Here is a 55331-nt window from a genome sequence, read left to right on the forward strand (position 1 = left end):
GAGCCCGTCCCACGCACCGGCGCCGGGAGTGCGACCAGCCTGGCACCGGTGTCGGGGACCGCGTCCAGGTTCGTCATTTGCTCGATGATCGGGATACCCGCACCGAGCAGCGCGTGGTGGCACGGCCGGGTCGGCAGGGACATGTCGTCGATGTCGAGCGAGTCGATGCCGACCAGTGCCACATTGGCGGCGACCAGCGCATCGGCGACCTCGCCGACCAAGTACGGATGCCCGGGGCCTAGATACTCGGACGAACCCCATCGCGCCGACCATCCGGTGTGCACGAGCACCGCCTTGCCCCATAGCCGTGCCGGGTCGCCGAGCATATCCGGCCCGACCACACGGATTCCCATCGCGCGGATCATTACGATCGGCACGTTGAACAGCCGTTCCAGCGGCAGCTCGGCGATATCGGCGCCTTCGGCATGGAAGTGGAAGGGAGCGTCGATATATGTGCCCGTCTTGCCGACGGTATCCACGCGCGCGATCTCGTAGGTCATATCGATCAGCGCCGACCGGTCCCGCGCAATGTGTGTGGTGACCCGCGGTCCAGGCAAACCCGGATAGGTGAGCATGCCGTCCGAGATCGGATGAGACAGCTCAACTATCGCCTTGCTCATGCAAGTGACCGTACCCGCACATCACGCACGCAGCCCACGTTCCAATATCGCCCATGCCTGCCGGGATGTCGCCTGCCTGGATCGCGGGTCGGTCTTCGACAGCAGCCCCGCCAGCATCGCCACCGCTAATACGACGTCCATTGCCGTGACATCGGCGCGGATATCGCCGCGTTGGCGCGGGTCGTCGAGCTTCTGGGCGAGGAGGCCGAGCAGCCGCCATGCCACCCCGAGCAGCTGCTCGTCCTCGGTGTTCGACGGATAGATCATGGCGATGAAGGCCGCGGACGCCGTCAACTGATCGACGATGACCGCCAGCACATCCCCGACCGTCGTCGTCGGGTCGGCGGCAAGTACTTCGATCTCGACGATGTTCTCTTCGAATACCGCGAGCGCCATGCTCTCTCTGGTCGGAAAATGCCGGTACAGCACCCCCTGTCCGACACCTGCGGCGCGCGCTATCAAACTGAACGGTGCGTCGAAACCGTTCTCCGCGAACACAGTTCGAGCTGCTCGAATCAGCGCCGCCCGGTTTTCGGGAGCGGCTTTGGGCCCCGGGTTCTGTCGGCGCGACGCTGTCATCCGGCCAACGCTACCGCTTGACTCCGCCGACGGTCTCCAGCAAACTATCGAGCCAACCGGACAAGACCGTCCGGTTATGTTAGTGAGGAAGAGTATGTCGGTGATCACCCGCCGGACCCTGTTGACCGCGACCGCAGCGGCCGGTGTCGCCATACTCGGCTCACGAACCACCAGCCCACAGCACGGAATCGCCGCACGGGTCAACAGCGTCCCGCTCACCCGGGAGGAACGCCGGGTCGTGGTGGTCGGATCCGGATTCGGCGGCGGGGTGACCGCGCTGCGCTTGGCCCAGGCCGGCGTCCCGGTGCTGCTGCTCGAGCGCGGGATGCGCTGGCCGACCGGGCCGAATTCGGAGACCTTTCCGCGCGCCTCGGCGCTCGACAAGCGGGTGCTCTGGTACCGGTCCAGCCCGACATTATTCGGCGCACCACTGCTTTTCGAACCGTATACCGGCCTGGTCGAGGCGGTGCCCGGAACGAATATGACCGCCCTGTGCGCCGCGGGCCTCGGCGGCGGCTCGCTGATCTACCAGGGCATGTCGCTACAGCCGACGCAGCCGGTATTCGATGCGAATCTGCCCGAGGGGCTCGACTGGGCGACCATGGATCGAGTGCATTACCCGAGGGTCGCGCGCATGCTCGGCCTTGCGGTGGCGCCCGACGAGCTGATCGCGGACCGGAACTACACGGCCGCACGCGTATTCGGTGACCATGTGCGCCAGGCCGGACTGCCGCTGTCGAAGATCCCGATGCCCATCGACTGGAACTACGCACTCGCCGAGCTGCACGGTGAGATGAAACCGTCGTACACCAACGGCGACGGCGCGATGGGCGTGAACAACGGCGGCAAGCATTCGGTCGATGTCACCTACATCGCCGCGGCCGAGGCGACCGGACGGGTAGAGGTGCAGACGCTGCACCAGGTCACCGATGTCGAACGCGGCCCCGACGGCCGCTGGGTCGTGTACGTCGAGCGGCTCGACACCTCCGGCAATGTCCTGGAAAACAAGATCATCACCACCGATGCCCTGGTGCTGTCGGCGGGCAGTCTGAACACCACCAAGCTGCTGGTGCGGGCCGGTGCGAAGGGGAAGATTCCGGACCTGCCCGATGGGCTGGGTCAGCAGTGGGGCACCAACGCCGACCGGATCTACGTCTGGACCGACCCCATCTCCGATTTCGGTGCGGCACAGGGCGGTCCCGTGGTCTACGGAAGTAAGAACTGGGACGATCCGCAGGCCGCCTTCACCGTCATCCAAGCCTCCATTCCGCCGATGCAGATGGACCCCAAGAGCACCATGCTGGTCGGATACGGCGTCAGCGCGGACCGCGGCCGGTTCGTCTACGATTCGGCGACCGACGACGCGATCCTGCAGTGGCCGAAGAACGGCGACGCGAGCATCCAGAATAATCACATCGATCCGACCGTGCGCCGAATCGCCGGCCCGACAAGCATTTTGGTGGATACCAACGCGCTGTTCCCGTCCACCTGGCATGCCCTCGGCGGCGCGAGCATGGGATCGGTCTGCGATCTCGACGGCCGGGTCCTGGGCCAGCGCGGCCTCTATGTGGTCGACGGCGCACTCCTGCCCGGTAATGCCGCGGCCTGCAATCCGTCGATGACGATCGCCGCCGTCGCGGAGCGAGCCCTCGACCACCTGGTCACCCAGGACATCGGCACCGCGATCTGACGACTACGGGCGCGGCCAGGGACGGCCGAGATAGCGCTCGATATCGATATTGAAACGCTGCAGATAATCGGCGAAGGCGGCCGCGTCCTGCGGTGACCAGTCCGCGAGGATCGTCGCCAAGGTTTGCAGCGATTCGTCGCGTTCGCGGTCGAGTTGCCGTTCGCCTTCGGCGGTAATGCGGAATTTGCGGGCCATGCCGCCATCCGGATCCGGGATGCGTTCCACTACATCGTCGCGCACCATGGCCGCGGTCCGCCGGTTCAGCGTCGACACATCCTGACCCACCGCCTCGCTCAGCTGCCCGAGCGTCATCGGGCCCGCCACCCGCAGCCGATTGAGCAACGTATACGTGTTGCGATCGAGTCGACGCCCGCCGAGCTGCCGGGAGGCGAGGCTGTACCGGCCGAACAGCATGGTCTCGAACTCGATCTTGTCGAGGATTTTGTCCATTTCGGGTCCTTCTGCCGATCCGCGCCGACCTGCGCCTGGATTCCGTAGCACCAGGTATACCACGCGATGTGCGTCACACACATCATGTGCATCTAGCACATTGCATGTATATGCCATACAGTGTGCATAGCGCACATTTCATGCGCACAACATACTTCCCCTGATTTCGACCGATTTGGAGACGCGCGTGAATACTCCAGCCCCCGCTACCCGGCCAGGCGGCATCCTCGCCGTGCTGGCCACCGCAGGCATCGTCGCCTCGCTCATGGCGACACTCGTAATGCCACTGCTCGGTGAGCTGCCGCAGCTGCTGCACACCACCTCGTCCAACGCGACCTGGGTGGTCACGATCACCCTGCTCGTCGGCGCCGTGATCACTCCGGTCGCCGGACGACTCGGCGACCTCTACGGCAAGCGGAAGATCCTGCTCGCCTCGATCGTGCCGCTGATCGCCGGCTCGCTCGTCTGCGCGGTCGCGACCTCGATCGTGCCGATGATCATCGGCCGCGGCCTGCAGGGCGCGGGCGTCGGCATCATTCCGCTGGGTATCAGCGCGCTGCGTGATCTGCTGCCGCCGGAACGGTTGGGCGCGGCCATCGCACTGATCAGTTCGTCGCTGGGTATCGGCGCCGCCATGGGCCTGCCGCTGTCCGCGGCCGTTGTGGAATACAGCAACTGGCGGGTGCTGTTCTGGGGCTCGGCCGCGCTTGCCGCGCTGGTCGGTGTGCTGATCTTCGCAGTCATCCCGGATACGCCGAACAGCGGCGCCGCCGGACGTTTCGATGCGCTCGGGGCGATCGGCCTCGGCGCCGGACTCGTATCGCTGCTGCTCGCCATCTCCAAGGGCGCTGCCTGGGGCTGGACCAGTGCCGGAATCCTCGGGTTGTTCATCGCCGCGGTGGTCTTGCTGTTGGTCTGGGGTTGGTGGGAGCTGCGCATCGATGCGCCGCTGGTCGACCTGCGCGTGACCGCACGGCCGCAAGTGCTGCTGACCAATGCCGCCTCGGTCGTCGTCGGTATCGCCATGTACTCCCAGTCGCTGGTCATGCCGCAACTGCTGCAACTGCCCACCGCCACCGGTTACGGCCTCGGCCAGTCGATGATGGCGATGGGTCTGTGGATGGCGCCGGCGGGTGTCGTCATGATGCTGATCTCGCCGGTGGGCGCCAAGCTCTCCGCCGCTCGCGGTCCCAAGTTCACCCTGGTCACCGGATGCCTGATCATCGCGGTCGGCTATGCCGCCTCCATGGCGCTGATGGGATCCACCTGGGGCATGTTGGCCGTGACCGTCATCATCAGTGCGGGCACCGGTTTCGCTTACGGCGCCATGCCCGCCCTCATCATGGGCGCGGTCCCGGTATCGGAAACCGCCGCCGCCAACAGCTTCAACACCCTGATGCGTTCGGTCGGCACCTCCGCCGCAGCCGCTGTGATCGGCGCGGTACTCGCCCAGATGACCGTTTCGATGGGCGGGCACGCCATCCCGACCGAAAACGGATTCCGCGTCGCACTGCTGATCGGCTGCGGTGTCGCGGTACTCGGCGCCGCGATCTCGGCAACCATCCCGACCCGCCGGACCCCGGACTTCTCCGAACCCGCCATCACCGCGGAACCCGTCGCCGTCAGGGTGTGAGACCCGACCATTCGAGAAGGATCTCCACCCGGCACGACCCGCTCCCGATGCGGTGCGAGGTTCCCAGATCTGGAGGGCCGCAAATACCCAGTCATCAACTGCTGCCGTAGGTTCGGCGTGGCTGGTGCCCGAGTTCGGGTGCCGAACGTCCGGGGTAAACGCCGAACGCTAGATGTCACATGAAAGCTAGATGTCACATGAAAGAGGGAAGGGTTCGACCTTGATCAACACCAAAAAGCTGATCGCCGTCTGTGCGTCCGCAATCGGCATCACTACCGGGATGGCAGTTTTCCTCCCAGCCACTGCGTCCGCGGCAACATACGACGGCCAGTGTGGTGCAGGCTTCAAGGTGATCGACTCACACGAGTTGAAGGGCGGCACAGTCTTTCTCACCTACGACGGTAGGACCAACTGCGTGGTCACCGTGCGGGACAAGGCGGGCGACCCGATCTCGATGGGCGCCGCCGTGCGGCAGTCGAAGGACCACTCCCAGGTGGTCATAAACGACGACCGCGTCTTCTCCGACTACGCGTACGCGAAGGTCGAAGCCGAAGGCAAGTGCATCGACTGGGGCGGGCGCATCAAGGACGACCTCTGGGAAGAGTTCGGAGTGCACTGCGGGTAACCGAGCCTCGCTCCACCGACGGCCCTACGGCCGTTGGTGGAGCCGGCTAACGTTCAGCCCTCGTCTTTCGTTATGACGTCCTCCAGGACTCGTATCACCTGACCATTGCCCCGAGGCGACACGTTCGGGCATGGTCGATCTGCGTATCTGGACACCGGCGGACGGGAATATTCATGGGCGGCGATCGGCGACCCCACATTGTGGTGATGGGCGTGACGGGTTGCGGGAAGTCGACGATCGCGCGGCGGGTTGCCGAGATGACGGGCGGCGAGTTCCTGGATGCCGATGATCTGCATCCCCCGTCGAATGTCGCGAAGATGGCCGCGGGTATTCCGCTGACGGACGCGGACCGGGCACCGTGGCTCGAGGCCGTACGCGACTGGATGTGCACACGAGGTGCCGGTGTGGTGGCGTGTTCCGCGTTGCGGCGAGAGTACCGGGATGTGCTCCGAAATATCGCTGCGCCAGTCGCTTTCGTGCACCTCGATGGCGCGCCCACTACGATTCGGTCGCGGATGGCGGCACGACGCGGGCATTTCATGCGGCCCGTCCTGCTCGATTCTCAACTCGCATTGCTCGAGCCGCTCGGGCCGGATGAGTTCGGGGTCGTACTGGATGTCGGGGCGGGGCCGGACGAGATCGCTGGGTCGGTGGTCGATTTCGCGCGGGACCGGGCGGTGGTGCGGTGAGTGCGCATCGGAGTTTCGATATCGAGGACAAGATCGCCCTGGTCACCGGCTCGAGCCGCGGTATCGGATATGCGCTGGCAACCGGGCTTGCCGAGGCGGGAGCGACGGTCGTCCTCAATGGCCGTGACGCGGCGGCGCTCGCCCGCAGCCGGGACGAGATCGCAGATGAGACCGGCGCAGTAGTCCACGTCTGTGCATTCGATGCGACCGACTCCGCGCAGGTGACCGCCGCAGCGCAGCAGGTCGAAAAAGAGATCGGCCCGGTGGATATCATCGTGAACAACACCGGAGTCCAGCATCGCAGCCCGCTGCTCGAATTCTCCGACGCCGATTTCCGTCGCGTGCTCGATACCAATTTGTTCAGCGCCTTCTGCGTTGGACGCGAATTCGCCCGCGCGATGGTCGAACGCGGACGCGGCAAGATCGTCAATATCTGTTCGGTGCAAAGCGAATTGGGCCGGGCGGGTATCGCGCCGTATGCGGCGAGCAAGGGCGGGCTGAAGATGCTCACCCGTGGCATGTGCGCGGATTGGGCGCCGCTCGGACTGCAGGTCAATGCGATCGCGCCCGGTTACTTCGATACCGAGTTGACGGCCGCGCTGGTGCACGACGCCGAATTCAGTGACTGGCTCACCAGGCGCACACCGGCCGGACGGTGGGGCCGTACCGAGGAATTGGTGGGTGCGCTGCTGTTTCTCGCCTCGCCCGCATCGGATTTCGTCAACGGCCAGATCCTCTATGTCGATGGCGGTTTGACCGCCGTCGTCTGATCCACTTCCAGCTCGAAAGGCAACCGTGCCGAATATCAGCCGTCCCCGAATTCATCTCGGTCCCGATTCCGATTCCGCCCTCGCCAGGGGAATCGAGCAAGGCGGCGGCATTCTCGTGCCACTTGCCGATGCGGACGCGGTGGTGTGGACGCAGGGACCGGCCACCTTTCCGGACCGGCTGCCGGACACAGTGCGCTGGGTGCAGCTGCCCTCGGCTGGTGTCGAACCCTGGATCGCCGCCGGGATCATCGATGACAGTCACGCCTGGACCTCAGCGGCCGGTGCGTACGCGCGCAACGTCGCCGAGCACGGCGTCCTGCTGCTGCTCGCCGGTGTGCGGGTCCTTGCCGAACAGATACGTGCGACATCCTGGCGCAAAACGGATTTCGACCCTCGGGTCGGAACGCTGTACGGCTCGACCGTGGCCATCGTCGGCTGTGGCGGCATCGGCCGCGCCATGATTCCCTTGCTCACCGTATTCGGCGCACAGGTATTGGCGGTCACCCGGTCGGGCGCTCCGGTGCCCGGCGCCGCCGAGACGGTCGCCGCGGACCGGACAACCGAAATCTGGTCGCGGGCAGATCATTTCGTACTCGCCGCACCGGCCACACCCGAAACCACGCACCTCGTGGATGCGGACGCTCTCGCCAGAATGAAGTCGACCGCTTGGATCGTGAACGTGGCCCGTGGCTCGCTCATCGACACCGATGCGCTGGTACGCGCACTCGAGGACGGATCGATCGGCGGCGCTGCCCTGGATGTGACCGAACCGGAACCACTTCCGGCGGGCCATTCCCTCTGGACGCTGCCCAATGCCATCATCACCCCGCATGTCGCCAATCCCGCGACGGGCATCACCGCGGTGCTCGCCGATCACGTCGCGGCGAATGTCGAACGGTTCGCCGCCGGACAGCCACTGCTCGCGACCATCGATATCCGACGGGGTTATTGAGCCGTGCGCCCGGCACTGTTCCTGACGTAGTTGGCGACGACGGCGCGCAATATCTCGCGCACGGCTTCCGCCGGTTTGGACAGCGGTTGATTGGTCGGGGTGCCCAGCGATACCTGGACCGTGATCGCCGGTTCGATGCGGCGCAGTTCCAGATTGTCGACGGTCATGATCCGGCGGGCGACCGACAACGGTAAAACAGTGGCGCCCAGGCCATTTCGCACCGCCTGCGCCATCAACGCCACCGACTCCACCTCGCCCACGACATGCGCATGTTCCAGCGCGTGATCGTAGGCCTGCTCCACCACTTTCCGGATCGTGTGCATCGGGCCGGGCAGCAGCAACGACAGCCCTTTCAGCTGCGCGATCGAGACCGCGGAACCGGTCGTACCCGGCAGCCCGGTCCCCGCCGGGGCGACGACCATCAGTTCCTCGGTGAGCAGCGGCTCGAAGGTCACTCCCTTGATCGGTCCGGTGTCGTACAGCAGCGCCATATCCATCCGGCCGGTCATCATCGCCTCGCTGAGCACGCCGCCGAAGTTCTCGTTGATATGCAGCAGGATGCTCGGATACCGTTCGCGCACCGCGGTCAGCAATGGCAGAGCGATCGCGTTGACCGTGCTGTAGGGCGCCAGCCCGACGGAAACGCCGCCCGCCAGTTCGCGACCGACCACACTCACCTCGGCCTGTGCGCTCTGCACCTGGCGCAGGATGATCTGCGCGTGCCGGTACAGGGCCCGGCCCGCATCGGTGGGCTCGACGCCTTGCTTGTGCCGGATCAACAGTTGCTGACCGAACTGGGCCTCCAAGGCCGTCATCTGCTGACTCAGCGCGGGCTGGGCGATATGCAGGATATCCGCGGCACGGGTGATGCTGCCGGCATCCACGATGCGCACGAACGAAAACAACCGTCGGGTATCCACGTCGTCGATCCACCTTTCTCGCAGCAACTTCGTCGCACGCGATGATTTCCGTATTGTTGCTCTGCGGAAACGCCGCGGTACCGAATTCCCGGCCGACACTATGAGCCCGCCACATAGTCGCTGCTCAGACACCATAGAGGTTCGTTATCGCCTCACCCGAAACCGGTATTACCCGCGTGCGGGCGAACCTGCGTAGCGTCCTTTTACACCGCACGTTCACTCATACGGTGCTCACAGTTTCCCACCCAGCGGAGGCATCCATGGCATGGCAGATCGATCTCGTCGCCGATATCGGTGAGAGTTTCGGAGCGTGGACGATGGGCGATGACGACGCACTGCTCGACGTTCTCACCTCCGCCAATATCGCCTGCGGCTTCCACGCGGGCGATCCGCAGACCATGGACCGGACGGTCCGCCACTGCGTTGCCCGCGGCATCGGTATAGGCGCGCACCCCAGCTTCCCGGATCTGGTCGGCTTCGGTCGGCGGGCCATGGACCTCTCCGCCGACGAGGTGCGCACCGATGTCCTGTACCAACTCGGCGCACTGCACGCCTTCGCCGCCGCGCACGACACCGCGGTGTCGCATGTGGCGCCGCACGGCCGACTGGGCAACCTGGTGGCGACCCACGCCGACTACGCCGCCGCCGTGGTCGATGCCGTCGGGTCGTTCGATCCGAACCTGATCGTGCTCGCCCAGGACGGTGAACTCGCCGACCACGCCCGCGCACAGGGAATTCGCGTCGGCATTGTCGGCATTGTGGATCGCGCTTATCGCGCAGACGGCACCCTCGTCCCGCGATCCGAGCCGGGTGCGGTCATTCACGACCCCGAGGTCCTCGCCCGCCGAGCGGTGCGCATGGTAACCGAGGAAATTGTCGAATCCGTCGACGGCACAACCCTTTCCGTCCAGCCGCACACGCTGCTTTTGCACGGCGACAACGCAGACGCAGTGCGCAGTGCACGGTCGATCCGGACCGCGCTCACTGCCGCAGGTGTGCAGATCGTCGCGCTGCCCGAGGTCCTCGCGGACCGTGCCGGTAAGGAAAACGAACCATGTCCGGCGTAGCAGGGGTCGCCTTCCAGGTCGCGGACTGCGGTGATTCCGCCGTACGCGTCACCGCGCTGGGGGCCGACAGGGAGGAATGCTGGCGAGCTGTGCACGCGATCGCGGCCGCGCTGGACACCGATGCAGACCGCTTCGCGATTACCGGCATCATTCCGACCTACGACGCCGTACTCATCGAATTCGACTGCGCGGCAAGAACTCACGACGATATTCGGCAGCTGCTCGCGAATCCGGGAGAATCGGCGGCACCTACACCGCGCCCGGCCCGGCATTTCGATATTCCGGTGGTCTACGGCGGCGAGTACGGTCCGGATCTCGTCGACATGGCCGACCAACTCGGGCTGTCCCCCGCCGAGGTGATCCGTGTGCACGGATCGTCACCACTCATCATGCGATGCTTCGGATCTCCAGGCGGCGCGCCGATGCTCGACGGACCCGCCTTTCCACGGCCGGTACCCCGACGTGTCGTCCCCCGCCCGCATGTACCCGCCGGAGCCGTGGCCGTGGCCGGTCGACAAGCGGTCGTTTCGGCACGGCCTGCGCCCGGCGGATGGCCCGTCATCGGTCGAACCCCGCGCACCATGGTCGACCCGACAACCGAGCCGCTGTCCGCTTTCCGACCCGGAGATACGTTTCGGTTCCATGCCATCGCGGCCCACGAATGGTCCCGGTTCGAGGGGGTGCTGCATGGCTGAGACCATCACCGTGACAACCCCGGGGATCACCACCATCCAGGATCTGGGTCGCCGCCGAGCCTCCCGGATCGGCCAGCTGACCGGCGGTGCCCTCGACCAGTACAGCGCCGAGGTCGCCAACGCTCTGGTCGGCAGTGCGCGCACAGCACCGCTGCTCGAACTGGTCGCGCTGGATTTCGGTGCCGTCGCGAGCACCGATCTGCTCGTCGCGATCACCGGTGCGCCCGCCGACGTATGCGTCGACGGTGTCACCCGCGCCCAGTGGCAACCGTTCATCTGGGCCGCAGGCACCGAACTCACCGTTCGCGACATCCGCGACGGTCTCCGGGTCTACCTCGCGGTGCACGGGACGATTTCCGCGAACTATCTGCTCGACAGCTGCGCTCCGGATCCGGTACTCGGTTTCGGTCGACAACTGACGGCGGGCGCGAATCTCGACATCGGTGTCGACGGGCCGCTGCTCGACCACCCGTTTTTCCGAATTCCCTTGTTCCACTTCGATATCGCGCGGCCGGTATGCACCGGAAGCTGGACCATCGATGTCACCGATGGACCCGATATCGCCGAGTTCGGCAGCACCGCATCGCGGCTGTTCGAGACACCGTTCGTCGTCGACGACAACAGCAATCACATCGGACTCCGACTGAGTCCCGATGGTGTCGTCCCGCAACGAGAGAGCCGAACCGAGGTCTTATCCCGGGGCGTACCGATCGGGGCCGTCGAAGTCCCCGCCGGAAACGAACTGCTCGTGCTGCACCGTGGCCGCGGCGTGACGGCGGGCTATCCGGTACTGGCGGTCGTCACCGCAACCGGCTTGTCGCAACTGGGGCAGGCCCGCCCGGGCCAGCGAATCCGCTTCCGGCACATCGGTATTCCCGATGCGGTGCGCCGCTACCGTGCGCAGCAGTCCGCGATCGATCGACTACGCACCCGTGTGGCAAATGCCTACGGCAGCCTCCGAATTCCCGTCCACACCAACACCTGCCACCGGCCCGGTCTGCGCGGTCAGGCCCCGGAGGCGGCAGCTTGCACAACCACGCAGGGGCCCCGCGCAGACCACATCCGACACAGTCACCTGGAGTACCCATGACCGACACGATCTCTCCGGCCCCGGCCGCGTCCGTGCCCACCGACCAAACGCATGCGGCGCCGTCCGGTTCGATCCGCAAGGTCGTACTGGCCGGCTGCGTCGGCATCTTCGTCGAGCTCTACGACAACGGCATCTTCGCCTTCATGGCGACCGCGCTGGCCATCGTGTTCTTCGATGTATCCAAGTCGAGTGACGCATTGCTGCTGGTCTTCGCCGGATATGCGATTTCCTTCTTCGTGCGTCCGCTGGGCGCGGTGATCTGCGGCATCCTCGGCGACAAGATCGGCCGCCAGAAAATGCTCGTCTTCGTCATCATGCTGATCAGCGTCGCGACGGCGGGCATCGGCATCCTGCCGACCTATGCGGCGATCGGCGTCGCGGCACCCGCGTTGTTGATCGGCTTGCGATTGGCGCAGGGATTCTCGGTCGGCGGTGAGGCCGCCGGTGCGATGACCTTCCTCGCCGAACATTCGCCCGAGGGCAAACGCGGACTGATCACCAGCTACGCCCAGATCGCCTCCTTCCTCGCACTGCTGACCGGCACCCTGGTTGCATTCACGATGTCCCCATGGTTGAACGCGAATGCCATCCACGGCGGCGGATTCGGCAGCTGGGCCTGGCGGATTCCGTTCCTCATCGCGATCCCGATGGGTCTGATCGGCTGGTACATCCGCCGCGCCATCAGCGACACCCCGAATTTCGGCAAGCTCAAGGAATCCGGCGGTCTTTCGCGCAATCCGCTGAAGGAAGCCTTCGCCACACCCGAGCACCGCAGGGCGATGCTGCTCGCGCTGTTCATCCCGCTGATGAACGGCTCCGGCTATTACGTGCTGTTCTCCTACATGCCGACCTTCCTCAAGGGCGACAAGATCGGATTCTCCACTGGCACAGCACTTATCGTCACCGCCGCCAGTCTGGTCGCGATCAGCATCGCGATTCCGTTCATGGGCGCACTGTCGGACAATCTCGGCCGCAAGAAGGTGATCGCCGGTGCCGCGATCGCGATGGCAGTCGGTGCCATTCCCTGCTATGCCCTCATCGCGACCGGCAGTTTCGCACTCGCGGTGCTCGGCGCCTGCATCATGGCCGTCATTTTCGCCGGGCACACCGCGGTCATCCACATCCTCATCGTCGAACTGTTCCCGACCCGCGTCCGGTATTCCGCCTACGGACTCGGCTACAACATCTCCTCGGCGCTGTTCGGTGGCACCGCACCGCTGCTGATGACCTGGCTCATCCCGCATTTCGGCATCTACGTCCCGGCCGTCTATGCCGTCGCCACCGCACTCGGCACCCTCGCGGCGGTCAGCACCGTCACCGACCGTGCTCACCTGCCCCTGCGCGACACGCTCTGACCACAAGCAGAACGGCCTCACCCGAGACAAGGAGTGTCATGCCTTTCGACGACTACCGAACCGCGCTCGTCACCGGAGCCAATACCGGCATGGGAGCCGCGATCACCGAGACGCTCACCAAACGTGGCCTCACCGTCTACGGCGTCGCCCGCGACGCCGCACGGCTCGACGAGGTGGCCGCACGGACCGGAATGATCCCCCTGGCCGTCGATATCACCGACACCGCCGCACTCACCAGTGCGGTCGGGCGCCTCGAAATCGACATCCTGGTCAACAATGCCGGGGTATCGGCCACCGGGAACATTCTCGACGCAACACCGGAATCGGTCGATGCCATGGTCGATGTGAATCTGCGTGCCGTGCTGCATCTGTGTCGGCTGCTGCTGCCGGGCATGGTCGCACGAGACCTCGGCCATGTCGTCAACATCAGCTCCATCGCGGGTCTGTACAACTTCTACGGCCACACGGCCTATCACGCGACAAAGGCCGCGATCCACCAGATCTCGCGTCAGTTCCGCAATGATGTCATCGGCAAGCGCATCCGGGTCACCGAGATCTGCCCAGGCCGGGTCGAGACCGAAATCTTCGGACGCAATCTCGGCGGCACACCCGAGGCTATGCGGGAGGCCTGGGAGACCTATTACGAAGGCTACGAATCCATTACGACCAAGGACATCGCCGACACCATCGAGTTCGCGATCGACGCACCGCGGCACGTGAACCTGGGCCTGATCGAGATCACGCCGACGTTCCAGGTACCCGGTGGGCTCGAATTCGTCCGGCGGCAGGATTGAGGTCGCCGCTACCGATGACCGAATTACCTTCTCGCGCATCGGGAGTGGTGGCGCATGCCGCGGGCGATCTTCGCGTCGAAGCCATTGCTCTTACACCGCCGGGACGGTCCGATACGGTCGTGGAAATCGCGTACGGCGGCATCTGCGGATCCGACCTGCACTACTGGACACACGGAGCCGCAGGCGAATCCATCCTGAGGGCACCGATGCTGCTCGGACACGAGGTGGTCGGCACGGTGCTCCAGCAGGCCGCAGACGGTAGCGGGCCCGGGCCGGGTACCCGGGTGGCCGTACATCCGGCGACACCAGGTGGCGACAGCTCGCGCTATCCCGCCGACCGCCCCAACCTGTCACCCGGATGCACCTATCTCGGCAGTGCGGCCCAATTCCCGCATACGCACGGAGCATTCACGCGATATGCGGTGCTGCCGTCGCGGATGCTCCGTCCGCTGCCCGATGGTCTTTCGCTGCGAACAGCCGCCGTCGCAGAACCGGCTTCGGTTGCCTGGCATGCGGTTTCGCGCGCGGGGCACATCGAGGGAAAGACCGCGCTGGTGATCGGTTGCGGGCCGATCGGCGCGCTGGTGGTGTCGGTGCTGCGCCGCGCCGGTGCCGCGGCGATCACGGCCGTGGACATCCATGATTATCCACTGGCTATTGCTCGCGAACTCGGCGCGACCGCAACATTGAAGGCCGACGACACCGGCGCAATCGCCGCGGTGGACGCCGACATCGTCATCGAATGCTCCGGCAACCGCTTCGGACTCGAATCCGCCATTCGGGGCGCCACCCGAGGTGGCCGGGTGGTGCTGCTCGGGCTGCTGCCCACCGGACTTCAGCCCGCCCCGCTGTCACTGGTCATCACGCGCGAACTCGAGGTCGTCGGATCGTTCCGGTTCAACGACGAGATCGACGCGGTGCTCGACGCACTCGCCGACGGGAGCCTGGTCGTCGAGCCGGTCATCAGCCACGAGTTCCCCGTTCGAGATGCCCTGGCGGCCTTTGCCGTCGCCAAGGATGCCGCGGCCTCCGCCAAAGTGCTGCTGGCGTTCTGAACCCTATGTCGATCCCAGGAGGAAGCATGTCCCCTGTCGCCCTCGCCACCCGCGTCGAGCGGATGCGAGAATCGCCGAGTTCTGCTGCCGCACAACGAGTTCGCGAGCTGCGTGCGTCGGGTCGGGTGATCCTCGACCTGACCGTCGGCGAACCGGATTTCGACACCCCCGATCATGTGATAGCCGCGGCGATCACGGCCATGGACTCCGGGCTCACCAAATACACTGCGGTGAACGGTATTCCGGAGCTGCGGCATGCGATCGCGGCGCGGATACTCGACCGGACCGGAATCACGGTCGGCGACAACGAGATCACCGTCGGCGGCGGGGCCAAGCAGGTCATCTTCATGGCGCTGATGGCGACGGTCGCGGAAGGCGACCAGGTCATCGTACCGTCGCCGTACTGGGTGTCCTATCCGGATATGGTCACCCTGCACGGTGGCACGCCCATTGTCGTGGACTGCCCCGAATCTGACCGATTCCTGCTCACCGCAGCAGGATTGGAGGCGGCGATCACGCCCGCCACGAAATGGGTGATCCTCAACGGACCGTCCAACCCGACCGGCGCGGTGTACAGCGCGGAGGAACTCGCGGCGCTCGCCACCGTGCTGGAGCGGCACCCGCACGTGAACGTCTTGTGCGACGAGATCTACGACGAGATCGTCTTCACCGATCAGCGCACCCCGAGCCTGCTATCCGTGGCGCCCCAACTGCGCGATCAGATCTTCGTCGTCAACGGAGTGTCCAAGTCCTATGCGATGACCGGCTGGCGACTGGGGTACGGCGTCGGGCACCCGCAGCTCATCGCCGCGATCAACAAATTGCAGTCGCAGAGCTCGTCCTGCCCGTCCTCGATCAGCCAGGCAGCCGCAGCCGAGGCGATTTCCGGCGACCAGAGCTTCGTCGCCGAGTCGATCGTGAGTTACCGCGAGCGCCGTGACCTCGTGTTCGACCTGCTCGCCGACGTGGACGGACTCGCACCGGTGCGGCCGCAGGGCGCGTTCTACCTGTTCATCGGATGCGCCGGACTCCTCGGCAAGCGGACACCGGACGGACGAGTGCTGCACGACGACCAGGACGTCGTGCTGTATCTGCTCGAGGCCGCCTCGGTCGCGACGATCCAGGGCTCCGCCTACGGCGCGCCGTCATACCTGCGCATCTCCTTCGCCACCGCGGAGAACGTGTTGCGCACCGCCGCCGCCGAAATCGCGAAAGCCATTGCCGCACTGAACTGACCACAGCCCGACCCAGCACGGAGAAACCATGGTTCACGTCACCACCAAGATCGACCGCGCCGACCGCGCACTCATCGACGAACTCGGCACCTTCTCGGCGGCCACCATCCACGAGGCCCAGGGCCGCAAGGGTGCACTCGACTCCGATATCAAACCCATCGACCGCGGCATGTCCTTCTGCGGATCCGCGTTCACCGTGGTCTGCCATCCCCGCGACAACATCATGCTGCAGGTAGCGATCAGCTATGCCCAACCCGGCGACGTCCTCGTCGTGGCATCCGGCGACCAGCCGGCCGGGCAATTCGGCGACGTCCTCGCCAATGCGTGTGCCGCCCGCGGCATTTCCGCCCTCGTCACCGACGGCGGCGTACGCGATACCCGAGAAATCCGCGAACTCGGATTCCCGGTCTTCGCCAAACACGTCTGCATCGAGGGCACCGTGAAGGAAACCCTCGGCCCCATCAACCAGCCCCTCGTCTTCGGCGGCCAGGTCATCCATCCCGGCGATATCGTCAAGGGCGACTGCGACGGTGTCGTAGTCGTCCGACGCGAAGAAATCCGATCCGCTATCACCGCCTCCCGCGAACGTGACACCGCCGAGGCCGCCTACATCGAACGCTACAAAACGGGCGAGACCCCCATCCAGGTCTCGAACCTGGCCGCGATTCTGGAAGCCAAGGGCCTCACCGTGGATCAGTAGTCCTCAGAACTCGTCGGGGCAGCCGCACGAACCTCTGGTGTGCAGCACCGCTTCGAGATTAACCACTCCGGGGCGGCGCGTGTGGTCGTCGAGCTGTTGTAGCAGCAGGTCGATGGCGGTTTCGCCCATGAGGCGGGTGGGCTGGACCATGGTGGTCAGACCGGGGCGGGTGTAGCGGGAGTATTCGATCCCGTCAAAGGCGACCACCGCGAGGTCGTCGGGTACCCGCAGTCCGGCGTCGTAGGCAGCGCGCAACATACCCATTGCCTGCAGGTCGCTGGTCACGAAAATCGCCGTGGGGCGGCGCGAGTCGGCCATGAGGTCGGCCAGTGCGCGGTAGCCCGCGGCACCTCCGAAATCCGTTCGCACGATGCGTCCTTCGGCAAGTCCGGCGCCGGCCAGCGCATTTCGATAGCCCCGGACGCGGTCCTCGGCAGTGGACACGTGCGGGCCGCTCAGGCAGGCGATTTCACGGTGACCGTGTCCGATGAGATGGGCGACGGCCTGTTCCGCGCCCGCGACCGAATCGCACATGACGTGCGCGCAACGCGCCGGATCGATCACGCGGTCCAGCGCCACCAGCACCATGCCCGCATCCTCGCAGGCATCGGCGATGCCGGTCTCCCATGACGACGAAATCGCAAGCAGCCCTTCGACTCTGCGGTCGATGAAGGTGCGCACATAGGCGCGCTCGCGTTCCTCGTCCCCGGCGGCATTGCCGACGAACAGCGGATACCCCCGCGCGAAGGCGGCCGCCTCGATCACGGCGGACAACTCGGCGAAGAACGGGTTCGCGCCGTCCGGAATCACCATGCCCAGCGCATGTCCGCGGTTCATGCGCAGGCTGCGCGCGGACATATTGGGCCGGTAGCCGAGTTCGGCGATGGCGGCCTCGATGCGGGCCTTGGTCGCGGGCGCGACCTGCCGGGGTCCGCCATTGAGCACATAGCTCACCAGCGCCGGTGACGTGCCGGCCAGCCGCGCCACGTCGGCTCGTGTGACTGCCATCCGAAATCTCTCCTTGCTCCGACCGTCCATCCAAGCACTCCGCGCAAGTACTTGACAGCCGGTGACTCGGGTCACACACTACTCATCAACTCGCGTTGATCAACACGAGTTGATACCTGAGATGGATAGGTCGAACTCACGATGAATGCTCGATTCAGGCGTGCAATGGCGCCGCTTGTCCTCATCGGCGCGCTTGCCGCCGCAGCCTGCGGTCGCGGTGGACAGGACAGGAGCGACGGCGACTTCAAGATCGCGATCGTCACCCGGAACTTCACCAACCCCTACTGGGCGGCATTGCGCGACGGCGCCCTCGCGGAGGGACAGAAGCTCGGGGTGAAGGTCACGGTGCAGGCCGGTCAGTCCGAGACCGACGCCGACGGTGAGAACGCCCAGATCTCCACCCTGGCCGCGCAGGGTTACGACTGCTTCGGCGTGGTGCCGGTCAATGCCACGAATGTGATCACCCCGCTGACGCCGGTGGCGCGCAAGAACATTCCGATCCTCGATCTCGACACCCAGATCGACGCGAAGGCCTCCGCGCAGGCCGGGGTGTCGTATGCGAGCTTCATCGGTTCGGACAATCTCGATGCGGGCCGGATCGCCGGGCAGAAGATGCTCGAAGCGCTCGGCGGCACCGGCAAGGTCGCCATCCTGCAGGGCATCGCGGGCGAGCAGAACGGCATCAACCGTGATCAGGGCTTCACCGATGCGGTCACGAGCAAGCTGGAGATCGTCCAGAAGGCGCCCGCCGACTACGAACAGGACAAGGGCCTGCAGGTCACCGAGGCGATTCTGAAGGCGCATCCGGATATCACCGGCATCTTCGCCGCCAACGACACCATGGGCCTCGGCGCCGCCCAGGCGATCAAGAACGCGGGCCGGACCGGTCAGATCAAGGTGATCTCCGTCGACGGCATCCAGGCCGCCCTCGACGCCGTCAAGGCGGGCACCCTGACCGGCACGGTGACCCAATACCCGTATGCCGAAGGACAACTCGCGGTGCAGAGCTGCCTGGCCGAGCACCAGGGCAAGAAGCTGCCCGAGCGCGTGGTCTCCCCCATCGCCTTCATCGGCAAGGACAATGTCGACCAGCAGATCGCGGCGTTCCCGCGTCCGATCGTCGCCTTCGACAACCCCGTGGAAGGGCTGCTGAACAAGTGACCGCAGAGGCAATCGAAGAACTCCGCGCGCGTGAGGGGCGCACGGAGATCCTCGCCAAGGTCGCCGAATTCGCGGCACCGCTCGCCCTGGTCGTTTTGTGGGTGGCGTTCTTCATCGCCACCCCGAACTTCCTGACGGCGGACAATATCGGCGATCTGCTGGTCGCCTCGACCATCCTCACCGTGCTCGCGCTCGGCCAGCAGTTCGCGATCACCGTCGGCGGCATCGATCTGTCGGTCGGCGCCAACTTGCCATGGGCGGCAGCCGTTCTCGGCTATCTGGCCAGCCACGGCTATCCGATGGCGGTCGCCATCGGGGCCGCGATCCTGAGTGGACTGGCGGTCGGCGTCGTCAACGGTGTGCTGGTCGGCCGACTGCATATGACCGATTTCGTCGTCACGCTCGGCATGCTGAGCGTGCTCAACGGCATCACCCTACTGCTGACGCACGGCAATACCGAGGCCGTGAGTTCCCGCTTCCTGCAACGGCTCGCACTGGACGGCATCGGACCGGTGCGCTGGTTCTGGCTGCTGGCGCTGCTCGCCGCGCTGGTCGTGGCGGGCATCATCTTCCGCACCCGGATCGGCACCCATCTGCTCGCCACCGGCGGACGACTCGAGGCCGCGCGCGACACCGGTATCTCGGTGAATCGGATCCGGCTGTTCGCCTACGCCATGTCCGGATTGCTGTGCGGCATAGCCGGTGTCATGTTGGTCGCCCGCAACGGCGGCGCGGATCCGTCGCTGCAGACCACCTACCTGCTGAGCTCGATCGCCGCGGTGGTGCTCGGCGGTTCGTCACTGTCCGGCGGCAAGGCGTCGGTGCTCGGCACCGTCTGCGGTGCGGTGCTGTTCACCTCGCTGATCAACGGGTTCACCATTCTCGGCATCTCGCAGTACTACCAGCCGGTCGCCGTCGGCGCGGTGCTGCTGCTGGCCGCGGGTATCGCCCGCTTCCGAAAGTAGGCTAGGACATGACGATTCCATTGCTGGAGGCGCGCGAGCTCACCAAGTCCTTCGACTCGGTACGCGCGCTCGCCGGGGTCTCGCTGACGATTCCCGAGGGCGAGGTCACCGCACTGGTCGGCGATAACGGTGCGGGCAAGTCGACATTGGTGCGCTGCCTGACCGGCGTGCAGACACCGGATACCGGGCAGATCCTGTTCAATGGTGAACCGGTGCGCCTGCGCTCACCGGAGGACGCCCGCAAGATGGGCATCGAGACCGTGTATCAGGATCTCGCCCTCATCGACGATCTGGCCGTGTGGCAGAACCTGTTTCTCAACCGCGAGTTGGTATATCCGCTCGGCATCGTCAACCGCAGGGCGATGATCGCCCGCAGCGGTGAGATCCTGCGCGATCTGGATGTCGATGTGCCCTCGGTGCGCACCACCGTGCGCCGGATGAGCGGCGGTCAACGCCAGAGTATCGCCATCGCCCGCGCGGTGGCCTGGGGCAAATCCATGGTGATCATGGACGAGCCCACCGCCGCACTCGGCGTGCGGGAGACCGCGGCGGTCGAGAAGTTGGTGCGCGGCCTGCGCGAGCGCGGGATCACCGTATTGATCATCAGCCACGATCTGGCACAGGTCATGCGGATCTGCGACAACGTGGTGGTGCTGCGGCGCGGCAGATCCGTTGCGGCACATCGGATCGACGAAGTGGACGGCGACCGGCTGGTCGCACTGATCACCGGTGCCGCACCCGGCAATCTCGAGGCCACCGCGAACGGAGCCGAGTCGTGACGGTTGTCGTCCTCGGGTCGGTCAACCAGGACATCGTCTGTGAGGTGGAGCAGCTGCCACGGCCCGGCGAAACCGTGCTGGCACTGCGCTCGCGAACCAACCTGGGCGGCAAGGGTTCCAATCAGGCCGTCGCGGCGGCACAAGCGGGCGGCCGGGTCGAATTCATCGCCAGGATCGGTCGCGATGCCGACCCCGGACTGCGGAAATCGTTGCGCGAGTTCGGTGTCGAGCTCACCGCATTGCGTGAGGTGCGGGACGCACGGACCGGCACGGCCTATATCACCGTTGCCGACGGCGAGAACCAGATCGTGGTCGATCCCGGCGCCAACTTCCGCTGGGAACCCGAATCCGAACTCGACACCATGACCGAGGCCGACCTGCTGCGGTCGGCGGAAGTCGTTGTCGCACAGTTGGAAGTACCGCCGAACGTGGTCGAATGGGCCGCGCGGCGGGCGCGCCGGTTCGTACTCAACGCCGCGCCGGCGACGGCGCTGCCGGATGAGCTGCTGCGCCGCTGCCACCCGCTGATCGTCAACGAATCCGAACTGTCGGCACTGACCGGGACTACCGCGCGGACACCCGAACAGGCATTCCACCTGGCTCGTTCGCTCTGCCTGCGCGGGGTGGAGTCCGTCGTCGCCACCTTGGGCGCCGCCGGGTCGGTCTGGGCGCACCGCTGCGATGTGCCGGCACCGGTTGCGGGTGGATATCAGGCTGCGCCACAAGTGAATTCGGTGGATTCCACCGGAGCCGGCGATGCCTTCGTCGGCGCGCTGGCCACCGCACTCGCCGATGGTATGCCGCTCGGCGGCGCCGTGGCCTACGCCACCGCGGCCGGTGCGCTGGCCGTGCAGGCACCGGGAACCCACGCCTCCTACCCCACCGGGGACCAGATCGTCACGGCGCTCGCGGCTATCCCCGTGGCCCAGCCGCTCGTCTGACCCCCCTCTTCGAGAAGGAATCGAACTTTGCGCACCAGCGGACTCATTCACGCCGAATTGCTCGCCGCGCTCACGGCGCTGCGCCATACCGACCTCTTCGCCGTCAGCGACTCCGGTCTGCCGACACCCGTCGGTGTGCCGGTCATCGACCTGGGCATCAGCTACGGATTCCCCCGGTTCGAGCCCATCCTGGAGCTGATCCTGGGCGAGGTCACCGTCGAAGCCGCCTGGGGCAGCCGCGACGTCGCGGACACCAATCCGGAGGCCGCGGCTTTGCTCGGCAACCTCAACGCGGAGTTGATCGACCACGACGACTTCAAACAGCGCATCGGAGCCTGTCGGTTCGTGGTGCGTACCGGCGAGGCCCGGCCGTATGCCAACGTGTTGCTGCGGGCCGGGGTCCCCTGGCTGTAGCGTTCAGAAATATTGTTACTTGCAACATTGAACCCAGCGCACGTGCGGCCCGTATCGATTACGGAATGGTCGGTTGACTAGCTACTGTCCGGTGCTCGGATCAATGACTGATTCCACAGGTCGCGCCGGCTTGGCGACTGCTCGCAGTTCGCATCGACACGGCATGTGGGTCGGAGGGAGCGGTAGAGATGGATCTTCGCGAGGTCGTGTCCGCGGGTGTGTGGGAGCAGCGACAGCTGCTGGATCAAGGGGTGCTGACGGCCCGTGAACTGATCGAGGCGACCCTCGAGGGGATCGACCAGGCGGGCGAGCTCAATGCCTTCACTCGCGTCCTGCACGAGCAAGCCGTCGCCGAAGCCATCGAACGCGATCAGCAGGACGTCGCGGCGCGCGGACCGCTGCACGGCATCCCGATCGCGGTGAAGGACGAGATCGACGTGGCGGGCGTCCCGACCACCTTCGGCACCCGCGCCAACCTCACCCCGGCGGTCGCCGATGCCGAGGTGGTGCGGCGGCTCCGGGCGGCGGGTGCGGTCATCGTCGGCAAGACCACCATGCCGGAGTTCGGACAGTGGCCCTATACCGAATCCACCACCTACGGGCTGACCCGCAATCCGTGGGATAGCACCCGCACGACCGGCGGCTCCAGCGGTGGTTCCGCCGCGGCGGTCGCGGCGGGGCTGGTGCCCGCCGCACTCGGCGGTGACGGCGGCGGCTCGATCCGGATTCCCGCGGCCTGCTGCGGACTCTTCGGCCTGAAGACCCAGCGCGGACGGGTGTCGACCGCACCGAACGAACATCTGTGGTGGGCGTTGGGCGTCCTCGGCCCGCTCACCCGGAGCGTGCTGGATTCGGCGATCGTCTACGACGTCATCCGCGGCGCCACACCGACCGACCGCTTCCACGCCCCCGATCCGGAGCTGTCGTTCGAGGAGGCCGCCCGGCGCATACCGACCAGCCTGCGCATCGGCTACACCACGAAATCACAGACGGTGCTCGCGAAGGCGGTTCCCGAACATGTGCGCGCGGTGCACGACACCGCCGAACTCCTTGCCCAACTGGGCCATACGGTCACCGAGATCGATCCGGACTATCCCGATTTCACGTTCGCCTTCTATCCGCAGTTCTACGGGGGCGTGCGCGCGGAGATCCCGCTCGTCGATCATCCGGAACGGCTCGAACGCCGTACTCGCCAAAACCTGATGCTCGGTTCCTGGGCTCGTCGGCCGGTCGTCGAATGGGCCATGCGTCGCGGCGAAGCCTTGGCGCACAAGGCCGATCGCATTTTCGACAGGTGCGACCTGCTGCTGACCCCTACCATCGCACACCGTCCGCCGCGGGGCGGCGTCCTCGACAATGCGAACCCCGTCCGCGCACAACTCGCCTCGATCCCGATGGTCGCCTTCACCGGATTCTGGAATGTGACCGGGCATCCCGCCGCCTCACTACCCGCGGGCATGGCCAGCGATGGGCTCCCGCTGGCGGTCCAACTGGTCGGACCGGCGAATGGCGAGACCACTATTCTGTCCGTCGCCGCCCAACTCGAACAGATTCGCCCGCACCCCCGTCCCGCATAGCCCGAAAGCGTCTGTCTCCGCTGCGATTGTCGATAAAATTCGCACCGGAGGTGATGTGCCGTGACAAGCGTATTGCTGATCACCGGAGACGCGGCCGAAGACCTGGAGGTCATGTACCCGTACCAGCGGCTGCTCGAGGAGGGGTACGAGGTGCAGGTGGCCGCCCCAACCGCCAAGAAGCTGCAGTTCGTCGTGCACGACTTCGTCGACGGTTTCGATACCTATACCGAGAAACCCGGACACACCTGGCCCGCCGATATCGCGCTGGCCGATGTCGATCCGAGTCGGTACGCGGCGTTGGTACTGCCCGGCGGACGGGCGCCGGAGTACTTGCGCGGCGATGCGGAGTGCCGCAGGGTCGTCGAACATTTCGTCGACGAGGACAAGCCGATCGCGGCACTGTGCCATGGTCCGTTGATTCTCCTTGCCGTCGGCGCGCTGAACGGTCGTTCGTCGAGCGCCTATCCGGCGTTGGCACCGGACCTCAATGCCGTTGGCGCACAATGGGAAGACAGTCCTGCCCATGTCGACGGCAATATCGTGACGGGTCGCGCCTGGCCGGACCATCCGCAGTGGATGCGCGCATTCTTGGAGGTGTTGCGCGCCAAAGCGCCCGCACCGGGTCAGTAAGGTCTGGCGTCCCGCCTCGCACCGCACTACTATCACGTGTAGTAGACGAGTGGGAGGGGCTTCTATGGAAACCATGACAATCGAGCGCGTCATTCCCGCGCCGATCGATGATGTCTTCGCCTGGCTGACCAACGCACGCAACTACACGAAGGCACGAATTGTGCTGCGCGAGCGCTTGATCCAGCAGGGCGAGACAGCGCCGTACGGGCTCGGCGCCGTCCGAATCCTGACCTGGGGCATCGGCTGGTTCCGCGAACGCATCACCGGCTACGACGCACCACACGAATTCAGCTACCTCGTCGAGCGCAGCATTCCGGCGACCCGGCACGAGGGCGGCCGGCTGATCTTCACCGAGGTCGACGGCGGCACGCGGGTCACCTGGATCACCACCGCCGAAGCGCGCCTGCCCTTCGCCGCCGCCTGGTTCACCCGCGTGCTCGCCGAACCGGTGATCCTCTACTGCTTCGGCAAGGTGCTCGACGCCGCCGAATCCGCACTGGCCCAATCGAATCGGTAGGCGTCGAGATCCCCTCTCAGCGGTCGCGCGCGCCGAGTGTCAGGCATGCGAGCCCGAGTGCCAACACCGCCAAACCGCACCACGACACGATCGGCAACCGCTCGCCGACCACGACCACACCGAGCACCGCCGCCACGGCGGGTTCGGCGAGCGTCAATGTCGTCGCCACCTGCGCGGTCGTATGCCGCAGCCCGTAACCGAACAGGCGGTAGGCGACGAAGGTGGTGAACACCGCGAGATGCAGCGCCACCGCGATGCCGCGACCGGTATGCAGCCAGGATGTATCGGTGCACAATACAACCGGCAGCACCAGCAATCCGGCGATGCCGAACATCGTGCCCATCACCGCATTCGATGAATGGCCGTGCGCGATGAGCCTGCCGCCGATCAGCGAATAGACGGCGTAGGTGAGTCCACCGAATGCGGCGAGCACGATGCCGAACAGGTCGACCGGTGCGGTCCCGCCCGTCACCGCGGGTCCGAGCACGAGGACAGCACAGCCGACTACCGCCGCCGCGGTGGCACCGACCCACCGCCGGGTCGGTTTACCCTGCCCGGCAACCCAGGCCAATAGCCCGGCGAAAACCGGCGCACTCCCCAGGGCGATCACGGTGGAGACGGCCACGCCCGTCCGCGCCACGGCCGGATAGAAGGTCACCGGATACCCCGCCACCGCCAACGCCCCGACAACAACCAACCACCACTCGCCGCGCGTGCACCGCAACCGCTGACCGGTGGACAAGAACAGCAACAAACCACCGAGCACCAACCCGGCAGATCCGATCGCCGCAGCGGGCGCACCCGCCGGAGCCAATGAACTCGTGGTCCCGGTGGTCCCCCACAGCACCGCCGCGCTCAGGATGGGAACCGGACCACTGAACGCCCGAACACCCGAATGTCCAACCACAACAAAAGATTTGATATCAGACAAGGCCATGCACTTCCGTCATCGAATTCGACAGGGATTCGAAACGGGCGCACGACATCACCTCGAGACTGCCCTCGCAGAACAGCCCGGACCGCGAATCAGAAATTCAGCAGGTGCGCCCGATCAGGCGCACGGCGGCGGCGTAACAGCATGCCAATAGATACCCACGCGACGATGCTAGCGCAATGCCTGGATCGGAGTTACCTCGGCAGATCAGGTGCGCTGAACAAAAGTCTTCGGACCGGATCAGTATCGAATGATCTTCGATAGAGTTGGCCTGGTGAGGAAGATTGATTCACCGATCGGGCCTGCGGTCGGTGCAGTGCGGACCACGCCCCGTCCGGCGGTCCAGTTGGACGATATCGACCGGATTCTGCTCGATCAGCTCGCACGCGACGGGCGCATGACCAATAGTGCGCTCGCCGATGTCGCGGGGATCGCGCCGTCGACATGTCTGGGGCGGGTGCGGTCGCTGGTGGAGCGCGGCGTGATTCGCGGATTCCACGCCGATATCGATCCGGCGGCGCTGGGCCGCAATCTACAGGCCATGATCGCGGTTCGGGTGCATGCCAACGCACGTCCACACCTCGCCGAGTTCGGGGAGCAATTGGCCGTATTCGACGAAGTGCTGAACGTGTACTTCATCGCGGGCGCCGACGACTATCTGATCCATGTCGCCACGGCCGACAGCGAGGGACTCCGGGTCTTCGTACTGGAACATCTGAGCGCACATCCCGCGGTCGCCTCCACCGAGACGATCCTCATCTTCGAGCACGTGCGCCCGCGAACCAGCCCGATGACTTAGCTCCCCCCGCTAGGCGGCCAACGTCTCGGCGGCGTAATTGTGTGCCACCGCAACGGATTCGGACAGCAGGTGGCCGCGGTGTGTGCTCAGACCGGCGGCCAGGCCCGGATCCGCGGCGACCGCATCGCGCCAGCCACGCTCGGCGAGCGAAATCGCGTACGGCAGTGTGGCATTGGTGAGTGCGACGGTCGAGGTGTACGGCACCGCGCCGGGCATATTGGCGACGCAGTAGAACACCGAATTGTGCACCGAGTAGGTCGGCTCGGCATGGGTGGTCGGCCGCGAATCCGCGAAACAACCGCCCTGATCGATGGCGATATCGACCAGGACCGAACCCGGCTTCATCTGTGCGACAAGGTCGTTGGACACCAGCGTCGGCGCCTTCGCGCCAGGCACGAGAACCGCGCCGATCACCAGGTCGGCCTCGCGGACCAGACTCTCCACCTCGAAGCTGTTGGAGATGATGGTGCGCACCTGACCGCGATATTGTTCGTCGAGTGTACGCAGGCGCGCGATATTCAGATCCAGCACCGTAACGTCCGCGTGCATGCCGACCGCGACGGCGATCGCATTGCTCCCCGAAACACCGCCGCCCAGCACCACCACCTTCGCTGGACGCGCACCCGGCACGCCGCCCATCAGCACGCCGCGACCGCCGCCGCTGCGCATCAGGTGATACGCGCCGGCCTGCGGCGCGAGCCGTCCCGCAACCTCGCTCATCGGCGCGAGCAGCGGCAGTGATCCGTCCTTACCGGTGACGGTCTCGTAGGCGATCGAGGTGATCCCGGAGTTCAGCAGCGCGTCGGTGCACATCTTGGATGCCGCCAGATGCAGGTAGGTGAACAGCAGCTGCCCCGCGCGCATGCGGGAATACTCCTCGGCCACCGGCTCTTTCACCTTGAGCACCATTTCCGCGGTGCCCCAGACCTCGTCGGCGGTGTCCAGCACCCGCGCCCCGACGGCCGCGTACGCCATATCCTCGAACGCCGATCCCCGGCCGGCACCGGTCTCGATGTACACCTCGTGTCCGCGCGAAACCAGCTCGTGCGCTCCGGCGGGTGTGCACGCGACCCGGTACTCGTGATTTTTGACCTCGCGGGGAATTCCGATCTTCATCAACACTCCTGTACGTCGATCCGGTGGATTGGCGACATGTGATCCGTTCGATCACCTCAGTGCGATTATGAAGATCATTCAAGATCAGGTCTATATTTGTGAAGATAGTTCTCTATTTCACGAGTAGGGTGTCCCGATATTCATATTCGAGGACCGGCCGGAGTCCCGATTCGAAACATATTCGGCCTAGCCCTGCGGGATCTGACCGATGGCCCACTCGGCCCACTCTTGGCTCATCGCATGGAACCGCTTACCCCACTCCATCGCGATGCGTCCGTAGACGGACAGGTCGTCATCGTCCCAGTCGATCGACGCCTCGAGTGCGGCCAGTTCGGCCCCGGCCTTCTTGGATCCGGTTTCGATATCGGACAGGTAGTCGCGGGCATACGCCCGGGAAACCGCGCCGAGGAAGAACACGCGCAGCAGCATTTCATTGCGCGCCACGCGTTTCGGCTTGGTCGTGGTGAGCCACTCCCGCAGATCCGCCAGGCCCGCTTCGGTGATCGTGTATTCCTTGCGGCCGCGCGGTCCCTCATCCGATACCGCAATCGAGCCCGCATCGGCGAGCTTGGTGAGTTCGGTATAGATCTGACTCTGGGTGGCCGGCCACACATTGGCCAGCGACACCTTGAATCGTTGCAGCAGGTCGTAGCCACTGGCCGGACGATCGGCCAGTAGTCCGAGCAGGGCATACCGGAGACTCATACCATCAGCCTACATTCCACTCTTGACATGTCGAAAGATGAGCCTCTAACTTGGACATGTCAAAACTGGAATATCGAGGAGTTCTCGGACATGTCCTATCTGCGCGCTTTCGCCCCATGGATCGTCTTCGCGGTGGTCCCGTCGCAGTACTGGCAGTGGGCAGCGCTTGCCGCGTCGGGCGTCTCGGTGCTCGGTATCGCTCAGCAGGTCCGGGCCGGTCAGCGACTGGAAGCCATGGCCATCGATATCGGCTCGGTTGTCTTCTTCTCGGCACTGACCGTCCTCGCCTTCGCCGATCCGGACAGCGCCCTGCACCCCTACACTCCGGCGCTCTCCTCCGCCGTGCTCGCCGTGGTCGCGGGCGTCTCGCTGGCCGTGCGTACGCCGTTCACATTGCCGATCGCCAAACAAACCACGCCGCAGGAACTTTGGGATCATCCGGTCTTCATCCGCACGGCGTATGTCATCACCTCGGTGTGGACCGCGAGTTTCGTCATCGGCTGCGTCGCACTGACCGCGCTCGCGCACTCCGCCTCTGGTGTGCGCACCACCGTGCAGGTCCTCGCCTTCGTCCTACCGGTGCTCTTCACGATCCGCTACGTCGCCTACATCCGGGCGAAGGCGAACTCGCTCGACCCTTCCGCATCCTGAACAGATAGGCCTCAGCATGACCACCTCGGTTCCGCACCTCACCGGCAACTACGCACCCGTCACCGAAGAACTCACCGCCTACGAATTACCGGTCACCGGAACGATTCCCGCGGAATTGACCGGCTGGTATTTGCGCAACGGCCCGAATCCGCATGCCGCGGCCTCCGCGCACTGGTTCCTCGGCGACGGCATGGTGCACGGCGTCCGGCTCGAACAGGGCCGCGCCGTCTCCTACCGCAACCGATGGGTCCGCACCTCGACCTTCACCGAAGGCGCTCGGGTGCGCGATGCCGATGGCAACCTCGATCTCACCGCGGGGCACGCCAATACGCATGTCATCCAGCACGCCGGGCGCACCCTGGCACTGGTCGAATCGTCCTACCCGTACGAATTGACCTGCGAGCTGGATACGGTCGGCCCCTACGACTTCGACGGCCAGCTGCGCACCGCCATGACCGCGCATCCCAAGACCTGCCCGACAACCGGCGAACTGCACTTCTTCGGCTACAACTTCACCGCGCCCTATCTGACCTACCACCGCGCGGACGCCGCAGGCAATCTAGTGGTCAGCCGCCCGATCGAGGTGCCCGCCGCGACCATGCACCACGACTTCAACCTCACCGCCGGCCATGTCGTATTCATGGATCTGCCAGTGGTTTTCGATCTCGAAACCGCCAAATCCGGTGGCGGCATGCCGTTCCGATGGCGCGACGATTACCAGGCCCGGCTCGGGGTGCTGCGTCGTGACGACCCGCACGGCACAATCCGGTGGTTCCCGATCGATCCGTGCTACGTCTTCCACACCCTCAATGCTCACGATGAGCCGGGCCGGATCGTGCTGCATGTGATTCGGTATCCCAGTCTGTGGCGGCAGGATTCGCACCTTCCGGAGCACGCCTCGCTCTGGCGCTGGACCATCGATCTGGTCACCGGCACCGTCGCCGAAGAACAGCTCGACGATCGAGACGCCGAATTCCCGCGCATCGACGACCGGCTCGCGGGTCTGGATTCCCGCTTCGGCCACGCCACCGTCGCCGGGGACAGCGGCGCACTACTGCGCTACGACCTGCACACCGGCACCAGCGCGGCACACGAATTCGGTCCGGGCCGCATTCCGGCCGAGGCCGCATTCGCACCCGCGGACGACCGCCCCGGCGGCGACGGCTATCTCATGACCTACGTCTACAACGCTGAGACCGACCGGAGCGACCTCGTCATCGTCGACGTGTCCGAGCTGGCCGCGCCACCCGTGGCGACCATCCATCTACCCGCTCGGGTGCCCTACGGATTTCACGGAAACTGGCTGGCCGACAAATGATTTCAGCCTTTGACCGCGAGCACCAGCTTGCCGGTCGAGGCCCGACTCGCCATCAACCGGTGTGCCTCGGCGACCTCGGACAGCGGGAACTCCGCGGTGATCGGCAGTTCCACCTGCCTCGTGGTGACCAACCGGAATGCCCGTTCGGCAATCTCGCGCAATACCTGGGGCGCATCGGCGGTGAGGCCGAGGATCGAGAAACCGGAGATCGACAGCCCCCTCGGGTAGAGCTCGGGCTGGCCGATTTGCCAGCCCGGCTCACCACTGGCATTGCCGTAGGAGATCAGCCGACCGAACAGCGCCAGCGATTCGAGACCACGCCGCAAGGTCTGCCCGCCGACCGGGTCGAGCACGATATCGACACCGCGTCCACCGGTCGCCTCCCGGACATCGGTCTCGAAGGTTTCGGCGAGGAAGGCATCGTCATAACCGAGTTTGCGCGCGTATTCCGCCTTGGCCTCGCTGGAGACCACGCCGTATACCGCGCCGGCCCCCGCCAACTTGGCCACCTGCCCCACCACGGTGCCCACCCCGCCCGCCGCGGCCTGCACCAGCACGGTCTCCCCCGGCTGCAGCTTGGCGACAGTATTGATCAGCGCATAAGCGGTCGGCAAGACCGTGGGAAGCGTTGCGGCCGTTCGCAAATCGACACCACCGGGCACTGCGAACACCGTCGCGGCGGTGACCACGGCGACCTCGGCGTAGGCGCCGCCCTCGGTGATCGCCGCCACCGACTGTCCCACCGTGAACCCGTCGACATCGGCGCCGATCGAGCGCACCCGGCCCGACAGTTCGAGTCCCGGCACGAACGGCAGATCCCGGACCCGATACCCCACCGAACGCGCCTGCAGGTCGGCGAAGTTCACCCCGACATATTCGACATCGATCGCGACCTCACCTGGCCCCGGCTCCGGAGCATCGAGCTCCACCTCCTGCAACACCTCGGGTCCGCCCAGTTCACCGATCTGAATCGCCCGCATAACCCCACGCTCCACTAGACACACCGACGAAATAGTTCTAGCAGGAATCGGAGTTACCGGCAGTCCACGACGAGTGCCGTCGCATTGTCGGTGCTACCGGCCTGTAATGCGTTGTCCACCAAGGTTTCCGCGGTGTTGGCCGCGGTTTTGCCCGCGACGAGTATCGACTTGATCTCGACCATATCGAGCCGCTTGTGCACGCCGTCGGTGCTCAACAGCAGTCGGCCCCGGCTCGATCCGGTGGCGGCGCGGCCGATGACATCCGGACTCGCGGTGCGGGTGGAGGTGGTGACGAGGTGGTCCATGCGGTTCGCCGGGCGAACCCCTCTGGCGCGCATGAACTCCGCAACGGTGTGGTCGGTGGTGATCTGGTGCAGCACCCGGCCGTTCCAGCGGTAGGCGCGACAGTCCCCGACCCAGGCGATATCGCAGGGCCCGTCGGGCTGATCGGCGGCGGGCAGCACGGCGATCACGAGCACACTGTCGGCCTGCTCTTCCGGGAATTCACGCAGCAACTCCTGCTGGGCCGCGACCACGCCGGCCAGCGCGCCGTTGCCCGCACCGATCCGCGCGGCGACCGAGGCCGCGGTCCGCGCTGCCCTGGCCGCTGGCAGGTTGTCGCCGACCCCGTCGGCGACAACGAACGCGGTGCGTCCGACAGTGGCGTCGGTGTAGGTGGCGAAGGCGTCGGCATTGAGCGAACGCCGCCCACGGCTGCTCACCACACCGGGTGTGATACCGCCGAGCCTTACCGACTCGGGACGGACGATGGCGATCGAAGCGGTTGTCTGCAAGGTCTGACCTCCTTGGGCTGGACCTGCCCCAACACTGCCGATCCGCACAACTCTGTAACTCCAGTGAACCTCGGTTTTCCGTGTACCGTGCCAAAATTACGTGAGAGAATCCTTTGAATCGTCGGCGCACCCGCCGTGGGCATCCGGCTCCCGAAATACGATGGCTCGGTGGACAGCGACGACGGCCTCGATCAACTGCTGGCAAACCGCGGTAACTGGGATGCCCGTGCCCCGATTCACGCGGCCAGCGAGTTCTATCGCGATCGCGATTCGTCGTATTGGTTCGCGCCCTTCGAATGGGGTGTCCTCGGCGACGTGCGCGACCGCGATGTGCTGCATCTGCAGTGCCATCTCGGTACCGAGACAATCGAATTCGCCAAGCGCGGGGCTGCGGCGGTCGGTCTCGACTTCTCCTCCGCTTCCATCCGGCACGCCCGAGAACTCGCCGCCGATGCCGTCGAGTACGTGTGCGCCGATGTCTACGATGCACCGAATGCAGTGGGGCACAGGCAATTCGATATCGTCTACACCGGAAAGGGTGCGCTCTGCTATCTGCCCGACCTGCCGCGCTGGGCGGCGGTACTCGCCGAACTGCTGCGCCCGGGCGGCCTCGTGTACATCGTGGAATTCCACCCGCTGCTGCACTCCCTCGGGCCTACGCCATCGGCCGGCATCGATCCGGATTCGCTTGTCCTGCACGATGATTACCTCGAGGGGCGCGGTGCTCAGCGTCGCGACAGCGACCACACCTACACCGACGGCCCGGCATTGACCAGTGACACCACGGTGTACGAATGGCGCCACGGGCTCGGCGAGGTGATCAATGCCCTGATCGGCGCGGGGCTGCGCATTACCGATCTCAGCGAAACCGAGATGTTGCCGTGGCCCCGGTGGTCGCGCATGATCCGCACCGAAAACGGTTGGTTCCGGCTCCCGCCGGCGGACCCCATCCTCCCGTTGCTGTACGGATTGGCGGCAACCAAACCGGCCTAGCCACAGCACATCCCGCAACTTTGCTACACGATAGCCACTGCACTCTTTACACTGCGACGATCCACATCGAGGGAGCGTCGAGTGTCCACTACCGTTCAGGTCTTGTTCGTTGTCGTCGCCGTGCTCGTCGGCATCATCGTCGCGGTGATATCCGGAATTCTCTCCAAGGTCAGTGGCTCGCCCGCTGGCATCGTGATCCGCGACGGCGGCGTCGCCTTCGCGGGTACGGCCGGTCTGACCCTGCTACTACTCAAGGCCATCGGGGTGCTTTGAGCGCCCTCGAGGCCGAATCCCACCTCACGCACTCGGTGTGCGCCGATCGAAGAGCCGATCGCGCGCTACCTCGAGCGCACGCGATACCGCACCGCTGAGCACTCCGTCGTCGCCGAGCGTGCTGGCGACGATGCGCGGACGCAGCGGTCCGAGTTCGGCCATCCGCCGAGCAATGGAATCGCCGAGCAGGTCGAGATTGTGGCCGATGCCCCCGCCCAGGACCACGAGTTCCGGATCCAGAATTGCCGACACCGCGGTGATGAGGGCGCCGATGCGACGGCCCTCGGCCTCGACGACCGAGCGCGCCCGCGCATCACCGGCCGCGGCCGCGGCGAAGATGTCCTTCGCCGATGCTGGACTCAGCCCGGCTTGCCGCGCGCTGCGGGTTACACCGCCCGCCGCGGCAACGGTCTCGGTCATGCCGCGCTGGCGGGCGTCATCGGGTGCCGCCTCGACCTCGGTGGCGGGTAGGAACGAAACCTCACCCGCCGCACCGGTGCTGCCGACGTAGAGTTCACCGTTGATCACAATGCCCATGCCGACGCCGGTGCCGATCGAGACCAGCACGAAGTTGCGCATGCCGACGCCCGCACCGAAGGTGAGTTCCCCGACGGCGGCGAGATTGATGTCGTTCTCGATCGCCGACTCGACCTCCAGCGCAGCACGCAACTGCCCGACGAGTCCGGCGCGACCCCAACCGGGCAGATTCGGGGCGTAGTCGAGCCGACCGGTGGCCGGATTGAGCACACCCGGACCGCCGATTACCGCGTAATGAACCTCCGCCCAACTCATTTCGGCATCGGCTGCCACCCGGTGCGCCAGCGTGCGGACCCGGCGCACCAGATCGACGGCCGAGCGGGCCGAATTGGGGATATCCCGACGGGCGATGAATTCACCGCGCAGATCGGCGATCGCGAGCCGGACCCAGTGCCTGCCGATATCGACTCCGGCCACCACACCGGCGCGCACATTCACGTCGTAGATCGCCGTCGTCGGTCCGGGCCGCCCGCTCAGCGAACCGACGAGCTGCACCAATCCGGCCTCCTCCAGACCCGCGAGCGCCGCCGAGACCGTCGGTTTGGACAGGCCGCTGGCCTTGGCCAGCTCCCCCCGCGAGGACGGTCCGTGCACCCGGAGCCGGTCGAGCAGCAACCGCTCGTTCATCGTCCGCAGCAGTTGGGGATTGCCGACCCTGCTCACTGATCCTCCTCTGCGTAACACTGGACACCCCGCTGTTAGTAAACTACCTTTCTTATCAACGCTCAACCGGGCGCACCTCTCATTCCCCTCTCGGCACGGTGATTCTCATGCGTCGAATTCTGCTCATCACCGCGGCGGCAGCCGCATTAGTCCTGGCGGCAGGCTGTAGCTCGGGCTCCGGCGAACCGAAAACGGGCGGTGACAACCCGACGATCGCGCTACTGCTGCCGGAGTCCAAAACCACCCGCTACGAGGCATTCGACCGGCCACTGTTCGAAGCGAAGACCAAGCAGCTGTGCGCGAGTTGCCGGGTGCTCTACTTCAATGCCGATCAGGATGCGGCCAAACAGCAGAGTCAATTCGAGTCCGCGCTCACCCAGGGCGCCGATGTCATCGTGCTGGACGCGGTCAATGCCGATGCCGTTGCGCCGCAGGTCAATCAGGCCAAGCAGAAGAAGATCCCGGTGATCGCCTATGACCGGCTGATATCCGGTATCGGCTACGAGTACTACGTCTCCTTCGACAATGTGAAGGTCGGCAAGGTGCAGGGCGAGGCGCTGCTGGCCGAGCTGACCAAGCGCGGCACCGTCGACAAGGGACAGGTGGTGATGATCAACGGCGCGCCGACCGACCCGAGTGCCGGCGATTACAAGACCGGCGCGCATCAAGCGCTGGACGGAAAGGTCAAGGTCGCCAGGGAATTCGACACCCCTGACTGGTCGCCGGATAAGGCGCAGCAGGAGATGGAGCAGTCGATCACCGCACTCGGCAAGGATTCGATCGTCGGCGTCTACTCGGCCAACGACGGTATGGCCAGCGGAATCATCGCGGCCCTGAAGCGGGCGGGCTATGCGAGCCTGCCGCCGCTGACCGGCCAGGACGGCGAACTCACTGCCGTACAACGGATTCTGACCGGCGAGCAGACCATGACCATCTACCTCAACTATCGAGCCCAGGCCGAGCAGGCGGCCGAACTCGCCGTCGCACTCGGCAAGGGCGAAAAGCCGGCTGCCCCTGCGACAACCGATAACGGGTCGGCGAAAATCCCGTCGTTCCTGCTCGATGCGATCCCGGTGAACAAGGACAACCTGAAGGACACGATCGTCAAGGACGGCCTCTACACCGCCGCCGAAATCTGCACGCCGGATGTCGCGGCGGCATGCCGGGCCGCGGGACTCGAATGAGTACCGCGACAACGGTTCTCTCCGCCCGCGGCATCACCAAGCGTTATGGTGCGGTACAGGCACTGGCCGGCGCCGGTCTCGAGGTGCGGGCCGGTGAAGTGGTCGCGCTCGTCGGCGATAACGGCGCGGGCAAATCGACGCTGGTGAAGGTGATCTCCGGGGCAATCGTCGCCGATGAGGGGGAGATCACCTTCGCCGGGGCGCCGGTGCGGATCGGCCGTCCACAGGACGCGCAGGCGCTCGGGATAACCACGGTATTCCAGGATCTCGCACTGTGCGACAACCTCGATGTCGTCGCCAATCTCCATCTCGGCACGGAGACAAGGAAATTGAGCGTGCTGTCCGAGATCGCGATGGAGCGCAGCGCACGGGATCTGCTGCGATCGCTGGATGTGAAGATCAAGGATGTGCGGGTGCCGGTTTCCGCGCTTTCGGGCGGACAGCGGCAGTCGGTCGCGATCGCCAGGGCGCTGCTGGGGCAGCCGAAGATGGTGATTCTCGACGAACCGACCGCCGCGCTCGGTGTCGAACAGACCGCTCAGGTACTCGCGCTGATCGGTCGCCTGCGCGAGCACGGTCTCGCGGTGCTGTTGATCTCGCACAACCTGGTCGATGTGCGGACGGTCAGCGATCGCGTCGTGGTGCTGCGCCTCGGGCGCAATGCCGGTGAATTCGAGACCGCGCAGGCCAGTCAGGAGGCCATTGTCGCCGCGATCACGGGAGCCGTGTGATGAGTGATCTCGCCATGAAACAACCTGCACTGCAAGGAAATCCGCTGCGCGCGCGGACCGATGCGGTGGCGGACCGACTGCGCCGCGGCGATGTCGGTGCCATGCCGGTGGCGGTCGGGCTGGTCGTCATCGCGGTGGTCTTCGATCGACTCAACGAGCATTTCCTGTCCGCGGAGAATCTCACCAATCTCGCCCTGCAGATGGCCGCGACCGGGACCATCGCACTCGGCATCGTGCTGGTGCTGCTGCTCGGCGAGATCGACCTGTCGGCCGGATCGGTCAGCGGGCTGACGGCCGTGGTGATGACGCAGCTGTATGTGCACCATGGCTGGAATCCGGTGTTCGCGGTGCTCGCCGCGCTCGCCGTCGGCGCGGCGATCGGACTGCTGCATGGGTTGATGCGGACGAAGCTGAGTATGCCGTCGTTCGTGGTGACACTGGCCGGGTTGATCGGCTGGCAGGGATTGATGCTGTATCTGCTCGGCAAGGAAGGGACGGTCAATCTGCCCTTCGACCGCGGTATCGCGAAGATCAGCGATACCTGGCTGCTGCCGTGGCTTGCGTGGCTGCTGGTTGCGGTGCTGGCGGGTGGGCATCTGATCACCAGTCTGCTGACCCGGCGGCAGCGGGTTCGCGCCGAACTGGCGGTGTCGGCTCCGGGATGGATCGCGGTGCGTTCCGGCGGGCTTGCGCTGCTGCTGGCCGCCACCGTGCTGGTGCTGAACTCCGATCGCGGGGTGCCGCTGACTCTGGTGATCTTCGGCGGACTGGTCCTTGCCATCGATCTGGTGCTGCGGCGCACCGTCTTCGGGCGACGCATCTACGCCGTGGGCGGCAATGCCGAGGCCGCGCGGCGGGCCGGTATCAATGTCACCTGGGTGCGCATCGCCGCGTTCATCGGATGTTCCGCGCTCGCGACCGTCGGTGGGATACTCGCGGCGTCTCGACTGGTTGCGGTCAACCAGAGTTCCGGCGGCAGCGACATTCTGCTCAATGCCATCGCCGCTGCCGTCATCGGCGGCACCAGCTTGTTCGGCGGACGTGGGCGCGCCTATGCGGCGCTACTGGGAATCCTTGTCATCCAATCGATTACGAATGGCATGCTGCTGTTGAACGTCGATTCGTCGGTGCGGTTCATGGTCACCGGCACGGTGCTCGCGGTATCGGTTGCCATCGATTCGGTGGCCCGGCGCGGCGCCGAAGGAGCTCGTTGAGGTCAGCTGCCGAAGACGACGCAGGCGAAGCTGACGTGCACACCGGTGCCGACCCGGACGTCGACCGTTCCGATGGGCGTGACATCCGGGGCCTGCACGGCGCTGAGCGTGTGCGGGCCGGTGGTCTTCGGGATCCAGGTCAGCAGGGCGATACCGCCCAGCGGTCGGACCACTCCGAACAGGACTCCGTTGTCGTAGAAGGAGACCGGTTCGGCGGCATTGTCGACATAGGCCTCTGCGGTGGCCGGGCAGTCGGTGCCGTAGTTGGTCGCCATGCCGTAATTCGAATCCGGCATCACACCCACCCGCGTCACCGCGGCATTCGCCGTCGGCGCGGTGCAGGCCAATGCGGCGATCGCGGTGCCGAACACGGTCGCGGTCGTGATCGTTCGGTAGCTCATGATTCGGTCCTCGTCGTGCGGTGCCGAGTTGCCAAGCGGAGATCATAGATAGTCGCGCAGGAGCTACACCCCGAATCGCCCAGCGTTTCGCCATAATGTACTCGGCGGTTTGTTTCGCGGGTCGATATCAGCGGTCGCGCACGATCCGAGTTAGAACGTGTTCTAACGTGTCGGGTATGGACGTGACATACGAAGGCACGAAACGGGAGCTTGCCACCGACCAGGGCGTGCTGCGCTATCACGAGGCGGGCGACGGGCCGCCGCTGTTACTGCTGCACGGCTCCGGGATCGGCGTGAACGGGTGGCGCAACTACCGCGGGAATCTCGCGGTCTTCGCCGAGCACTTCCACTGCTACATCCTCGAATTTCCCGGATTCGGCGTGAGCGACCCGGTGAACGGACATCCCGTGCTGACCGCGGGCGCGGCGGTACTGCGATTCATGGACGCGCTCGGCATCGAATCCGCGGCCATGGTCGGCAATTCGATGGGTGGTGTGGTCGCGGCGAATCTGGCGATTCAGCATCCGCAGCGGGTGCGCAAGCTGGTCACCATCGGCGGGATCGGTCCGAATATCTTCAGCTCCAGTCCGAGCGAGGGGATTCGGCTGCTGCAGGAATTCGCCGACAAACCCGATCGGGACAAGCTGCTGCGCTGGTTGCGGGCCATGGTCTACGACCCCGCGGTGATCACCGATGAGATCATCGAGGAACGCTGGGCGGCCGCGCAGCATCCGGACACCCAGCAGACCGCCGCCATGATGTACGGCTCGGCCGCCTGGGCCATGCAGCAGAAATTCCTGGCGAATTCGAATACGCCGCCCTACTGGTCGATGCTGCACAAAGTGCAATGCCCGACCCTGCTCACCTGGGGTCTGGACGACCGGGTCAGCCCGCCGGATATGGCGCTTGTCCCGATGCGGCAGATCCCCAATGCCGAACTGCATGTGTTCCCGAACAGCGGGCACTGGGTCATGATCGAGGCCAAGGCGGCCTTCGAACGCGCCACCCTGGAATTCCTGCGCCGCTGACCTCAGACCCGGTGTCGGCACCCTACGCCGGACGGCATGCCTTGGCAGTGACCGGAATCTCCGGAAATTCCGGCAAGGACTCGTTCGTCTTGGGCGCCATGATGCGTTCCATACCTGCCATGGACTCCAGCACGGGGAGCCGCGTGAGGGTATTCCGAATCGCCATGCCCGAGCGGGTTTTCGGCACCATCAGCCGCAGGTTCGGTCCGATTTGCTGTTTGCGGTCGACCAGTGCGCGGTGGCTCTGCTCGTAGCGGCGGAAACCGGTGCGGTAGTCGCCGTTCGCCGCAGCGAGTGCGCCGGCGAGCCGGTATGCGCCGACGAGGGCGAGTTCGGCACCGGCTCCGGATGCCGGTGAGGCGCAATAGGCAGCGTCCCCGACGAGGGCGATGCGGCCGGTCGACCAGGAATCCATATGGACCTGACCGAGAGCGTCGAAATACAGGTCCGGATCGGCGAGCGCGTCGCCGAGCAGCTGTGCCACGTGCCATGCGGATTCGGCGCCGAACCGGGCGGTCAGCAGCGCGCGGGCCGCGGCGGTATCCCTCGGATCGAGGTCGAGGATGGGGCTGCGGAACACGAAGTAGGCCTTGGCCTGTGCGTGATTGCCGGAACGGTAGATGCCTGCCATCGCACCCGGGGTGTTGTAGACGCTGACCCAGCGATCGGGCCCGAGCGCCGCATCGGCGTTACCGAAGGCGAAGTAGTGGTCCAGGTGCCGGACGAAATTCGATTCCGGACCGAAGGCCAGGCGCCGCACGGTGGAGTGCAGGCCGTCCGCGCCGATGACCAGGTCGAACCGCCGTTGCGGGGCGTGTTCGAAGGTGACGGTGACGCCGTCGTCATCCTCGTCGAGGGCCCGGATCGAATCGCCGAACAGGTATTCCACGTCGCTGTTGCTGTCGTGCAGGACCCGGACGAGATCGCCGCGCATGATCTCCACCTCGGCGCTGGCGTACTTGTCCTTGATCTTCTGCATATCCACCTTGGCGATGGGATGGCCGTCGGCGTTCACGAACCGCATACCGGCGACATCGGCGGCCGCCGACTGGATCTGCGCCATGATGCCCATGCGCTCGGCGACCTCGATTGCCTGTTCCCGCACATCCACCCCTTGGCCGCCGACTCGCAGACCGGCCGCACGCTCGACGATGGTCGGCTGGAAGCCGTGCCGCACAAGCCAATACGCCAACGTCTGTCCGGCGATGCTCGCACCGGAGATCAGAATCCGCATTGCCCGCTCCTTGTCTCGAAATAATCTGACCATTGGTCAGTGCGATCACTGTATGACGCTGACCAACGGTCAGTCAAGCGGTAGGATCGGTCCCCATGGCCGATGATTCGCGTGCCCGCATCCTGCAGACCGCGCTCGACCTGTTCGCCGACCGCGGATACCACACGGTTTCCGTGCGCGAGATCGCCGAACGGGTCGGGCTGACGAAAACCGCTGTGCTGTACCACTTCCCGAGCAAGAGCGATATCGTCGCTGCGCTCGTGGAGCCGCTACTGGTCGACAGTGAGGCGGTGCTCGAGGCGGCGGCACGCGGGCGGGACGCACGGGCGCGCCGCTGGTCGGTGGTGGCCGGGTTGCTCGAGGTGTGGCTTTCACACGGTCAGCTATTACGGATGCAAATGCAGGACCAGGCATTATCCGCTGACGAGGCGACCTTCGCGCGATTGCGAACCATCGCGCTGTCGGCCCAGGAACTGATCGCCGGGCCCCGCGCCGATTTCACCACCCGCGTGCGTGCCGCGCAGGTCTATGCGGCACTGAGCGATCCGGTGGTCATCTTCGCCGACCGGCCCGCCGAGGAGTTGCGCGAGGCGATTCTCGATGGTGCCAGGCGATTACTCGGCACTGCTGCCGATCCACAGCTTTCGGCCACCCACAGCGCCCCCGCCCACATTCCGGCCGCCAAGGCCCCTACCGCCCGCCCGAACCGCCCCGGCCGCCCCGGCGCAATGACCGCGGAAATGATCGAGTCCGCCCGCCGCATGCGAGATTCCGGCCGCCCCATCGACGAGATCGCCGCCGCATTCGACATCTCACGCGCCACGCTCTATCGGCACTTGAGCAAGCAGGCGAGCGAATTATGAGATTATTTTCGAGACGTCCTGTTCGAGGTATCCATCCTCGCCGCCGGGATCCACCGCATCACGGCGTATCCCGAACCAACTGCCCAGTCACGACCGGGCGATCACCTGGATGGCTCGGAGGCTGCCGTCAGCCAGGCCGCGGGTCAGGTTCTCGGCCTTCTCGACGAAATTCGGGACGAAGGCATGCAGTCCAACGGGATCGGGGGGCGAGGCCAGTACCGCCCGCATGGTCGCGGCCGCCGGCTCGGTAAGGTCGTTCCATTCCTCGATCACGAATCCCGCTGTCTCGATTGCCCCGCGCAACGCATCGGAAGTCACCAGATGGCTCTGGGAGGGTTGCTCGGCCCAGGGCAACGGATAACCGGGGTCGCCACCCGAACCTGCGGTGATATCCCAGATCGCGAGCAGGCCGCCCGCGACCAGGACCCGGCGGGCTTCCCGGTAGAGCAGGTCCTTGTCGGCGACGTTCATCTGCACGTGCTGGCTGAAGGCGACATCGAAACCGCCGTCGACGAAGGGCAGCGCGGTGACGTCGGCACGGTGCACCGCAATCCGATCCCCCAGCCCGACAGCCTCATTGAGCCACTCGGCCGTATCGCAATAGTCGGCGGTCAGATCGACAGCGGTCACCAGGCAACCGCATTGGTCCGCGATGAAACGGGCGGTACCGCCGATCCCGCTACCGGCGTCGAGCACCCGGCTGTGCTGCGTCAGCCCGGTCAGCTCCGCCAGTTGATAGGTGGCGATGCGACCCATGGTGTGAAAGTCCTCGACCAGCGCGAGATCCGCGAGCCGCAGACTGCCGAGGTCCCTGCCCGCAGCGATGAGGGCACGTTCGATACCGAGCCGGGAGTTGCCGGTCGCGTAGGGGATTTCGATCGAAATATTGTTCATATCAGCACTTTTCGGTATGCGACAAGGAAGCGACCACGAAAGTAACCACTGGTCACATCTTCGAGTATGCGGGCTGCATGTGACCGCCGTCAACATCTCGGCCGATATGCGATCCTGTCGGCATGAGCAAGCCCTACCACCACGGCGCGTTGCGCTCGGCTCTCATCGAGGCGGGCGTGGCATTAGCACGCGACGGCGGACCCGACCGCGTGATCCTGCGTGAAGTTGCCCGCACGGCCGGGGTTTCGCATTCGGCCACCTACCGCCACTTCGCCGACCGGGAGGCACTGCTCGCCGAGGTGGCGGCCCGCGCCCGCGGCGAGCTCGCCGCCGAGATGAGCCGCCGCATCGCCCGCGCCGGGGATCCGCGCCGACGGCTGCAAGCGGTCGGCACCGCGTACATCGATTTCGCGCTGAACCAACCCGGGTTGTTTCGCACTGCATTCGGTGTACACGCCGTCACCGCCGAACCCGAACCGCACACCGGCGGCACCAACCCCTACGAGATCCTCGGCCACGTACTCGATCAGGCGCAGTCGGCCGGACTACTGGACCCCAAACGGAGACCCGGCGCCGAGATTGCCGCCTGGTCGACGGTCCACGGCCTGGCCTGTCTGCTGATCGACGGACCCCTGCCCACCGATCCGGCCGCCATCGAGTTCGCAGTAGGGCGGGTGCACGAACTCATCGACCGCGGCCTGCTCGATCACCAGCCGGGCACCTAGCATGCGCGCAAGCGGAGTATGCGGCGTAGCCGCTGGAAGACCACGGGCCGCAACTCCGGTCTGCGCCCAAGCCACTGCGAACCCAACCTTTTGCACGTCGTGTCTGTTGTTTCCATCAGAGTCAACGAACGACTGTGAAGAGAGACATCATGACCGACACGAATCGGACACTCGTGAAGAACGTGCTCGGGATAGCCGCCGTCGGCGGCGTCATGCTCGCGTATGGCCTCGGTCTCGAGGCGTGCGAGAACAAAGAAGTTCGCGAGCATAATGTCGCCGATGTCGGGGAGTGCGTGATGGAGCGGGGCGAAGACTCGATCGCCAAGGTCGACTGCTACGGGGCCAACGCGCAGTACCGCGTCCTCGGCAAACTGGAACACGCCACCTGGTCTACGGAGTTTGCCAGAACGTCTGCATGCAAGGAGTTCCCCGGCAGTGTCATGTACTACTCGCGTACCGACAGCCGAATCGGCAGCTACACGCTGTGCCTGGGGCGCAAGTAGCCGCACGCCTGCAAGCGCGGCCTGTGGAACTCGGGCGAACAATCGGCCCTGTGCGGAAATCTCGGGTGGCGGCGCCCTCGGCGCGCGAATCGCCGTTCGGAGCAACCGAATCGCCGCTGATTGCACATAACCGACATAAGGCCCGGGCAACAGGACTAACCTGCGGCGCATGGCAGTTACCTGGCCGGACGAAATCGATGATGTCTTGCGTGGTGATCTCACCGCCGGATTGGCCTATATCACTCCGGCCGGTGGGGCGGTGGTGACGGCGGTATCGCCGATCGGGATGCGGGACCGGGAGTTGGGGACGGTCGGGTTCACGACCTCGCTCGGCTTCGGTCGCAAGCTGGAGCGGATCAAACGCGAGCCGAAGGTAGCGCTCGCATATCACGCGCGTGAGCACGGTCTCGGCGACCAGAACAATCAGCGCTTCGTACTGGTACAGGGCATCGCCACCTTCGACGCCAAACCCGACACCGACACCCTCGACCGCGTCGGCGAGCAGGCGACGCCCTATCTCGGCGCGCCACGGCGCGGCCTGTTCTGGGATCGCTGGCTCAGCGCTTATTACACCGATCGGGTGCTGGTGACGGTCGCGGTCACCCGGATCATCGCCTGGCCGAATCTGGATGCGACCGGCGAACCGGAGGTATTCGGCGAGCCGCTGCCCGCCACCGCGGATTCCCAGAAGCCGCCCGCCAAAGGTACCGGGCCCCGGCTGGACAGCGCCAAGGCCGCCGCACGCGCCACGAAGCTGCCGCACTGTCTGCTCGCCTACCGCCAGTCCGACGGCTATCCGGCCGTGGTCCCCGCGCAGGTCGCCGGCTCGAGCGCGGCGGGCGTAAACCTTACGCTCCCAGCGGAAATCGCCCAGGGCGGCCGCCGCGCGGGCCTGCTCGCCCACACCTACCGCCCACAGCTCGTCGGCCTCGAATGCCGCCAGCACACCGGCTGGATCGAAATCGACGGCACCGAGGCGACCTACGCACCCCACACCGAGTCGGGCTTCCTCGCGCCGCCGAACAAGACACTGCTGTTGCTGGCCAACGGATTGATGGCCCGCCGCGGACTGGCCCGAGCCCGAAAACAGGGCCGCATCGACGCCTCGAGCTGACCCCGAAAGGCACGAACCCCCTCCCGATCGAAATCGGAAGGGGGCCCGGCTTTTTCAGGTGGACTAATCGAGCGTAACCGGCAGCCTGGCATGCCCATTCGAGATGAAACTGACCACCGTCCCCAACTCGGATGGATCCGCCGCCAACCGCATATCCGGAAAGCGCGCGAAGATCGCGGGCAATGACACCAGCGCCTCGAGCCGAGCCAACGGCGCCCCCAGGCAATGGTGCACCCCGAAGCCGAAAGCCAAGTGGTCCTTACTGTCTCGGGCCACATCGAATTGATCGGCGGTGTCACCGTGAACCTTCGGATCACGGTTGGCGGCCGCGTACGAGGCGAGAATCGGCTCGCCCTTGGCGATATGCACCCCGTCGATCTCGATATCGTCGACCGCGAACCGCAGCGGCAGATGTGCGACCGGCGCCTCGAACCGCAACGCCTCCTCGACCAGATCGGCCCAGGTCGCCCGCTCCGCGACCAGTGCGGCGCGCTGTTCCGGATTGGTCAGCAGTGCGAAGATCGCCTGGTCGAGCAGATTGACCGTGGTCTCGTGCCCGGCGCTGATGACAAGCAGCAGCGTATCGATCAATTCCTGCTCGGTGAGCTGGGACCCGTCGTCCTCATCGCGGTGCGAAATCAGCAGACTGGTCATATCGTCGCCGGGATGGTCGCGCCGATACGCCACCAATTCACCGAGAATCCGATACATCTCCATGTAGTTCGCCTGCGACTCCTCCGGACCGAGCGAGGTGTCGAAAATACCGTCGACGCACTTGCGCAAGCCCGGATTGAGTTCCTCGGGCACACCCATCAATTCGGAGATGACCTGAATCGGCAGCGGATACGCGAAACCCTCACGCAGATCGACCGATTCGCCCGCGGGTGTCTTCGCGAGTTCGGCGAGCAGTTCCTGGGTGATCCGCTCGATCTGCCCGCGCATCGCCTCGGTGCGCCGATGGGTGAATGCGGGCGCGACCAACTTGCGCAGCCGCTTGTGGTCCGCACCGTAGGCGGTGAACATATTGTTCACCGCGACCCACAGGAAAAGCGGCCAGTCCTGCGGAATCTCGCCATTGATGAACGCCGGCCAGTGCTGGCTCGCATCCTTGGATACCCGCGCATCGACGAGCAACTTCTTGAGCAGCCCGGCGTCGGTGACCGACCAGGCCCGCACACCGCCGGGCAATTCCACCAGCGCCACCGGCCCACGCTCGCGCAGGCGTGCGGATTCGCCCTGGATATCCATTCCCGTGAGATCCAGGGTAATAGGTTGTTGCACTACAGAATCTCCTTACAGCATGGCTAGCGGAGGGGATTTGGGAAACGTGACCGGGAGGGATACCAGGGCCCGATGGAAGGGACCCGGCCGCCAGGTGAGTTGTTCAGGCTCTGTCCCCAAACGCATTTCGGGAAGTGCGTCGAGCAGTTGGTCGATAGCGTCCTGGACGATGAGGTAGGCGACCGACCGCGCCGGGCAGGAATGCGGGCCCACACTCCATGCCAGATGCGAACGGTTGGGCCCGAATTCGCCCACTCCGACGGCGGGATCGTTATTGCATCCGGACATGCTGATGACGACCGGTTGGTGAGCGGGCAGCCACACGCCGTCGATCAGGATCGGCTGTCTCGGATAGGAGACGCAGTAGTTCGCCATCGGGGGGTCGGTGAACAGCACTTCGTCGAGTGCGTCACGGGTGGAAAGACTTCCGCCGTGCACGCTGCCCGCGAACCGGTCGTCGGTCATCATCAGCAGCAGTGTGTTGGTGATCAGATTCTGCTGCGGTTCGATGCCCGCACCGTAGACGGTGACGAGCTGGTGGATCATCTCCTCGTCCGACAGCACGGCCGGATGCGCGATCAGCCGCGAGGTGATGTCGTCGCCGGGAACGCTGCGCTTCAGCGTGACGAGTTCGAACAGCGCGTCGGTGAGCATCGCATTGCCCTTGTCGGCGTTCACACCTTCGAAGATGGCCGCCATCCCGGTGGCGACCTGCTGACCGATCTCCGCCGGACAGCCGAGCATCTCGTTCAACACCTGGAAAGTAAGCGGAAATGCGTACTGGCTGATCAGATCGGCCGCACCGTCACCGCAGAAGGCATTGATCAGTGGAATGGCGGCATCTTCGACGACGGCATGCAATGCGTGCAGGTCGACTTCGGCCAGGCTCGCCGCATTTGCCTGTCGATAGCGCAAATGCTCGTTTCCCGCACTGCGCAAGGCATTCGGCCGCCATTCCAGCATCGGCAGGACCGGGCATTCACCGGGAATCTTTTGCTGCCAGGTGCGCGGATCCGCCGGAAAGTGGTCGGGATCGTTGAGGATTCGTACGGCGGTGTGATAGCCGATCACCAAAGTGGCCGGTACACCGGGCGATAGGTCCACCGGTACCAGAGATCCGAACTGGGTGCGCATTTGCCGGTACGCACGGTGTGGATCTGCTGCGAACTCTGCTGAGTAGAGCGGTACGCGCGGGCCGTCGGTATCGATCGGCGACCCCAACGCGACAGGGCCGGGCTTTGTTGAATCTGTGTGCAATGCGTCGGTTACTTCCCGGACTCCTGACGATGGAATAGGAACTCGACGAGCGTGATCAGCGACCGCAGACAAGTGCTGCGTTGCCGCGCGTCGAGCGAGGTCAGCGGAGTATCCGGAGCGAGATCCAGTGCGTCCCGGATCTCTTCGAGCGGATAGCGCTTGGCGCCTTCGAACTGATTGACCGCGACCGAATACTGCACCCCGCGCTCCTCGAGCACGGACAGCACCTCGTCGGCCTTCTCGATGCGCCGGGTGTCCACCAGGACCAGGGCGCCGAGCGCACCGCGCGCCAACTCCTCCCACAGCGGGACGAAACGCCGCTGTCCCGGCGTCCCGAAAAGGTACAGCGCGAGTGTGGGATTCAGCGTGATACGGCCGAAATCCATCGCCACGGTCGTCTGCGATTTGCCGGGTAGTCCGGCCATATCGTCGACGCCGACACTGGCCTCGGTGATCGTCTCCTCCGTGCGCAGCGGCCGGATCTCCGAAACGCTGTTCACGAATGTCGTTTTGCCGACACCGAAATTGCCTGCCACCAAGAGCTTTACCGACCGGGTCACGGTCTCCGGCACATAGTCGACAGTGCGCTCAGGCCGGGAGAGCGCGGAGCCCATTGAGTACCTCCTCGAGCAGGGTGATCTCCGGCATGACTTCGGCCGGGGTCGGAGTGGCCAGGTGTTCGCTGTCCAGCAGATCGGCGACGACGATCTTCACCACGGACGGCGGCAGGTCGAGATAGGCGGCGATCTCGGCGATGGACAGCGCACTGCGACGGCTGCACAGGTTCAGTACCTGGCGCGCATCGGGTGTCGCACCAGGTGCCGGATCCTTGGCGGCGACGACCAGAGTGACCAGGTCCAATTCACGACTGGGCCGGATCCGCCCCCCGGTGCGCACATAGGCCCGGACCAAGTCGGGGTCTCGCCGGGACCTCGTCATGACGTCAAGCCGCCCTCAACCCTTCCGCGCGGCTGGGCGCCTAACTCGTGCCCGACCCGCCCGGCGAGTTCGTTCATGCGGTGCGCGACCAGCCCGATATCGGTCTCGGCCGTGGTCGAAACACCCAGCAGCGCACCCTCACCCGCCGCGGTGATGAGGATCATGCCCTGGTCGTATTCGGTCATGTTCTGGCGCACACCATTGTCGAGGCCACCACAGAATTCGCCGAGCGCTTTACCTAGTGAGCGCAGCCCCGAGGCAGCCGCGGCGAAACGCTCGGCATCATCCTTGTTGACACCGTCGGAGTGCGCGATCCGCAGTCCGTCGTCGGACAGCAGCACCGCGAACCGGACGCCGGGAACGTTGCTGAGATCCTCGAGTAGCCAACCCAGCCTATTGCTGCTGTCGGTCACCGGTGTGCTCATCAGGATGACATCCCTTCGCTGTTATCGGATGCAGCAGCCTCACGGCCGCTCTTGGAACCCATCTGCCAGGCGGAGGCGATTTCGGGACGAGCCTGTCCCGCTTCGGATTCGGTGCCGGTCTGCGCGGGCACCGACGACACCGCCCGACGGCGTCGCTTGGGTAGGCCGCCACTGGTGATCTCGTGCACAGCGAACTCCTCGTTCTCGGCGGGTTGTTCGCCCACCCCGGCCAAGACCGGAACCGGGGATAATTCGAAGGGCTTATCCTCGGCGGCAGCGGTCGGCACGGGTTCCGGGGCCGGAGTGACGGCGGGAATGGCCGGTTCGGCGTTGGCCACCGCGGTGACGAGCAGCGCCTCGGGGATGTAGACCATCGCCCGCATACCGCCGTAGACGTTCGGGCCATCGATGTAGACGGTGAACCCGTAGCGTCGAGCCAGTGCCGCGATGCCCGGGAAACCGACACGCGGGGACGGGCCGAGCTGGTGGATGTCGATCGGGCGCTCGTTGGCGAGCACCTGCCTGGCCTCCTCCATCTGCTCTGCGTTCATCCGCACACCGGCATCGTCGATGATGACGGTGACGCCGTGGTGGCCCTCCTGGAAGGTCACATCCACATAAGACGTCGGCGGGGAGTAGCGCAGCGCGTTGTCGAGCAGCGTGGCCAGGGTGTGCACGAGCGGTTCCACCGCGCGGCTGATGACGATGCGGTCGAGCTGGTTCGCCCGCACCCGCAGGTAGTCACGGACACGCCCGATCGCGCCGCCGACCACATCGGTGAGCGACTGCGCGGGCCAGCGCCGACCCGGCAGACCACCACAGACGATCACATACGACTGGGCCTGCCGCAGCATCTGCTGCACGGTGTGGTCGATGCGGGTGAGGGTGGCGTAGACCTCGTCGTCGCGGTGCTCGCGCAGCGCGGAGCTCACCACCTGACTGACATCCGCGCCGAGGCTGACCACGGAGGTGCCGAAGGAGCGCACCGCCGCACTGGTCGCGGCCCGCGACGCGGATTCGATCTCGGCGCGAGTGCCCTCCTCGGTCGCCTTGATCGCCTGCTGCGCCTTTTCCTCGGCCTCACGCGCGGCCTGCTCGTGCGCCTCCGACTGCACCATGCGCAGGTCGTCGGCGTACCGCTCGGAAATCCATTGCAGGCACTGGGTGAACCGGGAATTCTCCTGACCCGTCGGCACCTCGATGGCCGAAACCGGTGCCTCGAAGCGGCGCACCGCCTCGGTCATCGCCGGCAGTGTCTGCCCGGCGAAGTGCTCGAGGGTTTCCTCCTGCGCCCGATTCGCTCTATTGAGGGTGTCGGCGCGGATCTTCTGTTGTTTCGCGTATTGCGCTACATACAACGCCGCCGCCACGGCAATAATGAGAGCGGGGGCGAGGATCCATGAAAGCACCACGGCGATATCTTGATTCATCAGCTCTCTCGTCGTTGCGACAGCCGGTGTCACTGCGCGTTGTCTCGCCTTCCTCGCGACGCCGACCAGGATCTACATTCGTCGAATGCGGCCACATCGACACCGGCACCAACCCCAGAGTGCCCGCACGGCAAGTGATTCGAAGAATCACCTACCGCGCGGATCGAGCCGATAAGTAGCTCGGCACCCGACGACCCGCCCACAGTAGCAGCATCGCCGGGAAGTCTCTCTCGATCCGAGGACCACATTCCGATTCCTCGAACCGCCAGCGCCCCCATTGCATTTCGCGTACCGCCCGATCGGCATGATCGAATGCGATAAATAGCGGACCGCGGGTACCGGATACTATGCGCGAATGGCAAAGCTGAAGGTGTCCGTCGACGTGCCGATTCCCCCGCAAGAGGCCTGGTCGCATACCTCCAACCTCACCGATCTCGACAAGTGGCTGCTCATGCACGAGGCGTGGCGCAACGAGGTGCCCGCCGAACTGACCGTCGGCACCCAACTGGTCGGTGTCGCATCGGTCAAGGGACTGCGCAACCGGGTCACCTGGACGGTCAAGGCCGCTGAACCGCCGCGGCGATTGGCCTTGAGCGGCACGGGCAAGGGCGGTACCAGATTCAAGCTCGAACTGCTCGTCGCCGCGAAGGGTGCGGGCTCGGTGGTCACCGTCGATATCGATCTGGGCGGCGCGCCCCTGTTCGGTCCGATCGGTTCCGGTGTCGCGCGGGCGCTGAAGGGCGATATCGAGCGCTCGTTGGAGCGTTTCGTCGCGCTCTACAGCTGAAAGGAGTCCGAACGTGCCGCATGCCGAGGCCGCGGACGGCGCCCGGATCGCCTATCAGACCGGCGGTGACGGTCCGCCGCTGCTGCTGCTCAGCGGACAGGCCAATAATCACCACTGGTGGGATGGAGTCCGCGCCGACTTCGAGACCGCGTATCGCACCGTCTCACTGGACTATCGCGGGACCGGTGACAGCGATAAGCCGGATATCCCGTACAGCACCCTCGGATTCGCCGAGGACGCCATTGCGGTGCTCGACGATCTCGGCATCGGGAAGACCTCGGTGTACGGCACGTCCATGGGTGGCCGGGTCGCGCAGTGGCTGGCCGCGCGGTTCCCGGATCGGGTGCATGCGCTGGTGCTCGGCTGCACGTCACCGGGTGGTCGCCACGCCGTCGAGCGCGACGCCGAGATACGGAAGTCGCTGGCCCAGCCCGATCCGGTGGCGGCGCGGCAGGCGCTGCTGGAACTGATGTACACCCCGGGGTATCTGGCGAGCTCGTCCGGGCCGTTCAACACCCTCGGCGATCCGAGCATGCCCGCCTACGCGAAGCGCAGACACCTCTACGCGAGCAACAAACACGACGCATGGGACGTGCTCGCGGATATCGCGGTTCCGACGCTGATCGTGCACGGGAGCGAGGACCGGTTCAATCCGGCGGCGAACGCACCGTTGCTCGCGGAACGGATTCCGGGTGCGCGGCTGGCGTGGATCCCGGGGGCTCGGCACGCCTATTTCGACGAATTCCGAAGCACCGCAAGCCCGCTCGTCCTGGAATTCCTGGACGCCGACCGCCGGTAGTCCGAGTTCGCCTGGTGTACAGGCGAACTCGGACCCCTCGGCTAATGCACCAGCGCCGGTGCGTCGGCGACCGCGGGCAGCTGCGGCTTGGTGCGCGGCAGGAAGGCCGCAGGTACCAAGGTCAGCACCATGAGCACCAACGCCACGATGTAGGTGTGGCTGAATGCCGTCGCGGCCTGGCTCAATCCGGTCTCGACCGCACCGGGCGGCAGCTGCGCCGCGATCGAGGGATCGTAGTTCGACGCGATCGCGGGCTTGGCGAACGGATGCTGGTTCAGCAGGCTGCTGAGCACCACCGACATCGTCGCGGTGCCGATGGAGCCGGCGGACTGGTTGATGATGTTCATCAGCGTCGTACCGCGCGCGACCTGCTGGTGGGTCAGCGTCTGGATCGCCGCGGTCATGGTCGGCATCATGGTGCAGCCCATGCCGAGGCCCATCACGAACAGCGCGCCCAACATGAACGGATACGACGTATCGGACTTCAGCTGCACGAAGAACACCGTGCCGAGTGAGATCAGCGAGATACCGGTCAACACGATCTTGCCCGGACCGATCTTGTCGACGAGTCGGCCCGCGATCGGCATCGTCAACATCGCACCCAGGCCCTGCGGCACCATCAGCAGACCGGCCGCCATGGCCGTTTCGCCGCGCACCTGCTGCAGATAGGTCGGCAACAGCAGGCCCGCTCCGAAGAAGGCGGTCGCGAACAGCACCATGGTCAGCACCGCGAAGGTAAGCGATCGGTTGCGGAACAGATGCAGATCGATCAGCGGATGTTCGGTGCGCAGCGCGTGGAAGACGAACAGCACGATGAGCACCAGACCGATGGCGGCGGGTATGAGCACCTTGGCCGCCATGACCGTGCCCTCACCCGGAATCGAGGAGACGCCGAACAGGAACAGCGCCAGACCCGGCGAGGCCAGCAGCATGCCGAGGAAGTCGAAGGATTCCGACGGCTCCGGGTTATCCGCGGGGAACACGATGAAGGCGAGAACGAGCGCGACCACCCCGACCGGGGCATTGATCAGGAAGATCCACTTCCAGCCGTAACTGTCGATCAGCCAACCGCCCAGGATCGGACCGCAGATCGGGCCGAGCAGCATCGGCACCCCGAGCACCGCCATCACCCGCCCGACGCGTTGCGGACCGGCCGCGTGGGTCATGATCGTCATGCCGAGCGGCATCAGCATGCCGCCGCCGAGACCCTGGAGAACGCGGAAGGCGATCAGTGTCTCCATGCTCCAGGCCTGGCTGCACAGCACCGATCCGAGCACGAACAGCGTCAGCGCGAGCATGTACAGCCGTTTGGTGCCGAACCGGTCCGCCGCCCAACCGGTCAGCGGGATGACGCTGGCCAGCGCGAGGGTGTAGCCGGTCATCGACCAGGCCGCGATCGCGGTGGTGGTGTGGAACTCGTTCTGGAATTTCGGGATCGCGACGGTTACGACGGTGATGTCCAGGATCGACATGATCGCGCCGAGCACGACCACCCCTGCCACCTTGAAAACCGCGATGTCGAGCTTGTCGGTCGCGGGATCCGCAGCGACCGACGTGGTATCCGGAGGATGTGTCACCGCTTAAGCCTCGCACCTCGCCGACCAAATGACCAGCAAATTCTGCGACCTTCGCCACACCTCGGGTGTGCCGATATCGCGCCCCGGATGATGGCGGCGTGACATTGCAGATCTTCGATGCCGAGTTCGCCGCGAATCCATGGCCTACGCTGCGGCGATTGCGCGAGGACGGTGGGATGCATCGGGTCCACACCCCGGACGGCCCACCCGCTTGGTTGGTAACCCGATTCGCCGATGTTCGGGCTGGACTGCTCGACAATCGGCTCTCCACCCAGCCGCGCTATGCCGGGGAGACGGACTACCGCGGGTTCGTGGTGCCGTCACCGTTGGACCTCGGATTCCTGGAGAGCGAACCAGTGGACCACGCTCGGCTGCGACGGGCCGTCACCGCCGAGTTGTCGCCGCGACGGCTCGCCGAATGGGCGCGCACGGCACCAGAATTGGTGTCGGATTGTCTGTCGCAGGTGCAGAGCGGCGGCACGATCGATCTCATCGAGCGGTTCGCCGTTGTCCTGCCCGCGGCCGTGCTCGGCGAATTGCTCGGGTTGGCAGCACCGGAGCGCGAGGCGTTATTGCATTGGGCGCGTTCGACATTGCTGCCGAGCGCCACTCCCCCGCGGGCTCGCGACACGCTCACCACTATGCGCGCCATCGTCATCGCGACGATCGAGGGGGCGCGTGGCGACAATGTGCTCGGGCGGCTGGTGCGTTCGAGTGCCGAGACCGGTTCGCCGAGTGCGCACGAGCTGGCCTCGATGATCTTCTATCTACTGTTCGTCTGGTACGAAGTGCTCGTCGACCTGATCGCCGGATCGGTGTTGGCGCTGCTCACCCATCCGGATCAGCTGGCGGTGCTGCGCACCATGTCCGATACCCGACCGGCGGTGGACGAACTGCTGCGCTACCTGTCGCCGCAGGTGGTTTCGGGTCCCAGATTCGCCATCACCGAACTCGAGATCGCGGGGAATGCCATCCATTCCGGTGACACCGTGCTGCTCTGTCTGGCGTCGGCCAACCATGATCCGGAGATCTTCGACAATCCGGCCGACCTCGACCTCGCGCGCACGAATAATCCGCACTTGGGTCTCGGGCACGGCGGGCATGCATGCCTCGGCACCGCGTTGGTCCGGATTGTCGCCGGGGCCGTGCTGGAGACGCTGCAGCTGGACGGCCGCACTCCGACGCTCGCCTGCGATCCGGGAGATATCCAGTGGCGCTCCGGGTTTCGGCATCGTGGACCGCTCGAGTTGCCGGTCGTGTTGTCGCGGTAGCTCGACGCTCGGGGTGGCACCGATCAGTTCCGTGGCCCCGGCGACTTCCAGGAAGGATCGCGGCCGAACCACCCCGCGAGGCGGTCGTATGCGGGAGCGTCGGCGGGCACGGGCACCTCGAGGTCGAAAGCCTTGTCCGGGCCGCGGAACTCCGGGCGCAGCATCTTGTGCGACCAGGCCAGTCCGTACTCCGCGATTTCCGGGTCGAAGTCGATGGGCTGGTCGGTCGCGCGGGCGAGATCCCAGGTGTGCATGGCCAATTCGGTGATCTGCTGGTCGGCTCGGCTGCGCAGCGGCGCTTGTGCGCCGCCGGGTACCGGAACCGGGCGTTCCAGGTCGGCGTGGTGCCAGACGTCCAGGACGGGTGCGGCGGCCGCGCGGTACTCCGCGGCCCAGTTCGGGCTCAGCTCGGCGGCCGGCGCCGCCCAATCGACCATCTCGCCACGCGCCGAATCCAGGAAATTCCGCAGGCTCTGCCCGATGACATGTCGCACGAGCGCTTGCACATCCCAGCCGACACAGGGTGTCGGCAGGGTCGCCTGTTCCGGCCGAATCGCCGCGATGACCTCGCCCATCTGGGTCAATGCGCGGTCCAATAGGTCCACGGTGGGGTCGACGGTTTCCACGTCTGTCGATTCTGCCCCGCGACCGCCGCCCACACCGCGAAACGCGCAACTCGGCCGACGACGGCAATCAGCGTGGAGCAGGTTCGACAGTTTCCGGATCGACGGATGGTGTGACGCGCGGCCGGGACCGCGTGACGGCCACACCGGCCAGGCACAGGACACCGCCGACGATGGTCAGTGCGCCGGGCACCTCGTCCAGTGCGATCCACGACATCAACACGACGAGCGCCGGGACCGCGTAGGTTGTCACGCCCATTTTCCCAGCCGTCGTGCGGGATAGTGCGTAGGCCCAGGTGGTGAAAGCCAAAGCTGTGGGGAAGACGCCCAGGTACACCAGACTCAACGTCGACGACAGCGGCGCGTCGGCCGCCTCG

The 55331-nt window shown here is 65.6% G+C and carries 61 protein-coding genes (2 of these 61 running past the window's edge); 38 read left to right on the forward strand and 23 right to left on the reverse strand.

The features are described 5' to 3' along the window. Both ACIBW7_RS19180 and ACIBW7_RS19185 read right to left on the reverse strand, forming a co-directional pair. On the reverse strand, positions 1 to 620 hold the 5' portion of the coding sequence (locus ACIBW7_RS19180) for a cyclase family protein (protein ID WP_397047910.1). 49 nt of this gene lie to the left of the window's left edge; only the first 620 of its 669 coding nucleotides appear in the window; the start codon lies at positions 618 to 620; its stop codon lies off the left edge, out of view. A gap of 21 nt (positions 621 to 641) precedes the next feature. Continuing rightward, positions 642 to 1199 carry a TetR/AcrR family transcriptional regulator gene (locus ACIBW7_RS19185; protein ID WP_397047912.1) on the reverse strand — a complete coding sequence of 186 codons (558 nt, stop codon included), beginning with the start codon at positions 1197 to 1199 and terminating at the stop codon, positions 642 to 644. A gap of 94 nt (positions 1200 to 1293) precedes the next feature. Between ACIBW7_RS19185 and ACIBW7_RS19190 the strand changes: the two genes are divergently transcribed. Then, the gene (locus ACIBW7_RS19190; RefSeq protein ID WP_397047914.1) at positions 1294 to 2889 is read left to right on the forward strand and encodes a GMC oxidoreductase; all 1596 of its coding nucleotides are present in this window, start codon (positions 1294 to 1296) and stop codon (positions 2887 to 2889) included. A 3-nt stretch (positions 2890 to 2892) separates the two neighbouring features. Here ACIBW7_RS19190 and ACIBW7_RS19195 read toward each other — a convergent pair whose 3' ends face one another. Further along, positions 2893 to 3339 (reverse strand): MarR family winged helix-turn-helix transcriptional regulator, encoded by a 447-nt coding sequence (locus tag ACIBW7_RS19195; protein ID WP_397047916.1) that lies wholly within the window; start codon positions 3337 to 3339, stop codon positions 2893 to 2895. A 187-nt stretch (positions 3340 to 3526) separates the two neighbouring features. Between ACIBW7_RS19195 and ACIBW7_RS19200 the strand changes: the two genes are divergently transcribed. The 5 genes from ACIBW7_RS19200 (at position 3527) to ACIBW7_RS19220 (ending at position 8008) form a co-directional block, all read left to right on the forward strand. Continuing rightward, positions 3527 to 4972, forward strand: coding sequence for an MFS transporter (locus ACIBW7_RS19200; RefSeq protein ID WP_397047918.1), 1446 nt, complete (start codon positions 3527 to 3529; stop codon positions 4970 to 4972). A gap of 220 nt (positions 4973 to 5192) precedes the next feature. Continuing rightward, positions 5193 to 5597: a spore-associated protein A gene (locus tag ACIBW7_RS19205; RefSeq protein ID WP_397047920.1), complete on the forward strand. Its 405-nt coding sequence runs from the start codon at positions 5193 to 5195 to the stop codon at positions 5595 to 5597. Between the two features lie 173 nt (positions 5598 to 5770). Beyond that, a complete protein-coding gene (locus ACIBW7_RS19210; protein WP_397047922.1) occupies positions 5771 to 6286 on the forward strand; it encodes a gluconokinase in 516 nt (171 codons plus the stop codon). After that, entirely contained in the window at positions 6283 to 7056 is a 774-nt protein-coding gene (locus ACIBW7_RS19215) for a glucose 1-dehydrogenase (RefSeq protein WP_397047924.1), read from the forward strand. The genes ACIBW7_RS19210 and ACIBW7_RS19215 overlap by 4 nt, the downstream gene beginning before the upstream one ends. A gap of 25 nt (positions 7057 to 7081) precedes the next feature. Then, entirely contained in the window at positions 7082 to 8008 is a 927-nt protein-coding gene (locus tag ACIBW7_RS19220) for a D-isomer specific 2-hydroxyacid dehydrogenase family protein (protein WP_397047926.1), read from the forward strand. On the opposite strand, the gene nac is transcribed toward ACIBW7_RS19220, so the two are convergent. Further along, positions 8002 to 8913 (reverse strand): nitrogen assimilation transcriptional regulator NAC, encoded by a 912-nt coding sequence (nac, locus tag ACIBW7_RS19225; protein ID WP_397048186.1) that lies wholly within the window; start codon positions 8911 to 8913, stop codon positions 8002 to 8004. The two genes, ACIBW7_RS19220 and nac, sit on opposite strands and share 7 nt — an antisense overlap. A 275-nt stretch (positions 8914 to 9188) precedes the next feature. Between nac and ACIBW7_RS19230 the strand changes: the two genes are divergently transcribed. From ACIBW7_RS19230 to ACIBW7_RS19265, 8 genes are read left to right on the forward strand one after another with little or no spacing between them, the layout of a single operon-like run. Next, a complete protein-coding gene (locus ACIBW7_RS19230) occupies positions 9189 to 9995 on the forward strand; it encodes a LamB/YcsF family protein (protein ID WP_397047928.1) in 807 nt (268 codons plus the stop codon). Then, positions 9983 to 10690 (forward strand): allophanate hydrolase subunit 1, encoded by a 708-nt coding sequence (locus ACIBW7_RS19235; protein WP_397047930.1) that lies wholly within the window; start codon positions 9983 to 9985, stop codon positions 10688 to 10690. Before ACIBW7_RS19230 ends, ACIBW7_RS19235 begins: the two co-directional genes overlap by 13 nt. Then, positions 10683 to 11780 (forward strand): biotin-dependent carboxyltransferase family protein, encoded by a 1098-nt coding sequence (locus ACIBW7_RS19240; RefSeq protein ID WP_397047932.1) that lies wholly within the window; start codon positions 10683 to 10685, stop codon positions 11778 to 11780. The genes ACIBW7_RS19235 and ACIBW7_RS19240 overlap by 8 nt, the downstream gene beginning before the upstream one ends. Continuing rightward, positions 11777 to 13135 (forward strand): MFS transporter, encoded by a 1359-nt coding sequence (locus ACIBW7_RS19245; RefSeq protein ID WP_397047934.1) that lies wholly within the window; start codon positions 11777 to 11779, stop codon positions 13133 to 13135. Before ACIBW7_RS19240 ends, ACIBW7_RS19245 begins: the two co-directional genes overlap by 4 nt. Before the next feature lie 38 nt (positions 13136 to 13173). Next, entirely contained in the window at positions 13174 to 13929 is a 756-nt protein-coding gene (locus ACIBW7_RS19250; RefSeq protein ID WP_397047936.1) for an SDR family oxidoreductase, read from the forward strand. A 14-nt stretch (positions 13930 to 13943) separates the two neighbouring features. After that, entirely contained in the window at positions 13944 to 14984 is a 1041-nt protein-coding gene (locus tag ACIBW7_RS19255; protein ID WP_397047938.1) for an L-idonate 5-dehydrogenase, read from the forward strand. Between the two features lie 26 nt (positions 14985 to 15010). Then, the gene (locus ACIBW7_RS19260; RefSeq protein WP_397047940.1) at positions 15011 to 16219 is read left to right on the forward strand and encodes an aspartate transaminase; all 1209 of its coding nucleotides are present in this window, start codon (positions 15011 to 15013) and stop codon (positions 16217 to 16219) included. A 28-nt stretch (positions 16220 to 16247) separates the two neighbouring features. After that, on the forward strand, positions 16248 to 16919 hold the full coding sequence (locus ACIBW7_RS19265) for a 4-carboxy-4-hydroxy-2-oxoadipate aldolase/oxaloacetate decarboxylase (RefSeq protein WP_397047942.1): 672 nt from the start codon (positions 16248 to 16250) through the stop codon (positions 16917 to 16919). Positions 16920 to 16922: 3 nt separating this feature from the next. On the opposite strand, the gene ACIBW7_RS19270 is transcribed toward ACIBW7_RS19265, so the two are convergent. Next, the gene (locus ACIBW7_RS19270; RefSeq protein ID WP_397047944.1) at positions 16923 to 17927 is read right to left on the reverse strand and encodes a LacI family DNA-binding transcriptional regulator; all 1005 of its coding nucleotides are present in this window, start codon (positions 17925 to 17927) and stop codon (positions 16923 to 16925) included. A 165-nt stretch (positions 17928 to 18092) separates the two neighbouring features. Between ACIBW7_RS19270 and ACIBW7_RS19275 the strand changes: the two genes are divergently transcribed. The 8 genes from ACIBW7_RS19275 to ACIBW7_RS19310 all read left to right on the forward strand — a co-directional run bounded on the left by ACIBW7_RS19275 (position 18093) and on the right by ACIBW7_RS19310 (position 24911). Continuing rightward, the gene (locus tag ACIBW7_RS19275) at positions 18093 to 19088 is read left to right on the forward strand and encodes a substrate-binding domain-containing protein (protein WP_397047946.1); all 996 of its coding nucleotides are present in this window, start codon (positions 18093 to 18095) and stop codon (positions 19086 to 19088) included. After that, positions 19085 to 20053: an ABC transporter permease gene (locus tag ACIBW7_RS19280; protein WP_397047948.1), complete on the forward strand. Its 969-nt coding sequence runs from the start codon at positions 19085 to 19087 to the stop codon at positions 20051 to 20053. The genes ACIBW7_RS19275 and ACIBW7_RS19280 overlap by 4 nt, the downstream gene beginning before the upstream one ends. Positions 20054 to 20061: 8 nt before the next feature. Beyond that, positions 20062 to 20832: an ATP-binding cassette domain-containing protein gene (locus ACIBW7_RS19285; RefSeq protein WP_397047950.1), complete on the forward strand. Its 771-nt coding sequence runs from the start codon at positions 20062 to 20064 to the stop codon at positions 20830 to 20832. Further along, positions 20829 to 21773, forward strand: coding sequence for a ribokinase (locus tag ACIBW7_RS19290; protein WP_397047952.1), 945 nt, complete (start codon positions 20829 to 20831; stop codon positions 21771 to 21773). The genes ACIBW7_RS19285 and ACIBW7_RS19290 overlap by 4 nt, the downstream gene beginning before the upstream one ends. 27 nt (positions 21774 to 21800) lie before the next feature. Then, the gene (gene rbsD / locus ACIBW7_RS19295) at positions 21801 to 22187 is read left to right on the forward strand and encodes a D-ribose pyranase (protein WP_397047954.1); all 387 of its coding nucleotides are present in this window, start codon (positions 21801 to 21803) and stop codon (positions 22185 to 22187) included. A gap of 188 nt (positions 22188 to 22375) precedes the next feature. Next, positions 22376 to 23764, forward strand: coding sequence for an amidase (locus ACIBW7_RS19300; protein ID WP_397047956.1), 1389 nt, complete (start codon positions 22376 to 22378; stop codon positions 23762 to 23764). 60 nt (positions 23765 to 23824) lie between these two features. Next, on the forward strand, positions 23825 to 24394 hold the full coding sequence (locus ACIBW7_RS19305; protein WP_157124067.1) for a DJ-1/PfpI family protein: 570 nt from the start codon (positions 23825 to 23827) through the stop codon (positions 24392 to 24394). A 73-nt stretch (positions 24395 to 24467) separates the two neighbouring features. Continuing rightward, the gene (locus ACIBW7_RS19310; protein ID WP_397047958.1) at positions 24468 to 24911 is read left to right on the forward strand and encodes an SRPBCC family protein; all 444 of its coding nucleotides are present in this window, start codon (positions 24468 to 24470) and stop codon (positions 24909 to 24911) included. Positions 24912 to 24927: 16 nt separating this feature from the next. Here ACIBW7_RS19310 and ACIBW7_RS19315 read toward each other — a convergent pair whose 3' ends face one another. Further along, entirely contained in the window at positions 24928 to 25818 is an 891-nt protein-coding gene (locus ACIBW7_RS19315) for an EamA family transporter (protein WP_397047960.1), read from the reverse strand. A gap of 322 nt (positions 25819 to 26140) precedes the next feature. Between ACIBW7_RS19315 and ACIBW7_RS19320 the strand changes: the two genes are divergently transcribed. Continuing rightward, a complete protein-coding gene (locus tag ACIBW7_RS19320) occupies positions 26141 to 26644 on the forward strand; it encodes an Lrp/AsnC family transcriptional regulator (protein ID WP_397048188.1) in 504 nt (167 codons plus the stop codon). Between the two features lie 9 nt (positions 26645 to 26653). Here the strand turns inward: ACIBW7_RS19320 and ald are convergent, their stop codons facing one another. Then, positions 26654 to 27760 carry an alanine dehydrogenase gene (gene ald, locus ACIBW7_RS19325; RefSeq protein WP_397047962.1) on the reverse strand — a complete coding sequence of 369 codons (1107 nt, stop codon included), beginning with the start codon at positions 27758 to 27760 and terminating at the stop codon, positions 26654 to 26656. A gap of 186 nt (positions 27761 to 27946) precedes the next feature. Beyond that, positions 27947 to 28465, reverse strand: coding sequence for a PadR family transcriptional regulator (locus ACIBW7_RS19330; RefSeq protein ID WP_397047964.1), 519 nt, complete (start codon positions 28463 to 28465; stop codon positions 27947 to 27949). A gap of 90 nt (positions 28466 to 28555) precedes the next feature. On the opposite strand from ACIBW7_RS19330, the gene ACIBW7_RS19335 reads away from it, so the two are divergent. Both ACIBW7_RS19335 and ACIBW7_RS19340 read left to right on the forward strand, forming a co-directional pair. Beyond that, on the forward strand, positions 28556 to 29116 hold the full coding sequence (locus ACIBW7_RS19335) for a hypothetical protein (protein ID WP_397047966.1): 561 nt from the start codon (positions 28556 to 28558) through the stop codon (positions 29114 to 29116). Between the two features lie 16 nt (positions 29117 to 29132). Continuing rightward, the gene (locus tag ACIBW7_RS19340) at positions 29133 to 30434 is read left to right on the forward strand and encodes a carotenoid oxygenase family protein (RefSeq protein ID WP_397047968.1); all 1302 of its coding nucleotides are present in this window, start codon (positions 29133 to 29135) and stop codon (positions 30432 to 30434) included. A 2-nt stretch (positions 30435 to 30436) separates the two neighbouring features. Here the strand turns inward: ACIBW7_RS19340 and ACIBW7_RS19345 are convergent, their stop codons facing one another. Together ACIBW7_RS19345 and ACIBW7_RS19350 are read right to left on the reverse strand one after the other, a co-directional pair. Then, the gene (locus ACIBW7_RS19345) at positions 30437 to 31414 is read right to left on the reverse strand and encodes a zinc-binding alcohol dehydrogenase family protein (RefSeq protein ID WP_397047970.1); all 978 of its coding nucleotides are present in this window, start codon (positions 31412 to 31414) and stop codon (positions 30437 to 30439) included. Positions 31415 to 31467: 53 nt separating this feature from the next. After that, the gene (locus ACIBW7_RS19350; protein ID WP_397047972.1) at positions 31468 to 32208 is read right to left on the reverse strand and encodes a PP2C family protein-serine/threonine phosphatase; all 741 of its coding nucleotides are present in this window, start codon (positions 32206 to 32208) and stop codon (positions 31468 to 31470) included. 168 nt (positions 32209 to 32376) lie between these two features. Between ACIBW7_RS19350 and ACIBW7_RS19355 the strand changes: the two genes are divergently transcribed. Both ACIBW7_RS19355 and ACIBW7_RS19360 read left to right on the forward strand, forming a co-directional pair. Then, positions 32377 to 33201, forward strand: coding sequence for a class I SAM-dependent methyltransferase (locus ACIBW7_RS19355; protein ID WP_397047974.1), 825 nt, complete (start codon positions 32377 to 32379; stop codon positions 33199 to 33201). Between the two features lie 81 nt (positions 33202 to 33282). After that, complete coding sequence (locus ACIBW7_RS19360; RefSeq protein ID WP_062987240.1) at positions 33283 to 33474, forward strand: hypothetical protein; 192 nt, start codon at positions 33283 to 33285, stop codon at positions 33472 to 33474. A 24-nt stretch (positions 33475 to 33498) separates the two neighbouring features. Here the strand turns inward: ACIBW7_RS19360 and ACIBW7_RS19365 are convergent, their stop codons facing one another. Next, positions 33499 to 34674 (reverse strand): ROK family protein, encoded by a 1176-nt coding sequence (locus ACIBW7_RS19365; protein ID WP_397047976.1) that lies wholly within the window; start codon positions 34672 to 34674, stop codon positions 33499 to 33501. 107 nt (positions 34675 to 34781) lie between these two features. Between ACIBW7_RS19365 and ACIBW7_RS19370 the strand changes: the two genes are divergently transcribed. Genes ACIBW7_RS19370 through ACIBW7_RS19380 form a run of 3 tightly spaced genes read left to right on the forward strand, consistent with a single transcriptional unit; the run spans position 34782 to position 37803 of the window. Next, positions 34782 to 35858 (forward strand): sugar ABC transporter substrate-binding protein, encoded by a 1077-nt coding sequence (locus tag ACIBW7_RS19370; protein WP_397047978.1) that lies wholly within the window; start codon positions 34782 to 34784, stop codon positions 35856 to 35858. Further along, positions 35855 to 36589: an ATP-binding cassette domain-containing protein gene (locus ACIBW7_RS19375; protein ID WP_397047981.1), complete on the forward strand. Its 735-nt coding sequence runs from the start codon at positions 35855 to 35857 to the stop codon at positions 36587 to 36589. Before ACIBW7_RS19370 ends, ACIBW7_RS19375 begins: the two co-directional genes overlap by 4 nt. Then, positions 36589 to 37803, forward strand: a complete 1215-nt coding sequence (locus ACIBW7_RS19380) for a sugar ABC transporter permease (protein ID WP_397047983.1) — start codon at positions 36589 to 36591, stop codon at positions 37801 to 37803. Before ACIBW7_RS19375 ends, ACIBW7_RS19380 begins: the two co-directional genes overlap by 1 nt. A gap of 2 nt (positions 37804 to 37805) precedes the next feature. On the opposite strand, the gene ACIBW7_RS19385 is transcribed toward ACIBW7_RS19380, so the two are convergent. After that, positions 37806 to 38204, reverse strand: coding sequence for a hypothetical protein (locus ACIBW7_RS19385; RefSeq protein WP_397047985.1), 399 nt, complete (start codon positions 38202 to 38204; stop codon positions 37806 to 37808). A 176-nt stretch (positions 38205 to 38380) separates the two neighbouring features. On the opposite strand from ACIBW7_RS19385, the gene ACIBW7_RS19390 reads away from it, so the two are divergent. Further along, positions 38381 to 39232, forward strand: coding sequence for an alpha/beta fold hydrolase (locus ACIBW7_RS19390; RefSeq protein ID WP_397047987.1), 852 nt, complete (start codon positions 38381 to 38383; stop codon positions 39230 to 39232). A 22-nt stretch (positions 39233 to 39254) separates the two neighbouring features. Here ACIBW7_RS19390 and ACIBW7_RS19395 read toward each other — a convergent pair whose 3' ends face one another. After that, positions 39255 to 40466 carry an FAD-dependent monooxygenase gene (locus tag ACIBW7_RS19395; protein ID WP_397047989.1) on the reverse strand — a complete coding sequence of 404 codons (1212 nt, stop codon included), beginning with the start codon at positions 40464 to 40466 and terminating at the stop codon, positions 39255 to 39257. 95 nt (positions 40467 to 40561) lie between these two features. On the opposite strand from ACIBW7_RS19395, the gene ACIBW7_RS19400 reads away from it, so the two are divergent. Beyond that, entirely contained in the window at positions 40562 to 41329 is a 768-nt protein-coding gene (locus ACIBW7_RS19400) for a TetR family transcriptional regulator (RefSeq protein WP_397047991.1), read from the forward strand. An 87-nt stretch (positions 41330 to 41416) separates the two neighbouring features. Here the strand turns inward: ACIBW7_RS19400 and ACIBW7_RS19405 are convergent, their stop codons facing one another. Then, positions 41417 to 42223, reverse strand: a complete 807-nt coding sequence (locus ACIBW7_RS19405; RefSeq protein WP_397047993.1) for a class I SAM-dependent methyltransferase — start codon at positions 42221 to 42223, stop codon at positions 41417 to 41419. Between the two features lie 122 nt (positions 42224 to 42345). Here ACIBW7_RS19405 and ACIBW7_RS19410 point away from each other — a divergent pair, with 122 nt between their 5' ends. The 3 genes from ACIBW7_RS19410 (at position 42346) to ACIBW7_RS19420 (ending at position 44565) form a co-directional block, all read left to right on the forward strand. Then, a complete protein-coding gene (locus ACIBW7_RS19410; RefSeq protein ID WP_397047995.1) occupies positions 42346 to 42948 on the forward strand; it encodes a TetR/AcrR family transcriptional regulator in 603 nt (200 codons plus the stop codon). Positions 42949 to 43097: 149 nt separating this feature from the next. Next, complete coding sequence (locus ACIBW7_RS19415) at positions 43098 to 43451, forward strand: hypothetical protein (RefSeq protein WP_397047997.1); 354 nt, start codon at positions 43098 to 43100, stop codon at positions 43449 to 43451. A 169-nt stretch (positions 43452 to 43620) separates the two neighbouring features. Continuing rightward, positions 43621 to 44565: a hypothetical protein gene (locus ACIBW7_RS19420; RefSeq protein ID WP_397047999.1), complete on the forward strand. Its 945-nt coding sequence runs from the start codon at positions 43621 to 43623 to the stop codon at positions 44563 to 44565. Positions 44566 to 44628: 63 nt separating this feature from the next. Here ACIBW7_RS19420 and ACIBW7_RS19425 read toward each other — a convergent pair whose 3' ends face one another. The 6 genes from ACIBW7_RS19425 to ACIBW7_RS19450 all read right to left on the reverse strand — a co-directional run bounded on the left by ACIBW7_RS19425 (position 44629) and on the right by ACIBW7_RS19450 (position 49897). Next, entirely contained in the window at positions 44629 to 45813 is a 1185-nt protein-coding gene (locus tag ACIBW7_RS19425; RefSeq protein ID WP_397048190.1) for a cytochrome P450, read from the reverse strand. A 45-nt stretch (positions 45814 to 45858) separates the two neighbouring features. Next, positions 45859 to 46980 carry a cytochrome P450 gene (locus tag ACIBW7_RS19430; protein ID WP_397048001.1) on the reverse strand — a complete coding sequence of 374 codons (1122 nt, stop codon included), beginning with the start codon at positions 46978 to 46980 and terminating at the stop codon, positions 45859 to 45861. A gap of 131 nt (positions 46981 to 47111) precedes the next feature. Next, complete coding sequence (locus tag ACIBW7_RS19435) at positions 47112 to 47717, reverse strand: GTP-binding protein (RefSeq protein WP_397048004.1); 606 nt, start codon at positions 47715 to 47717, stop codon at positions 47112 to 47114. Beyond that, positions 47692 to 48042 (reverse strand): DUF742 domain-containing protein, encoded by a 351-nt coding sequence (locus tag ACIBW7_RS19440; protein WP_063037917.1) that lies wholly within the window; start codon positions 48040 to 48042, stop codon positions 47692 to 47694. The genes ACIBW7_RS19435 and ACIBW7_RS19440 overlap by 26 nt, the downstream gene beginning before the upstream one ends. Continuing rightward, positions 48039 to 48467, reverse strand: a complete 429-nt coding sequence (locus tag ACIBW7_RS19445; protein WP_397034206.1) for a roadblock/LC7 domain-containing protein — start codon at positions 48465 to 48467, stop codon at positions 48039 to 48041. The genes ACIBW7_RS19440 and ACIBW7_RS19445 overlap by 4 nt, the downstream gene beginning before the upstream one ends. Continuing rightward, entirely contained in the window at positions 48467 to 49897 is a 1431-nt protein-coding gene (locus tag ACIBW7_RS19450) for an ATP-binding protein (RefSeq protein WP_397048006.1), read from the reverse strand. Before ACIBW7_RS19450 ends, ACIBW7_RS19445 begins: the two co-directional genes overlap by 1 nt. A 355-nt stretch (positions 49898 to 50252) precedes the next feature. Between ACIBW7_RS19450 and ACIBW7_RS19455 the strand changes: the two genes are divergently transcribed. Further along, the gene (locus ACIBW7_RS19455; protein ID WP_397048008.1) at positions 50253 to 50684 is read left to right on the forward strand and encodes an SRPBCC family protein; all 432 of its coding nucleotides are present in this window, start codon (positions 50253 to 50255) and stop codon (positions 50682 to 50684) included. A 13-nt stretch (positions 50685 to 50697) separates the two neighbouring features. Continuing rightward, a complete protein-coding gene (locus ACIBW7_RS19460) occupies positions 50698 to 51483 on the forward strand; it encodes an alpha/beta fold hydrolase (protein WP_397048010.1) in 786 nt (261 codons plus the stop codon). 41 nt (positions 51484 to 51524) lie between these two features. On the opposite strand, the gene ACIBW7_RS19465 is transcribed toward ACIBW7_RS19460, so the two are convergent. After that, on the reverse strand, positions 51525 to 53060 hold the full coding sequence (locus tag ACIBW7_RS19465) for a DHA2 family efflux MFS transporter permease subunit (RefSeq protein ID WP_397048012.1): 1536 nt from the start codon (positions 53058 to 53060) through the stop codon (positions 51525 to 51527). Between the two features lie 98 nt (positions 53061 to 53158). On the opposite strand from ACIBW7_RS19465, the gene ACIBW7_RS19470 reads away from it, so the two are divergent. Then, complete coding sequence (locus tag ACIBW7_RS19470) at positions 53159 to 54331, forward strand: cytochrome P450 (RefSeq protein ID WP_397048014.1); 1173 nt, start codon at positions 53159 to 53161, stop codon at positions 54329 to 54331. A gap of 23 nt (positions 54332 to 54354) precedes the next feature. Here the strand turns inward: ACIBW7_RS19470 and ACIBW7_RS19475 are convergent, their stop codons facing one another. Both ACIBW7_RS19475 and ACIBW7_RS19480 read right to left on the reverse strand, forming a co-directional pair. Further along, entirely contained in the window at positions 54355 to 54957 is a 603-nt protein-coding gene (locus ACIBW7_RS19475; RefSeq protein WP_397048017.1) for a TIGR03086 family metal-binding protein, read from the reverse strand. 67 nt (positions 54958 to 55024) lie between these two features. Then, on the reverse strand, positions 55025 to 55331 hold the end of the coding sequence (locus ACIBW7_RS19480) for a DMT family transporter (RefSeq protein WP_397048019.1). 620 nt of this gene lie beyond the right edge of the window; the window shows 307 of its 927 coding nt (coding positions 621-927); its start codon lies beyond the right edge, outside the window; it ends in the stop codon at positions 55025 to 55027.

Source organism: Nocardia sp. NPDC049526 (assembly GCF_044465765.1).
Lineage (GTDB): Bacteria > Actinomycetota > Actinomycetes > Mycobacteriales > Mycobacteriaceae > Nocardia.

Excerpts from the sequence above, each read along its gene's own strand:
- ACIBW7_RS19185 (WP_397047912.1), bottom strand. The coding sequence starts at position 1,199 with ATGACAGCGTCGCGCCGACAGAACCCGGGGCCCAAAGCCGCTCCCGAA.
- ACIBW7_RS19190 (WP_397047914.1), top strand. The coding sequence starts at position 1,294 with ATGTCGGTGATCACCCGCCGGACCCTGTTGACCGCGACCGCAGCGGCC.
- ACIBW7_RS19195 (WP_397047916.1), bottom strand. The coding sequence starts at position 3,339 with ATGGACAAAATCCTCGACAAGATCGAGTTCGAGACCATGCTGTTCGGC.
- ACIBW7_RS19210 (WP_397047922.1), top strand. The coding sequence starts at position 5,771 with ATGGGCGGCGATCGGCGACCCCACATTGTGGTGATGGGCGTGACGGGT.
- ACIBW7_RS19230 (WP_397047928.1), top strand. The coding sequence starts at position 9,189 with ATGGCATGGCAGATCGATCTCGTCGCCGATATCGGTGAGAGTTTCGGA.
- ACIBW7_RS19235 (WP_397047930.1), top strand. The coding sequence starts at position 9,983 with ATGTCCGGCGTAGCAGGGGTCGCCTTCCAGGTCGCGGACTGCGGTGAT.
- ACIBW7_RS19240 (WP_397047932.1), top strand. The coding sequence starts at position 10,683 with ATGGCTGAGACCATCACCGTGACAACCCCGGGGATCACCACCATCCAG.
- ACIBW7_RS19245 (WP_397047934.1), top strand. The coding sequence starts at position 11,777 with ATGACCGACACGATCTCTCCGGCCCCGGCCGCGTCCGTGCCCACCGAC.
- ACIBW7_RS19250 (WP_397047936.1), top strand. The coding sequence starts at position 13,174 with ATGCCTTTCGACGACTACCGAACCGCGCTCGTCACCGGAGCCAATACC.
- ACIBW7_RS19255 (WP_397047938.1), top strand. The coding sequence starts at position 13,944 with ATGACCGAATTACCTTCTCGCGCATCGGGAGTGGTGGCGCATGCCGCG.
- ACIBW7_RS19260 (WP_397047940.1), top strand. The coding sequence starts at position 15,011 with ATGTCCCCTGTCGCCCTCGCCACCCGCGTCGAGCGGATGCGAGAATCG.
- ACIBW7_RS19265 (WP_397047942.1), top strand. The coding sequence starts at position 16,248 with ATGGTTCACGTCACCACCAAGATCGACCGCGCCGACCGCGCACTCATC.
- ACIBW7_RS19270 (WP_397047944.1), bottom strand. The coding sequence starts at position 17,927 with ATGGCAGTCACACGAGCCGACGTGGCGCGGCTGGCCGGCACGTCACCG.
- ACIBW7_RS19275 (WP_397047946.1), top strand. The coding sequence starts at position 18,093 with ATGGCGCCGCTTGTCCTCATCGGCGCGCTTGCCGCCGCAGCCTGCGGT.
- ACIBW7_RS19285 (WP_397047950.1), top strand. The coding sequence starts at position 20,062 with ATGACGATTCCATTGCTGGAGGCGCGCGAGCTCACCAAGTCCTTCGAC.
- ACIBW7_RS19300 (WP_397047956.1), top strand. The coding sequence starts at position 22,376 with ATGGATCTTCGCGAGGTCGTGTCCGCGGGTGTGTGGGAGCAGCGACAG.
- ACIBW7_RS19310 (WP_397047958.1), top strand. The coding sequence starts at position 24,468 with ATGACAATCGAGCGCGTCATTCCCGCGCCGATCGATGATGTCTTCGCC.
- ald (WP_397047962.1), bottom strand. The coding sequence starts at position 27,760 with ATGAAGATCGGAATTCCCCGCGAGGTCAAAAATCACGAGTACCGGGTC.
- ACIBW7_RS19330 (WP_397047964.1), bottom strand. The coding sequence starts at position 28,465 with ATGAGTCTCCGGTATGCCCTGCTCGGACTACTGGCCGATCGTCCGGCC.
- ACIBW7_RS19335 (WP_397047966.1), top strand. The coding sequence starts at position 28,556 with ATGTCCTATCTGCGCGCTTTCGCCCCATGGATCGTCTTCGCGGTGGTC.
- ACIBW7_RS19340 (WP_397047968.1), top strand. The coding sequence starts at position 29,133 with ATGACCACCTCGGTTCCGCACCTCACCGGCAACTACGCACCCGTCACC.
- ACIBW7_RS19345 (WP_397047970.1), bottom strand. The coding sequence starts at position 31,414 with ATGCGGGCGATTCAGATCGGTGAACTGGGCGGACCCGAGGTGTTGCAG.
- ACIBW7_RS19370 (WP_397047978.1), top strand. The coding sequence starts at position 34,782 with ATGCGTCGAATTCTGCTCATCACCGCGGCGGCAGCCGCATTAGTCCTG.
- ACIBW7_RS19375 (WP_397047981.1), top strand. The coding sequence starts at position 35,855 with ATGAGTACCGCGACAACGGTTCTCTCCGCCCGCGGCATCACCAAGCGT.
- ACIBW7_RS19380 (WP_397047983.1), top strand. The coding sequence starts at position 36,589 with ATGAGTGATCTCGCCATGAAACAACCTGCACTGCAAGGAAATCCGCTG.
- ACIBW7_RS19385 (WP_397047985.1), bottom strand. The coding sequence starts at position 38,204 with ATGAGCTACCGAACGATCACGACCGCGACCGTGTTCGGCACCGCGATC.
- ACIBW7_RS19390 (WP_397047987.1), top strand. The coding sequence starts at position 38,381 with ATGGACGTGACATACGAAGGCACGAAACGGGAGCTTGCCACCGACCAG.
- ACIBW7_RS19395 (WP_397047989.1), bottom strand. The coding sequence starts at position 40,466 with ATGCGGATTCTGATCTCCGGTGCGAGCATCGCCGGACAGACGTTGGCG.
- ACIBW7_RS19400 (WP_397047991.1), top strand. The coding sequence starts at position 40,562 with ATGGCCGATGATTCGCGTGCCCGCATCCTGCAGACCGCGCTCGACCTG.
- ACIBW7_RS19405 (WP_397047993.1), bottom strand. The coding sequence starts at position 42,223 with ATGAACAATATTTCGATCGAAATCCCCTACGCGACCGGCAACTCCCGG.
- ACIBW7_RS19410 (WP_397047995.1), top strand. The coding sequence starts at position 42,346 with ATGAGCAAGCCCTACCACCACGGCGCGTTGCGCTCGGCTCTCATCGAG.
- ACIBW7_RS19415 (WP_397047997.1), top strand. The coding sequence starts at position 43,098 with ATGACCGACACGAATCGGACACTCGTGAAGAACGTGCTCGGGATAGCC.
- ACIBW7_RS19420 (WP_397047999.1), top strand. The coding sequence starts at position 43,621 with ATGGCAGTTACCTGGCCGGACGAAATCGATGATGTCTTGCGTGGTGAT.
- ACIBW7_RS19425 (WP_397048190.1), bottom strand. The coding sequence starts at position 45,813 with ATGGATATCCAGGGCGAATCCGCACGCCTGCGCGAGCGTGGGCCGGTG.
- ACIBW7_RS19430 (WP_397048001.1), bottom strand. The coding sequence starts at position 46,980 with ATGCGCACCCAGTTCGGATCTCTGGTACCGGTGGACCTATCGCCCGGT.
- ACIBW7_RS19435 (WP_397048004.1), bottom strand. The coding sequence starts at position 47,717 with ATGGGCTCCGCGCTCTCCCGGCCTGAGCGCACTGTCGACTATGTGCCG.
- ACIBW7_RS19440 (WP_063037917.1), bottom strand. The coding sequence starts at position 48,042 with ATGACGAGGTCCCGGCGAGACCCCGACTTGGTCCGGGCCTATGTGCGC.
- ACIBW7_RS19445 (WP_397034206.1), bottom strand. The coding sequence starts at position 48,467 with ATGAGCACACCGGTGACCGACAGCAGCAATAGGCTGGGTTGGCTACTC.
- ACIBW7_RS19450 (WP_397048006.1), bottom strand. The coding sequence starts at position 49,897 with ATGAATCAAGATATCGCCGTGGTGCTTTCATGGATCCTCGCCCCCGCT.
- ACIBW7_RS19455 (WP_397048008.1), top strand. The coding sequence starts at position 50,253 with ATGGCAAAGCTGAAGGTGTCCGTCGACGTGCCGATTCCCCCGCAAGAG.